We start from the raw sequence: 57,671 nt of genomic DNA on the forward strand, positions 1-57,671 counted from the left end.
TAAATTAAGCAATGCAATAGTCGGTACTCTTACCTGGCGTAGTTCAGCATCATTAAGCTGATAACCCCGAGCACGCATACCGAGCATTTGTACATATTGCTTCATATCAAGCATGGAAAAACCATATTGTTCAACGATAGCAGGATTGGCTATCGCTAACATGCCAGACATGACACGATGTTCATCAGTCTGCTGTTGATAGGCGTGTCGCAGTATGGTTGCAACAGCAGCAGCACCGCAACTAAAATCAGTATTTTGACGAACAACGCCGATATAACGCTTGTCCATAATACTTAACACTGACTTATGGACATCGCCGATATATTTATTATGGTATCCAAGATCAATATTACTGGCATATGCCAGATTACTGAAAAGTATTATGAATAGCCAATACATACGTTTCTCTGATGGTTTATTTATAGAGGATTAAAGGGGGCTCCGCCCCCTTTAAATTTAGAGAAATACGTTTTAGTTACCTGATGAGCCTGCAGACAATGTCAGGTTATTGGCTTGTAGATTATTACTACCTGAAGCCATATTAACCCCGATATTGCCAGTGGCATTCGCAAATGATCCGTCAGAAATCGTCGCCTTATTGAAGTTATCTCGGCTGGCGTAAGTATTCACGACCGGTATCATGCCAGTGACAGAGCCTTTAAGCTTAATATCCCCCTCTTCTTCGAAGGTGAATTTTTTATCACTATGACCATAGTTGCCAGATCTTGAGTAGTTATCATCTCCATCATGGCCGCTATGACCTCTGGTTTCTTTTCCAGTTCCTTCATAAGAGCCTTTTGCTTTGAGATCCAGTGCTACAGCATACTCATCGATAACTTTGGTTTCGACCAACCCTTTGCTGGTTACCATGTTACCAGCACTTGTCTGGCTATTGTTGGCAGTAGCATTAACATTGAGTTGTGTACTTGTAATATCCGCAACTGCAGCAGCAAGATTGTTTGCTTGGACATTGCCAGTCCCGGATGCTACGTTGACTCCTATATTACCAGCGGCATTACCAAAAGAGTCCTTAATGCTTGCGCTATTTTGGTTGCCTTTATTAGTCGTAGTATTACCCTTCGCCGCCTGGTCAGAATTAATAACTGCATTTACTGAGGCAAAGGTTAATGGAGCAGGATGGCCAGTTTTAGGTGGCATGGTACGTGATGCCGTATCACCGCTGGTAATAAATTCCGCATCCAGCGCGGCTAAGGCTGCATTATTAGACTGCACGTTACTATCACCGGCAGTAACGTTAACCCCCACATTACCAGAGACATTACCAAAGGAGCCATTAATACCACTGGTATTGTCATTGCGCACATTAGTGCTTTCATTTCCGCCACATTTATCTTTGCATCCTCCACTTAACTGCTCGGTGTTGACCGTAGCATTAGCTGAAGGTGTAAGTATAGGGTGGCCATTATAACCCCCATTTGCATAGGCAGCACCTGACAATGCAAATAAAACTGCAGAGGCCAAAGAGGTGATAAGAGGTAGTTGTACACGCATTTTATCGATCTCCACTGAGCTATTAAATTAATCAGTTAAGAACTTATCTGGCTCATTCAGAAATAGGAGCACTTGTAATCAAGTAATGACTCATGCCTATTGTCTTGAATTTGCCTCCGTTGCAATCGACATCAGTGAGATGTCATACTCCTGTTTGTCAAAGGCAAGGTAACCATATTAATTGCCTGGTTGCCTTGTCCTGCGACTTGGTTAATCTGAATAACACCAGCGCTGCCACTGAGCGCAGATTTATCCAGCGATATTTTTGTGGTGAGTTTGTCTTCATCTCTCTGATGATGGCTTAATTCATTACGTGCTATCGTATTACTTAAATATACATCCATAACATCATTTGATGAGAAATTATTTTTTGTATTTTCAAGTAATGAAATTGACAGGACATTGACCTGTTGGTTAGCCACCCCGGCACTTTGATTTAACGAGATCAATCCTTGATTTTTTGAGAGAGCGCCAGAATTTATTGCCACTTCCTGCACACCTGATAATGGCAGCTGGCCAGACAATTGTAGTCTGCTTTTAATCTTTGCAGCTTGACCTGTAGAGATGCTTGCTATGTTGCTTTGTTGGTTAAGTTCACCAGCAACAATATTGACCGCCAAACGCCCCTTAATATTATTTAATGTATTAGCACCGATGTTGCTGTAGTTGTTACTAGCAATAGCTTGCTGCGGCGCTTGCTGCGGCTGCTGCGGCAGGTTTTGCGCAAATGAGTCATTAGCTATTAGCACCATCAGGGCGATGGTAGAGATAGTCCACCTTTTCATACTCATACGCGGCCTCCTGCCAATCCGTCATCATGAATAAGCAAATATGAGGCCATAAATATAACTATTTGATTTTATTTGAATTGTGTAAATAGAACTCTATTGATCAATCAATACTGAGATGGTTTTTGCTGGGTAGAAATGTAAGTTACTGATTTTATTTGTCTCAAAAATTATGCAGGATCTTATTTTTGCAACTATGGTTTGTGGCACATAAAGATACGAAGTAGAAGAGTCTTCTGGATCACCTACTTTTCTACCTCTCAATGGAATTCGATTGAGGTGGCAATCGCGTACCAAAAATCAAAAATGAGTTTACTTGTGACAATTAATTACAAGTTTTGGTGTTGCTAGAAAATAATCATTGTTAATTATGATGATGAATGGGCCTCAAGAAAAAATCTCTCACCTCCATTAACCATTAACCATTAACCATTAACCATTAAGGGGGCACTGTTAGTGATGAGCATGACAACGAAGAATATTCCTAATCATACATCTCAATCTTGTCTTGAGGAGATTGAGCGAGCATTCTACCCCTGTGTGGCCATCGCCTCGACGATGAAAGAGGTGGCTGACATCATCTGCGACAGAAAAAGTAAAGTATTAGTGATCTTGGTGGATTTTTCTGCTGACATTCAACAATCCTATGAGCAGTTTGAAAAAATGATCACTGCAAACCGCAAGTTGGTCTGGATCGCTTTATTGGAGCGCCGCCATCACAAAGACGATGAATGCAGACTGTTGTTATCAGCCTATTTTTATGATTTTCATACTTATCCCATCGATAGTATCCGATTAGGTGGGTCGGTAGGGCACGCGATTGGGATGGCCAATTTTAAAGCGGCCTGTCAATATTCAGAGCCCCGTGCAACCAGCTTGCTGCTCGGTCAAAGCCAAGTGATGCAGGAGTTACGCGAGAAAATTTTACGGTTAAGTCATTGCCGTCTCCCAGTGATGGTCACAGGACCAACGGGCACTGGCAAAGAGTTGGTTGCTCGTGAGTTACATCTCTCATCCATGGGGGCTGATCACCCTTTTGTGGCAGTGAATTGTGGTGCTATTCCAGCTCAATTGATCCAGTCCGAGTTGTTTGGTCATGTTAAGGGGGCTTTTACCGGAGCGTGCGAACGCAGGCTTGGTAAAATTGAAGCGGCTAACGGAGGTACACTATTTCTCGATGAGGTCGGTGAATTACCGTTAGAGGCTCAGGTGGTCTTGTTGAGGTTTTTGGAGGAAGGCATCATTGATGTTATCGGTAGTAACAAGCCAGTCAAAGTCGATGTACGTATTATTGCGGCTACCAACATAGAGCTTGAACACTCGGTTGCCAAAGGGGTTTTTAGAGAGGATCTATATTATCGATTGAATGTAGTGCGACTATATACCAGCCCATTATGTCAGCGTAAAGAGGACATATTATTGTTGGCCAACCACTTTTTGGCTGAGCAGCGCCTGACATCCGTAATAGGTTTTTCTCTTGAGGCTCAGCAAAAAATGGTGGCTTACGGGTGGCCGGGTAATGTGCGCGAGTTACGAAATAAAATATTAAGAGCGACGGCTTTATGTCGTGGGGGCTTAATCGATATTGACGGACTGGATTTAACTGACGAAGCGGTGTTGAATGCCGTGGATGAGTGTGATGAAACATTAAAGTCAGCGCGACAGGCTTCAGAGCGACATTTGTTATTAAGGATGCTGACCAGATATCCGGAACAATATGACGAGATTGCTCAGCGTCTGGACGTCTCTCGGGCAACCCTTTATCGGTTGTTGCAAAAGTATGGCCTGTCGTAGTTATTCTCCGTCATTCCGCACCTGATTTTGGCACTTTCAGTGCTTGACGGCGATCGGCCATTCTGAACTATTACTTTCTTTTGCAGGTTGTTCATTATGGCCACTCCCGCTATCTCTATCCGTAACCTCGCTCACCTTGGCTTGGTCACTGCATTGTGCCAAGAGTTGGGGATTGCCCGCATGATTGATGCGGTGCAGCCCAAAACACCGCCGTTGAAGGTCTCACACTGTGAAGCACTGGTTGCCATGATAGTGAACGGCCTAGGCTTTCACAGCCGCCCCTCACATGTTCCCGCAGTTTTTTGCCAACCAGCCGGTTGAGCGCCTTATAGGCCATGGATCCGTGCTGATGATCTCCACACGCGGAGCAAAAAACAAGACGGAGTGTGCCAGCAGGGCGCGACTGCTGCCCAGATTGGGGTGCCCCAGCTCATCATGGACGCTGGCATGGTTGAAAGTGAGGGCCGTGGTGTCTTCCAAGGCCAGCAAAAGGTCGCAATCCCTGGCTCGGGCGGCGGTGGCGGCAAATCCTGCGTCAGCAATGGCATCAGCATTGAGATTGACATGGTGGTTGCGAATAAAGCGGTATGCGCCTTCCATGTAAGCGGGTGAGATTTTACTGTGTCATGCCCGTTATTACCCATTTAGCGCTAATCATGCACGGCACGGCTCAACGCATCCCATCTCAACAACCCCTCCCACTGCACCAGCGTGCTTTGGTAGGTATCCGCCGCGTTGTAATGGACCATGGCATGCAGGCGGGCATGATGGCCAAGTCGCTTGACCACGTCGGGCATGGCATTGAGGCTTGCCAGCACCCGCGCCAGATCGCCGGGATCGTTTGGCTGATATTTGCGGCAATTCACCTCATCGGTGAGGTGTCGATCCCACCAGGCGCCATCGGCCGGGATCACTACGCATAATCCCGCCGCCATAGCCTCAAGAATGGAGAGGCCGAACGGTTCCTGATGACTGGTGGAGACAAAAATGCCGCATTGAGATCGGATCTCGTCAAGATTGGCGGGGTTGGCATACCAGTGCGTGTCTGGCAGCTGTGGCTGAGGCTGGCTGCAGGGTTGCAGCGTGCCCTTGGGCTGCAGATAGCAAACCATCAGCTCGGGGCGAGCGTCAGAGATCATTTGATGGGCGGCCAGCATGGTCTCCAGTCCCTTCCAGCGCAGCAACGAGGCCGCCCATAAAATACGAGGCCCCCCCAGGGTCGCTTTGGGCCAATCAATCTCGCTCAAGCCGTTGGTAAATGGCTGCCAGTGTGACGGGAACTCGGTCTCGCCAAGCCGGGCCAGCAATGCCGCCAGGGAGCTACGGGTTGATTCGAGATAAAAGACAAAACTCGCCCGTTGCAGGGCCCTGGCAGAGAGCCCCGAGCACCCCACAGGGCCATGGATCAGCTGAACCACCCGGCACCGTAACCAGCGGGCCGCCCAGTAACAGCAGAGATCCACCCCCGGCCCGGACGCCGCCGCCAGGCACTTCACCTGCCCCAGACGCCACACCAGCCAGAGGATCTGCAGGGTCTGCCACCCCTGTTTGAGCAGATAGCCGATGCCGGACTCCCGCCCCTTCAATATGTGGGGCAGCCAAAGGGGGTGATGTTGGCAACGGGGCCAGGAGTCGGGATCCTGGGTCAGCACATGGCATGTAAGCCCGGGCATCCGTTTGGCCAACTCATCGAGCAGCACTTCGGTCGCAACCTTGGAGCCCCCGCGAAACGGGATGGGATCCACGACGATGATCTTTCCAAACACCGGCTCAGTTTGCATGCTCATTTTGCTGCTCCCTTACTCTGGCACCTTGCTGCGGCCAAACCCCAGTTGCACTTTTTACGCCACTCTTGCCATCCCACTCGCCAGCATATTGCGACCTCTGGCAAGGAGTCGTTGCCCCGCCCAATGAATGAATGGTCGGAAGGGTGTGGGGGCCGTGGCGTGCCAACGACCAGCCAGCGCGGCGTCCCACACCGCCGTGACTCCGTCAACGTAACGCGCCACCGTGAACAACTGTGCGGCACGCAGCTGAGCGACACGCCCCATGTCACATCGGCGTTGCGGATTGCTCAATTGCCGCCAGTGATCAGCCATCTCGGCCCAATCCCCCGGGGTCGCCAGCAAGCCGGTCACCCCCTCCTCCACCACTTCGGGGATGCCGCCCACCCGATAGGCACTGACGGGGAGCCCCAACATGCCCGCCTCCGCCAACGTCAGACCAAACACCTCCTCACGGGCTCCGGAGACCAGCAGATCCACCCCGCCCCGCAAGATAGCCGCGCTGTCCGGCCGCTCGCCGAGAAAGTGGACGCGCTCGGCCACCCCGAGCTCGACAGCCAACGCCATCAATGCTTCCCGCTCCGGGCCGCTGCCAATGATCAGCAACTGGGCCTCCTCCCCCGATGCCATCAGGGTAGCCAGCGAGCGGATCAGCAGATCAATCCCCTTGCGTTTGATCAGGGAGCCAACGGTTGCGATGATCATATCCCCCGGGGGCAAGCCCAGCATGCCGACGACCGGCCAGTGAGCACCGCCATTCAGGCGAGCGGCATCCACCCCGTTGGGTACCCGGATCAACCGATCGGCCGCGCAGCCATCCTGGCGCCAACCGGTCAACACCGGCTCGCTCACCCCGATCAGCACGCTTGCCTGATGGACCCGCAGGCTGAACCTGTCTCTTGGCTGGTAACGGGCATGGAGGTGGCACACCAGCGGTACCTGCAACGCCCGACAGACCCCCGCCAGCCACTGACAAGGGGCCGCGCTGTTGGCGTGCACCAGCCCAATCTGCCGCTCGGTGATGAGCTCTCTGGCTCGCCGGGAGAGGCGCCGATGGGCCGCAAGATCAAAACGGGGCGCCTGCCATCCCAGCAGCAGGCTGAACGGCTCGACCATGGTTTCGACCCCGAGGGTGGCCGCCTCTGCCGCCAGCGTCGGGCTATTGCACCAGAGCAGGGGCGTAAACCGGCTGCGATCGAGGTGGGCCAGCAGATCCAGCAGGCAGCGTTCGCTGCCGCGGATCCAGTCTTCTCCGTAGTGAACCAGCAAAACAGGGGTTGCGTTCATCCTCTTGCTCCCTTGGGTGGCACTGCCGGCAACCGGGTTGCCTCCTGATGATCCTCAGGGGTGGCCTTCACCTCTGTGGCCGCCTGCTGCACGTACTTGATGGCGGCGACGGCCAGCGCCAGCTCCAGATAGATGGGCCAGGTAAATCCCTGAGTCAGGAAGGATCCCGAAATCACAAACCCCACCATGCTGGCCATCACCCCCTGCATCGCCGTGATCACTGCAGGAGGCATGCCAGCGAGCTGGCAACGCCAGCAACTGCGCAGGGTCACCGTCACCATGCCGATAAACAGCGCCAACCCGACAAAGCCGGTTTCAGCCAGCACCCCGAACCAGGTGGAGTGCACAGCATGATTGAGCCCATCCCAATGGGGGCTGTAGAAGAAGTAGTTGTAATAGAAATTGGACAAGCCCACCCCCACCAGCGGGTGGCCCAGTGCCATCCCCCAGGCGGCTTGCCAGGCGTAGATCCGCCCCATGGCCGAGGCATCAACCCCGCTCTCGGCGGCGCCGCCAGATGCCCGGTCGCTGATCCCGGCCGCCACAAACAGCACACTAAGTGCCAACCCGCCCGCCATTATCAGCAAGGCTTTGGACTTCACCCGCTGCCAGGCAAACAGGCCGCTGACCGCACACACGCCAAGCAAGCCGCCGCGGCTCTGGGTGGCAATAATGGCGGTGGCAGTCAACGCAAAGCCGAGCCCCCCAGTAAACGCCCCCCGCCCCATTGCCCTGATTGAGCAGCAAGCTCAGCGAAAAACCGGCAGGAAAGAGCAGCACCAGCGCCAGATCGTTGGGATCCCCCAGCACAGAGCCCAGCTCGCGCCCTATGGTCACCCGGGTCCCCTCCACCAGCCCGATCCCGCTCGCCTTGTTGTAGAGGGCCACCAGCGCCACCAGACAGCCCGCTACCACGAAGGTACGCACCGCCAGCGCAAAATCCCCCGGGGTGCGCACTAGCCAGGCGGTGGCCAGGGTCATCAGATAGATCTTGCTGTAACTGCCAGTCCAGGTGGCGATCGCCTCGCCCCGGTTGCTGGCAAACAGCACACCGATGGATACCATCACAAAGAAGGCAGTCAGCCAGCTCAGGGATTGGCTCCAGTAGGGCTTGATCCGGCCGGTCAGCAAAATGTGCCAGACCAGCGCGCCGATGGCGGCCAGCGAGAAGAGCAGCGGGATCTTGAGGGGATAGAGCTGGGGGAACACCTCATGCAGCCGAAAGAAGGAGAAGGTGACAAACCCCAGCACCATCAAGAAGGGCCAGCGCAGGGCAAACCAGATGGCGGGAATGGCAAGGCCGAACACCGGCAGCAACAGGGGATGGGGCAGCCGCCACCAGAGCAGGGCCAGCACCAGACAGATGACGCTTGCCCAAATGGCTGGCGTTAAACGAGCCATGATCCTGCCCACCATTGGCCAAGCCAGACCATCGCCAGCGCCCCGAGCGAACTGGCCCAGAGAGTCGAGAGGCGATACGGCAGCGGCAGCAACCGCTGGCTCACCAGATAAAAGGCCAGCGCCCGTACCAGATAGACCAGCAGCAGGGTCCAGATCACCCCGGCAACCCCGAAGGGCGGGATGGCGAGCAGAAAGCCTGCGACGCCAAGGGCGCTGCAGCCCAGATTGATCACCATCTGGGCATTGCTCTTCTCGCCGCTAAAGCAGCCGACATTGAGCAAGTCCGAGACATTGCGCACCGCCATGCCCAGCACCAGCAGCGGAATATAGGCGATCGCCCCGTGATAGCTCTCCGGGGTCAGCCAGCGAATGAGCAAAGGGGCAGTGAGCCCGACAATCCCCGCAGTAACAAACCCCAGTACCGACCCCATCACGCTGTAGTGAGCATTGAGTCGCAGTCCATCCGGCTCGCGCAGCAACATGAACCGGCGGGGATACCACCAGAGGGCAAAGGGTTGCAGCAACAACCCCACCGCCAGCGCCAGCTTGCCCGCCACCGCGTAGTAGGCGAGCAGCGCCTCCCCCACCACATCGGCCAGCAGCAGCCGATCCAGTCCGCTCAGGGCAAAGCCCGCCAGCCCACTCACCACCAGGGGCAATCCATAGCGCAGCAACGGCCGATAGTGCTGCCAGTCAAAGCGGATCCCGCTATCTCGCCATTGCCAGAGGCTCAGCAGCAACGCCAGTGCAACGCAGGTCAGGGTGCCGGAGGCCAGCACCCCGCTCACGCCCCAGCCGAGCCAGAGCCACCAGCCGGTCAGCAGGGACTGGATCACCGCCTTGCCTGCGGTCGCGGCAAAGAAGAGGCGCGCCTGATTGCGCATCCGCAGCCATGCCAGCGGCACGCCGATCACCCCTTCAAACGGCAGGGCGCAGAGCACCCAGCGCACATCCGCAAGACGGGTTTCCACCGGCAGCCAGGCTTGCACAACAGGCGCCAGCAGCCAGAGCAGCACCAGACTGGCCAGGGCGATCAGCCAGACCAGCCCAAACATGCGGGCCACCATCTGTTGGCGCTCCTGCTCATCTTTCGCCAATCCGGCAAAGCGGTAGAGGGCATCTACCAGCCCGAAGCCCAAAATAAGGGAACCCAGATTGATGAGGGTCAGCAGCACCTCCAGCTGGCCGTATTCACAAGGCAGCAGCTGATGGGTCAACACCGGCAGCATCAGCAGGGAGATCCCCTTCATCAGGAGCAAGCCGCCGGCGTAATAGAGCATGGCAATCTGGTTCACACCAAGTTTCATAGGGCCTCCCAGCCTCCCGAAGCATCCCGCTTCGGGTCAGCTACCACTAATGCAAAGCCCACGCCACTCACTCCCGCCCTGAAGCGATAGCCCCTCTGTGCGGCTTAACCGGCCTGAACAAGCCCAGAATGAGACTGGCATTTGCGTTTTGCACAACGCTGGCTGCAAATTGCACCGATCGGCGCAATTTGATTCCTTCTGTTAGCCCCATTTAGCCTGATCCCGTTGGAGCCATCCTGTTGGCCCGATCCCTGCTTTCTGCTTAGCGAGCAACGGACTGCACCAGAGGGAGAGGCCGCCATGAACACCATCAACCTGCACCGGATGAAAAGCTGGGCCAAACAGGGGGAGACGCCACTGGCCCGCCGGGTATGGCGACTGGCCAAAAGCGCTCGCCACTGGTCATTCCCCGTGATCCCTCCCCTGCATCGGCTGCTTTATCGGCTCTATTTGCTGATCAGCAACGCGCTGGCGACCCTGACCCGCACCCTCTGGTGGACCCCCTTGTTTCAATCTCGCCTGAAAGCCCCCGCCCCGCGCCTCTATCTCTATGGCGGCATCCCCTATATCAGCGGCCCGGTCGCCATCGAGATTGGTGCCGACTGCCGCCTCAGCGCCGCCATGACCATCAGCGGCCGCGCATCGAGCCAGACACCAAGGCTGGTGATTGGCCGCAATGTCGGGATTGGCTGGCAGACCACCCTGGCGGTGGGTAGCAAGATAGTGCTGGGGGATAACGTGAGAATTGCTGGCCGTGCCTTTCTGGCGGGCTACCCGGGGCATCCCGTCAATGCCCGCGATCGCGCCCGGGGCCTGCCGGATCGCGATGAACAGGTGGGGGCCATTGTGCTGGAGCAGGATGTCTGGCTCGGCACCGGGGTGATGGTGATGGCCGGCGTCACCATAGGCGCGGGCACTATTGTCGCCGCAGGCAGCGTCGTCACCCGGGATCTGCCCGCCGGTGTGCTGGCAGCAGGGGTACCGGCCACCGTACTGCGCCCCTTGCAACCACAGGATCACAGCGACCCCGCACACGCTTCGGAGACCTTTGCATGAAACCACACTCACTGCCGCAACTGGTGGTGCTGGGCGAGGATTGGGGTCAGCACCCCTCCAGCACCCAGCACCTGATCAAGCGTCTGTTGCCCGATTATCAGGTGCTCTGGGTCAACTCCATCGGCATGCGTTGCCCCCGCTTTACCCTTCATGATCTCACCCGAATCGTCCACAAACTGGGGGCCGTGCTGCGCGGCGCACGCCATTCTGGCGGCCAGTCGGTTGCGCCATCCGAAGCCAGCAGCCCCCGGGTACTGCCGCCGCTCGCCTTGCCGCTGCCGGGCAGTCGGCTGGCAGGCAAGATCAATGGCCACTGGCTGGCGGCGCAGATCCGGCGCCAGTTGCCCGAGCTGGATCGCCCCTTGCTCTGGATCTCCCTGCCCAGCGCCGTCGATCTGATTGGCAAGCTCGAAGAGCGGGCGGTCATCTACTACTGCGGCGATGACTTCTCGGCGCTGGCAGGGGTGGATCATCAGGCCATCGCTCACTGTGAAGCCCGACTGGTGGAGAAAGCGGATCTCATTCTGGCCGCCAGCCCCGCGCTGGCCAGCCGCTTTCCCCCATAAAACCCGGCTCCTCAGCCACGGCGTGGATCTCGAGCTGTTTATGCCCCCAGAGAGCGGCCGGCGGATCTCCCCTCCGGCCGCCCCATTGCCGGATTTTACGGCAGCCTGAGCGACTGGATTGATATTCCCCTGCTGGCAGAGACGGCGGCCGCCCTGCCCCATTGGGATCTGGTGCTGATTGGCCCGATCCAGACCGATATCTCCCCCTCAAGGGCCTCCCCAATATCCATCTGCTGGGGCCCCGTCCCCATCACACGCTGGCGGCCTATGCCCAGCACTGGCAGGTGAGTCTGCTGCCCTTTGTCGACAACGCCCAGATCCGTGCCTGCAATCCGTTGAAATTGCGTGAATATCTGGCCGCAGGGCGACCCATCGTCAGCACTGACTTTCCGGCGCTCGATGGCTATCGGGATCAGATCCAGCTCCCCCGCAGTGGGGAGAGCCTGGCCCAGGCAATCAATCGGGCCGCCTTTGATCAACCTAATCCGGGCTGGTTTCAGGAGAGCTGCTGGGAAGGGCTCACCCGCAGCAAAGGGCGCCACACTCGCCAGCAGCAGGTGGCCCTGCAAAGCTGGGATCACAAGGCAGCTGAACTGAACAACTGGTTGAAGGGGCTGCACGGATGAGCAGAGGGCTCTGGCTGGCTATCCTGCTCTGCTGCCATGCAGCAATGGCCGCTACCCGACTGGAAGGGCAGACCCCGCTACCCCTGACGGGCAACCAGACACCCCAGCGGCTCGATCTGAGCCCCCACAGCTGGCCGGTGGGTAGCGATGATGAACTGGTGATCGAGGGCCATAACCCCAGCGCCCGGCCGCAAACCCTGATCCTGCGTATCGACGATGACGCCTCGGTCAACTACCGTAGCCGGGTCAATCTGGAGCGGATTGTCGCCCCCGGCCCCTTTACCCAGCGCTTTGCCTTGAGTGATTGGCGCACCAGCCAACCCAGAGCGCTGGCGCTGGACAAGCTCACCAAGCTCTATCTCTTTATGGCCGATAACGCCCCCTCAATGACCATTCAACGCTGGTACTGGGAGCCCGGTTTGACCTTGCCAGCGGGCACCATTGCGCTGGATCTGGGGGCGGCGGCTTCGCCCCGCTTTACCGGCTTTGAGACCCTGAGTCCGGGGGATCCCCGGCTGATTGGTCACCCCAGTCCCATCTTGCGTCCCTCCGGCGATGCTCTTGTCCGCGATGGGCTGCGCAATCTGGACGGCGTACGGCTGGAGGTCGTCAAGGGGCGCTACCAGCTCACCCTCTGGCTGGATGACCCCGGTGAATGGGAGTACCTGCCCCACCCCTTCGAGCGCAGCGTGCTGGTCAATGGCGAACCCATCTGGGCAGAGCAGTGGCAACCGCAGGCATGGCTAACGCAGCGCTATCTGGCGGGACAATCGCGCGAGGCACTGCCAAATCCGGATCCCTGGCAACTGTTCGGGGCACGACAAGGCGGCCCGGTCCATGTCACCCTGAACCACCCCGGCGGCCCGCTCACTATCACACTGGTGGGTCACTCACCGGATGCCAAATACCTGGCTGGCCTGCTGCTTGCCCCCTATCCGGCCAGCACCGACGAGGCCGCCCCATCGAATGGCGATAAAGGCCATGGTATACAGGCCGAGGCTGATACACAGAGGCTGGCCGATGCGACCGCAATCGTACTGACCAAGCAGCGCCAGCTGTTTTTGGAAAAGTGGACCCTGGCCCCCTATTCCCCAACCCCAGCCCCAGCCCCAGCTTCGCAGCAACTGAGCCTCACGCCAATTGCGGATGCCGCCCCAACTCTGCAGATCGCCCCGCTATCTGCGGCAGATGCACTGCAGCAGGCTTCACAACCCGTGCTGGCTGCCCGTGGCAGCCAGCTGTTGCTGGAGTTTGCCATCCACACCGCCACCGACGATCCGGCCCCCTTGCTGGTGATCCAGCCCCCCGAGCAGGCAGGATCGCCGCTGGCGCTGACCCCCTATTACGGCAAGTGGCATCTGGTTCGCCCGCAGGCGAGCGGCACCCTGCTGGCTCCCACGGATCAGGAGCTGGTCGAGGGGATCGCCGGGCTCACCCTGCTGGCAGGTGTGCCCCGCCGTCTGGTGCTGCAAATGACAGTCCCCAGAGGCGCCCCGGCGGGACGCTATCTCGGCAATATTCAGCTGCTGAGCCAGCAGCAACTGGTACAGCTGCCACTGACTATCGAGGTGCTGCCGCTGACTCTGCCCGCGGCCAGCAAGCCGGTCGGCATCTATGTCGAAGCGCCCCCCTATCTCAACTGGCTGAGCCCCAACCCCGAGGCGCTAAAAGAGCAGATCGCCGCGGCCAGTCGCTGCGATCTGCAGCGGCTCGCCAAACTCGGGATCAGCGGCCTCTCACCCGCCCTGCCACAGGATGAAGCGGGGATGCGGGAGATCATGGGAGAGGCTATGGGGCTCGGCTTTGTGCCGCCCCTGCTGGCCTATACCCCGCTCAAGCGCTGGGGGAACGACCCTGCCAGCCAGCTTGATCAGTGGCAGGCGCGGCAACAGGGGCTGACCACCAGCGGCTTGCCCCCGCTGGCATGGAGCCTGTTCGATGAGCCGGATCTTGCCACCCTGCCCGCCATCACCACCCTGGCGCGGGAGATGAAACGGCGGGATCCGGCGGTGATCCGCGCAGGTCACTTCAATCATCCGGGTCAGGTTGGTCTGCTGGCAGAGGTGGAGATTGCCCTGATCAACGCAGGTTTTGGCGCTGACAAGGCCGATGTGGCGCGGGTGCGCCAGCACAAGGTCACCCCCTGGTTTTACAATCTGGGCACCCCGAGAGCCGCCGGGTTCTATCTGTGGCAAAGCGGCGCCGAAGGCTATTTGCAGTGGCATGGCCGCATGCCCACCGCCCTGCCCTATGACCCCACCGACGGGCGGGAGAGCGACTTTATGCTGCTCGGCTCGCAAGCCTGCGAGGCGCACCGCCTCTCCCACGATCTGTTGCTGTTGCAGCAAGCCATCGAGGATCTGCGCTGGCTCGCCTGGCTGGAGCAGGAGACCCGCTATCAGGTGGAGGCCGCCCTGCTACTGGAGCGCCTGCGGGATCAGCTGCCGACCCGCTGGCAGGTGGCAGAGCAACTGCCCTCTGCCGCCTGGATCCAGTGGCGTCGCGAGATTGAACAACTGGCCAAGCAATTGAAAACATTGCAAACTGGTGCCAACTCATCCTCCTGAAGTGACTGCGTATGGCCAACCAGACTCCCCGCTCCACTGTCAAAGAGTGCGCCCTGCGCCGCCTGTTGCCCCTGATGCTGCCGCTGCTAATCCTCAGCGGTTGCGCCCGTCAGGAACCGGTCAATGAGACCCTGCCGATCCTCAACCAGTTGCGGGAACAGCAGCTGGCCGAACAGCCCCAGCTGCAACTGCAATACCAGCAAGCACAGGCGCAACTGCCAGCGGATCAGGAGCAGCAACTGCATCAGTTTTTGGGACGCAAGGATCCGGCCCGGATTGCGCTGATAAGCGGCCCCGGGTTGCAAACCGACATGCTGGAGAGTGCGCGGATGGCGAGCGTGCGGCTGACGGCCCTCACCCGCTTGCTGGGAGCTCGCGCCATTGAGCTGGAGCCCCGCTATGACCCCATGCTGGCCCCCAATACCTTGCTGATCCGCATTCTGCCAAACGGTGAACCGGGGACAGTCACGCCAGCGGCGACGCAATAAGCGCGAGGCAGGAAGTCGGCAAGGCCACCCGATAGAGGGGATAAGGGGTCAGCCCCCACAATTTGCGCCAACCCTGGGTAAGGCGGTATGCGAGCAGCGGCGGGCGCTGGTGCAGCTCGCCTGAAAACATCACCCCCTGACTCATCCCCACGCCCGCCAGCGTCACTGACATCGCCTCGCTATCCGGCGCCACCAGCATCGCCTGCAGCAGGCCGTCACAACGGGGATGGGCCAGCTGATAGCTGACATAGGTGCCACCCAATACCGGCATGGCCACCCGCAAGCGCCATCCCATCTGGACCAGCTCCAGCAGCATGGGCTTGGCTCCCTCGTTAACTGCCCGGTTCTGATAACGCCAGCCCATGGCGGCAGCACTGAGCAGTGCCACCAGCAACAGCAACAGATATCCCCTAGATAGATGCATCACGGCGCCCCCGGATAAAGAGGATGGTCATCACCAGCAACATGATGGCCCACTGGTAGAGCTGGGCCAGCGAGCCGGTATGCAGCCAGCCATACCAACGCAGATCCAGGCTCATCAGCACCAACCGCAGCTGATTGGCCCCGATATAGAGCAGGCAAACCAGCAGCAACATGTGCCACTGCCGGTAGAGGGGGCGCTCCGGCGCCAGCCAGCAGCAGGAGACCAGCCAGGATAGCACCACCAGATAGAGTTGAGAAAACGAGGAGCACCCCTTGAGCACGATCAGCGCATGGCCTCCCAGCCGCTCGATGCGATTGCCATCAAGGCGAGTCTCCCAGCCCAGCAGTTGCAACCACTGGCCCACCCCCCAGGCATCGAGGGCCAGCACAGGGCCGGAGAGCAACGCAAACACCTGCTGCCCCCACAACACCGCCACGGTAAAGGCGAGCACAATCTGCAATACCGCCCGCTCATCGCCACTCTGATGACGGCGCCATAGCGAGGCCACCAGCAACAGACAGGCCAGCGCCTTGCAACTGGCGCTGGGGATCAGGATCAGCAGGATAAAGAGGGCGAGCACCAGCGGATGCGGGCGCCAGCTCGGTGCAACCCGCGATGCAATTTGCCACCAGATAGCAATCAGCAACACCACCAGCAGGTTGAAGTGGCCCATATTGAGCCACACCATGCCCCACTGTCGAGCGGGCCATCGCCTTGCGTATCGACCATCAACTCAAAGCGGCTTCCCTCGGCGCGTTCAAGCAGGTGTTACTGCACGATGGCACCTCCTTTGCGGTGCATCGGCGCCTTGCTGCTGATTTTCCCGGCCGGTTCAAGACCATCAGTCCGGCAGCTATCGAGTGCCATATGACCATGTCGCTGTCGGAGCAGAGCCCGTTGTGCATGAGTGTGTCTGCCGATACCGCAGGGGAACGGCAATTTCTGCCTGAAGCCCACACGCTGACCCACTGCCTGCTGCAGGCTGACGCAGGTTACATTGACAGGGCTTGGTTTGAGCAGGTGAACGATGCTGGCGGATTTTATCTGGTGCGCGGCACGCAAAGCCTGAACCCCAAGATAATCCAAGCCTGGCGCGGTGATGGACGGGAAGTACCCAAGCTGGTGGGACTGTCTCTGAAAGAGGCCGGACGGCGACGCTGTCGAGCCGAGGTACTGGATATGGTGGTGAAGTCCGGCCAGGTCGAGTACCGGTTGATCCGGCGCTGGTTTGCCGAGGAAAAGCGGTTCTGTCTGTGGATGACCAACCTACCGCGAGCAGCATGGTCAGCAGAGCAGGTGATGAGCCTGTATCGCTGCCGTTGGCAGGTGGAGTTGTTATTTAAAGAGTGGAAATCGCACAACCGGCTCAAGGGGTTTGTGACGGGCGAGAAAGCGATTGCGGAGGGGTTGGTGTGGACGAGCCTGCTGTCGCTGGTGATGAAGAGACGGGTCGCGCAGAGTGTGATGAGTGGGGCGCTATCGATGCTGAAAGCGTCGAAGAACAGTGCGACGTGGTGGCTACCGCTATTGGAAGCCGTGGCCCATAGGGCGCTGACAGAAATAAGGGAAAGACTGGAATGGGCGGCCGATTATTTGGCCAAGAGCGCTTGCAGAACCAAGCAGAGAAAGTCGATACAAAACAGGACCTTGGAAGGCGTTTTAAAGGGGCTCAACGCTTAAGGTCCTGTGAGCCTGTACATGAATTATGTCTACATGGAAATGTCATTGTATTGATAATATTTGGTTGGATGGCCGTTGCTGAAATTATGCTAGCAGTTTAATGGTAGTTCACTCTGAACATAATTAGTTATATGATTTATAACTTGGTTTACTACAAATGGCTGGCTTTCTCGACGTCGATAGATTAGGTATATTTTTTGATAGAAGTTAAATTTATAGTCAAATAACGGGATTAATCTTTCTGACTTAATATAGTCTTGCACTGTATAATATGGCGCATATACCACACCTAGTCCATTTATAGCCATTTCAATAGCGCTGGACATATTGTTGCAACTTAGTTTGCTTTTTATATTTATTCTGACATGTTCACAGTTGATGGTGAAGCTCCACTGGTTACATTTTTTTGGATAGAGAGCGTTATCATTCCATATAATGCAGGGTAATTTATCTAGACTACTCGGATCATCCAGAAGAGAGTTGAATGCATTGGGCGATCCAAAACAATTGTAACCAATTTCAGCAATCTCTCTGACAATGACAGAGTCATCCTTGGGAAGTGTAGAAGACATAATCAAGTCCCATTCGTCATTCTGGTCTGGCTGATACTCACCTAATGTCGCAATAAGTTTTATACTAATATCATTGTTCAGAGAGCTAAAACAGGGGGATATTTTACTTGCGATGAAGTTCAACGCGATGTTATCACCATAAATGTAAACATCGCCACAAGAGGACGATTTGTAGCTGTCTATAAACTCATATAAATCACCATATGCATCTAATATTGCATCTATCTTCTTTATAAAGGTACGACCTACCGTAGTGGTAGTGACACCAGTATTATCTCTATTGAAGATTTTAAAACCAAGAGACCTCTCAAGATCGCTAATTATTTTGCTTACATATGGCTGATGTGAGTTAAACTTAGCTGCAGCAGCACTCATACTCTGCAAGTCATCAACTGTCTTGGCTATAATCAAAGACTTTATTTTTAAAGAGGTGATTTTTTTCATTTTACCTTACGCTAATTAGCCATAGTTAAAGTTATATTATTCCATCTTTCCTACATAACTGACATACGAGAATCGTTATGTCGGCATATATATTTTTTTTAGTGACAGTCAGCGATTAGCTGTGTAAAAAGGCATGGTGTATATTTGTTGCAACTTTTCTGCTTCTTAATTTGAATGTGTTCTGGGTCACAGTATTTTAAGCTTTTATGCTGACCAGATGATGTGGGGGTATACGTTATGTCTGGCCTGATTGCTGCACTGAGGGGAAAGGGGGTCGATCTTCAGCCCTATCGAATGATTGGCATTGAACGGGTTGAGTCATTTAATGAAAAACGTAAAGGTTTGTTCAACCCTACCATCATCAACTCCTTCACACCAGTTGTACAAGAGCTGTTTACAGCAACTTCACTGAGAGCTCAGTTAGATGGTTTTTCATCATTTTCTCAATTGGAGGAGGATGATTTAGAAAACGAGCATCTACTGGAGTTATTCTACAGACCTCAGAATGATATATCCCCAGTTAATTTTTATAATTCCTGTGATGCGATATCACTCATTGAGCTTACGTTATTACAGCTGAGCGATGCACTCATCAATGCGCGTAAGGAAGGCGCGACAGACTTCTTTTTTAAAGTAGAGTCACGCATTCTATATGCACTAGATGAGGCGCTGGTATATTTTTCGACAATTTTTGGTTCATATGGTATTAATTTATACATTGAGATTAGTCACCGGCCATTTATTTCTAATAACATCCCTATAAGTACACTGATCCGATTGCATGAGCACGGTGTCAATCTAGTTTTAGATAATTTCGCATGGCGTGGTGGGGATTGGCGAGAACGTTATATCTCAAGCGGGATTTTTTGTTGTGTGAAGCTTGATACGCCACCATTATTACAAAATGAAATTAATAGCTTCAAAGATTCACTTTTGCTCTTTCAGGAAAAATATAATCTTAAAACAATAGTTGGGAAAGTTGAGACGAAGAGACAAAATGAGATTGTTCTTTCCACTGGGTGTTGGGCAGTACAGGGGTTTTATTATTCCAGGCCTAGGACTGTCAAATTAATGGACTTGCAATCATTGTGAAACACCTGACTTACAATCGACTTTTTCTAGAAAAGCCAAGGTTTTACCATTTGGCTATTCTGGTTGTATCAATTTTATTTATGGTGACTGCGATATTTTTATTGTTTAACTATGAAAAAAGAAGTATTACTCTCGAAAGTGAACGGTATACTCGTAGAACAGTAGTAGAAATAAACAAAATATTCAATGAAGTTGAACGGGGTATTGATGAAGTATTCAGAACCAGCACAACACATATCTGCTTGTCGTCAATAAATAATTTAATAGATACCGCAACACGAAATCCTTACACCATGATGTATTACGTGGTCGATAAATCAGGAGGTAAATGCTCATCTTATAAGGATCATTATGGGAGTATAGCAAGTATCTCCCAGCAGATGGATGATATAGACTTAAAGAAAAATGGTGTTTATCTAAAGGTTATCATGAAGCGTCCGGTTTTTTTATTAGTGCGCAGTCACCAGGGCGTCAGTGTGGTTGGATTTATCGATCTTAGATATATTACAGACCTGATTGTAGATCATAATGACATGAGCGATGCCATAAGCTATGGCTTGACTATAGATAGCACGTATGATGCTCAAATACTTAGCTCGATAGGCTTGGCTGTACCGCTAAATGACAAACCAACTATGAAAAGTAGCTCTGAGAAATATGGTTTTGGCGTTGCAGCTTATATGAAAAATGATGCCTATATCATGATGACTTTTCTTAAGTTCTATGGATGGGCTGTTTTTATAATAATAGGACTTTCAATTGTAATTTTTATCCTGCTTTATCGTTGGATCAATAAAATCGACTTCATTTGTCAAGATATAAGAAAAGGGATCATGCATAATGAATTTATCCCCTATATCCAGCCCATCGTAGATAGCTTAACCCTGGAGGTTATCGGAGGCGAAGTGCTTGTTCGGTGGCAACACCCCGTCTATGGTTTGATCAGCCCCGTACAGTTTGTTGAAGCAGCAGAGCGTTCGGGGGCTATCATCCCCATCACCGAGCAGTTGATGAACACGGTTGCTGCTCGGCTTAGTTCCAGTGATATGTTGGTTTCTTCTAAATTTACTATTAACTTTAATGTGACGCTGTCGCAGCTCATATCACCAGATTTGGTTCAAGTCTGTTCGCATTTTCTCTCTGCTTTTGAAGAAAATGCCAGGCCACAACTGTGCCTTGAAATCGTCGAGCGAGGTATGCTGGATGACCACACTGAGTTACAAATGATCACCGCATTTAAAAAGCTCCATTCAATTGGGATCTGTTTTGCGGTGGATGATTTTGGAACTGGCTATTCCTCACTGAGGCATGTTTATTCATCTTATATTGGTGCGATCAAGATAGACCGGCTGTTTGTTAAAGACATTTACAAAAATAAAATGGCTTATGAAATTGTTATGAATATCATAGATTTAGCTACCCGCATCGGGGCGAAGGTTGTTGCGGAAGGTATTGAGAAACCCATACAGGCAAAGGTCTTAAGCAAGATGGGGGTTAACTGTTTTCAAGGCTATCTCTATGGAAAACCAATGCCAATGGATGCATTCATTACTTCTTTCATGAGCAAGCAATGTCTACACGAGGCGGTGTCTACTAGATTGATCTGACCCAGCAATCGTGGACACCGAGTTAAGCGACATGTTGTTCGAACGCTTCAGGGCTTTGATATCCCAGCGAGCTATGCAAGCGCTGCCGATTATAATCGACCTCAATGTACTCGAATACCGCTTCCCGCATCTGGGCACGATTTACAAATCGCTCTCCATGGATCGCCTCCACTTTCAATGAATGAAAGAAAGAAACTCTCCGAGCAGGCATTGTCGTAGCAATTGCCTTTGGCACTCATGCTACAGCGCAGGCTGTTGGCTTTGAGCAGCGCTTAATAGTCATGCTTCCCCGGTCGCTATGCACGATGACGCCTTGCGGCTGCTTCCTGCGGAACAACGCCATCTGCAACGCATCGCAGACCAGTTGCGTCGTCATGCGATCCCCAGTGTGTCAACCTAAGCCTGAACCAACTGATTTTGAGATAACATATAAATCAGGGCTTTCAGGAGAATGAACATGCCAAAGCCAGTCATCCCAGTCGATCCCAAGATTGAGCCTGCCCCCCCCGCTCTCGAAAAACGAGTACGCCGCTCATTTACCAGCGAGTACAAGCTATCCATCCTCCAGCAAGCTGATGCTTGCAGGCATGGTGAGATCGGCGAATTGCTGCGACGCGAAAAACTCTATTCCAACCAGTTAAAGCAGTGGCGTCGTGAAATGGCTGAGCAAGGAGTGGACGGATTAAAAAAATCTTCTCCCGGCCCGGCACCCAGAAAGACCGCTGAACAGAAGCGTATCGAGCAGCAGGAAAAAGAGATCGAACGACTACGTAAGCAGCTCAACGTCAAAAATTACTGCCTGATGCTCCCAAAAAAAAAGCATTGGCACTGCTGGATGCGTTCGACGAGAACGCCTCGTGACGCTGCTGCTCGATGAGCCGATGCCTGCCAACGTCTCTGAACGCAACGCCTGCTCGGTGCCGGGCATTTGTCGTAACAGCCTGCGTACCGCCCGTGCACGTGTTCACTTTTGTGGTCCCGTGAGCCCTTATCGGCGCAAGCGCAAGGAAACCCGACAGCTACGTGCCCTCAGCACCGAGGAACGCGCTGCGGTGCGCCCGACGCTTTGCGTGTGAGGCGGATGCCCAAGCGGAATTAGGCCGCTTTAGTGCCAGCTTGATGCAGCTGCAACTGGATGCCGAGGTGGTGAATGAGCCGGTTTATGCCGGGCGTGGCAGACCCAAGAACGGTGAAGCGCCGATCAGCCATCAGTTTCAAATCTGAGGGTTAGCAGCAACCAGCCTGGCTTGCGTTGCAGAGGCGCGCAACCAGACCGGCGTGTTCATCCTGGCGACCAATGACCAGAGCGTAATGCTGACGATGGCCGAGTTGTTGGCCACCTACAAGGCACAGCAGAATGTCGAGCGGGGCTTTCGTTTTCTCAAAAGTCCGGAATTTTTAACGTCATTGTTGTACCTGAAAAAGCCCGAGCGGATAGAAGCGTTGCTGATAGTGATGACCTGTAGCCTGATGATTTACGCAGCGTTGGAGCACCGAATCCGGCAGGGATTAGTGCAGCAAAACCGCAGTGTGGCAGATATGAAAAAGAATCCGACCCAGCAGCCAACCGCCCGTTGGATTTTTCTGCGCTTTGGCGGCATCCATGAATATCGACTGGGAGAAGCCCCACCCCAGATAACGGGGCTAACCGTGGATCAGCAGGTCCTCCTGGAAGTATTGGGTGAGCGCTACCGACAAATTTATTCCTAAATCAGGTGCGGAATGTCGGTTATAAAAAAGGCCTTATCACAAGGCCTTTTCAGATATATCCAGATTCAGGCTGGCAGCCCGCTTTTACAGCAATCAACCCAGCTCCGGTGACAAGGGCAGCACCTGCCCATCCAGCGCCTGATCACTATGGGATGGATAGTCCGGCACTGGCTCGCAGTAGGGAATGCGGCTTAGCACCGGTGCCTTGATCAGGGCAGCCAGCTGATCGGAGCGGCGCAGGCTGGCATCCGCCAGTTCGGCAACCAGTGCCAGACCGCAGCCCAGCCCCAACCCGCCAACCATGCCCGCCAGCAGAAACAGCCAGAGCGGGTAGTTGCTCGGCTTGCTGGGGGCAAAGGGTTTGTCGATCACCTTGATCCGCTCCCCCTGCTCGAAGTTGCCCAGATCGCCGGTCACCTTGGCCTTCTCATAGCGCAGCAGCAAATCCTGATAGAGGGTGCGCTTGACCGCCAAATCCCGCTCCAGCTCGGCGAGTTGGCGCTCGGTATCCCCCTGGGAGTCGACCACCTTGTCCAGCACATCGAGCTGGCTCTTCAAACCGGCGGCGTTTTGCTCCGCTTCCGTCAGCTGCGTCTGGGCCAGCTGCCACTCGGGCCCGCGGGCCATATCCGGCTGGGATTTGAGCTGCTCAAACTCCTGCTGCAACTGGTCAATCTGATAGCGCAGACTCTGCACCTTGCTGTGCTCGTCGCTGTAGCGGGCCCGCAGCAACACCAGCTCGGTGCGCATCAGTTGCAGTTTTTCATCCAGCTGGCGAGCCAGCTGGCTCTCCTGCCCCAGCGATAGCTGATCGACCCGGGCCCTGGCCTGCTGCAGGGTGATCAGGCTCTCGGCGTAACGCTCCTGCAAACCATAGAGACGGGCGACGTTGGTACTCTGCTGCTGGGGCAAGGCGCTGGCATGCTCCCGTTTAAAATCTGCGAGCTGCTGCTCGGCCTCTTGCAGTTCGCTGCGGCGGCGGTCGAGCTGGCTTTGCAGGAAACGCTCGGACGATTCCGCCGACTGGCGCCCCTTGCTGAGCAGATTGAAGAAGAAGCGCCGTGAAATGGCTTCAAGCAAACCGGCGCTGTTGGCCGCAGAATCCGCTTTGACCTTTATCTCGATCACCTCATCGCCGATCAGCCGCAGCGAGACGGCACTCGAGAGCCAGTCCATGATGGCATCGCGCTGGGCTGGCGGGGTCTCGTCATTGACCAGACCACGATCCCGCGCCACTCCATCGAGCACATAACGGCTGCGCAGCAGGGCTTCGAGCACCGCAAAGCGATCTTTCAGGCTCTCCTGAGTGATGAGATCCTTGAGGGTCGGGGTCTGGTTGGCATCTTGCGGCACCATAAAGGTGGTGCGGCTCTCATACTCCTTGGGGGTGAGCAGGCCGGCCGTCACGCCCACCAGCGGCATCACCAGTACCGGGATCACCAGCAGATAGCGACGGCGCCAGGCGGCAAAGAGAATGATGTAGAGGTTGTAATAGAACTGGACAGGCATGGCATCACTCCCTGAGAAAAGCCCTCCCCCCGTACGATGCAAAGGCAGTGCCACCAGAGGAGCTGATCGCCTCTGTGGGCAGATCGCAAGAGTGGTACAAGATTCGCATTCTCCCGCTATCCGGGGTGTTACCCCTTCCCTTGCCGGAGCGCGAACCATGTTGTCATCAACCCCGTCGCACAGACCCCATCCCCGCGGGGGCGCCATCCTCCAGCCTGTCGTACAAATCGTGCAGCACCTGCAGCCCGGCGGGCTGGAGACCATGGTGCTCAACCTCACGCAGGCGAGCCCTGCCGAGCAACCGGTGCATATCATCTCCCTCGAAGGGCGCAAAGGGGATGTGGTAAGGGCGTGGCCCGCCCTGTATCCCTTTGCTGGCAATATTCACTGTCTGGAAAAGCCCGCGGGCTGGTCGCTGGCAACCATCTGGCGACTCACTCGGCTGCTGCGCCAACTCAAGCCCGTCGCAGTACATACCCACCATCTGGGGCCCATGCTCTATGGCGGCCTCGCCAGTCGGCTGGCCCGGGTGCCCACCCTGGTACACACAGAGCACGATGCCTGGTATCTCGATGATCCCCATCAGCGCACGCTTGCCCTGTGGGGACTGCGCGCCTTCAAACCCATTCTGGTTGCCGATGCCACGCCGGTGGCCAACCAGCTGCTGGCCAAGCTGGGCCAGCTGTCGCCAACCGTGATCCCCAACGGCATCGATGAGCTGCGCTTTGCCCCGGGCACCGCCGCCCTCGCCCGTCAGGAGATGGGATTGCCGCAAGGGGTCAAACTGATTGGCTGCGCCGCCCGCCTTGAGTCGGTCAAGGGTCACACCTTGCTGCTGGAGGCGATCCGCGCCCTGCCGCAGGAGGTGCATCTTGCGTTGGCAGGGGTCGGCAGTTTGCAAAATGCGTTGCAACAACAGTGTCAGCAACTGGGGATCGCCCATCGGGTCCATTTTCTGGGGCTGGTTGAAAACATGCCGCGCTTCTATCAGGGGCTGGATCTCTTCTGCCTCCCCTCACTGGCGGAGGGGATGCCGCTTTGCGTGCTGGAAGCACAAGCGTGCGGGGTACCGGTGGTGATGAGCGATGTGGGGGCGGCCAGAGAGATCGTCTGTCAGGCCAGCGGCCATATTCTGTCGGAGCGGGATCCCGGCCGCCTTGCCCAGCTTCTGGCACAAGGGTTGCTGCAGTGCCATAGCCTGCGTGCCGTCACCCGAGAGTTTGTGTGCCAGCAAAGCAGCTTGAGCCGGATGGCTCAGGCCTATCAGCAGCTTTACAGCCGCTGATCAAGCGACCCGATGACCAGAGGAGCATCCCATGGAATGGATCATGATCGTGTTCTGGCTGTGCGCTGTACTGGTGGTCTACCACCATGTCGGCTATCCCCTGCTACTCAAATTCGGTGGTCGGCAGGCGCGCAAGGTCGCCAATCCACCCCGCCCCATGGATCGGGGATTCAAAGCAGAGGCCACCGATGAGGCGCTGCCGACCATCACCCTGCTGATGCCGGTCTATAACGAGGCGGCGACCATCGCGGCCAAGCTGCAAAACCTCGCCAGCCTCGATTACCCCGCCGACAAGCTATGGGTGCATGTGCATTTCGATGGCTGCAGCGACAACAGCTACCCAATTGCGCTAAGCCAGCTTGGTGATCCCGCCCTGCAGCAGTTGCAGATCAGGCTGTTTGATCACCCCCGCAATCGCGGCAAGGTCGCCGTGCTCAACGAGGCCATGACCCGGGTGCACAGCGATCTGGTGGCCCTCACCGATGTCTCGGCCCTGCTGCCCATCGACAGCCTGCTGCTGGCGGTCGCCCATTTTGCCGACCCCAAGGTAGGGGTGGTCGGGGAAGCGTATCGCTTCTGGCAACCGGGCTCCCAGGGCGAGGAGAGTTACTGGCACTATCAAAGCCAGATCAAGCTCTGCGAATCGGCTCTTGGCGGCATGCTGGGTGCCCACGGGGCCTTTTACATGATGCGCCGGGAGTGCCTCACCCCGCTGGCTGCCGATACCATCAACGACGATTTCATCTTGCCGATGCAGGCCATCGCCAAGGGGTATCGGGCTGTCTATGACAATCGCTGTGCCGCACTGGAGCTGGAAGTTTCCGATGCCGCGCTGGAAGCGACACGGCGCAAGCGGATCGGGGCAGGCAACACCCAGCAGCTACTGCGGTTGCTGCCCCTGCTGCACCCCAAGTTCGGCTGGGTTGCCTTCAACTTTGCCAGTGGCAAGGGGCTGCGGGTGTTGATGCCGCTCTGCCTGACCCTGCTGTGGCTCTGCGCCATCCCGCTGGCCACCCAATCCCTGCTATTTCAGCTGTTGCTGGGGCTGCAACTGCTGGGGTATCTGCTGGTCATCTTGATCCAGCTGACCCCTGTGCACCCCTGGCCCAATCTGTTTCGCAAGATCCACTATCTGGTACTCGGACACTGGTACAACGGCATGGGCACCCTGCGCTACTGCCTGCGCGTCCCCATACGTTTCATGTCACAGGAGAAAGCCGTATGACACACCCCATTCCAAGATTGACCCTGGTGGTCAAACGCAGCATGGATCTGCTCGGTGCCACTCTTGGCCTGCTGCTGACGCTGCCGCTGTGGCCGCTGATCATGTTAGCCATCCGGCTCGATAGCCCGGGTCCGGTGTTCTTTCGTCAGCTGCGGATCGGGCGCAGCCACGCCACCCATACCGAGCTCTTTTTCATGATCAAGTTTCGCACCATGCGCGCCGACGCCGAGGCGGCCACCGGGCCGGTCTGGTGTGGCAAGGGGGACAGCCGGATCACCCGCAGCGGCGACTTCCTACGCAAAACCCGGCTCGATGAACTGCCGCAGTTTATCAATGTGCTCAAAGGGGAGATGTCGCTGATCGGCCCCCGTCCGGAGCGGCCCGGGATCGCCAACCGGCTGGAAGATGCGGTGCCGTACTTTATCGAACGCACCTATGAAGTGGCCCCCGGCATTACCGGTCTGGCACAGGTCAATCAGGGTTACGACGAGTCGCTGGATGATGTGCGCAGCAAGCTGGCGTTCGATCTGGCCTACTCGGTCGCCCTGCTCCACCCCTGGCGCTGGCTGGTGCAGGATGTACATATCATCGGCAAGACGATCGCCATCATGGTTGGCAAAAAGGGGCGCTAATCCCGCCAATCTCAGCCACACCTCGAGACCATCAGGCCATTGCCACTGCAATGGCCTTTTTTATGGCGCATCCTTGTGGCACATCAACGTTGATCACCGAAAAGTCAGCGATCTGATCGCCATTATCTGGCCCCATCCATCCAAAGGCCTGATGCCAGTTTGACCAACAGCAGAAACCCAAGCGTTGCGTGATCACAGAAGCAATCCGCCCCCTGCAACCCCTAACACCGGCACATAAAAAAACGAGTAGCCAGCGGCCACTCGTTTTGACAGGTTTCTCCGTGATTCAGGCGCCGTAGACGGCCAGAATATCGGTCACCCTGTTGTTGACGCTGTACCCGCGGGCTATGGTGTTGCGGGCCGCCTGACTCATTTTGCTGCGCACCACCCCATCGCTGCGCAGCCAGTAGTTGACCAGCTCCGCCATATCCCGCACATGGCCGGGCTCCACCAGCCAGCCATTGGATTTATGGTCGATCAGATTGACCAGGCCCCCCACCGCAAAGGTACAGACCGGTATGCCGTGAGCCATCGCCTCCAGGGCCACCAGCGGCAACCCTTCAAAGCGGGAGGTGATGCAGAGCAGGTCGATGTTGTGCCACTCATTGGCCATGTTCTGGAAACCATGAAGCTGGACGCGATCACCATACTGCTGCAACAAGGCGCTTTTCATGGGGCCATCCCCGTAGAGATGAAACGCTCCCTCCGGGCAGAAGGCGGCCAGCTGGCAGAACGCCTCCGGCCCCTTTTCCGGCGAGAGGCGGCCGACAAAGGCAATCCGGTTGCCAGTTACCGATGCCGGTGTCGCAGGCATGGGCACAAAGTTGCTGATCACCGTGCTTGGCACAGGCAATTTGCGAGCGATGGGCTCGCTTACTGCAATACACTTCGCAAAACGCGCTGTGGTGCGATCCAGCCAGCTGTAAAACTTCAGCAACCCTTCCCCGTCATCCCCACTGTGAAAAGTCGAGACCACCGATTTACCGGTGAACCAGGCTGTCAGCCGCCCCAGCACCCCGGCCTTGTAGCCGTGGGTATGGATCAGCACAGAGGCAGGCTGGCGGGCCAGACGGCGCATAAAATCGCGGCTGTTGTGGCACACCTCGTAAGGCAAGCCCTGTTGTTTGAGGAGGGTCGTAAAGGGGGTCATGCCGTGGTTGCTCACCAGCATTATGGTGGGGCGAAATCCCCTGGCCAGCAGATCGTTGGCCAAGTGGATAATGTGAACTTCTATTCCACCGACCTGACGCGCATCGATGGCCAGCCAGATCTGCTGCATGGGTAACATAGGCACCTCCTCCCGTGGCTCCATACCACCTGAAATGAGGCGCTGCATAGAGCGGGCCAGTCAGGCAGAGAGGGGCAGGATCAGGCGCCGGGACAGGCGACCAGCAGGAGGGTCATGTCATCGAGGGCGGCATCATTAATGCGCTCATCAAACCAGCGGGCGATGCGATGAGCCAGTTGATCAAGGCCCGGCCCCGAGGTCAGGCAGATCTCTTTTAGCTGCGACTCCCAGCGCTGGCGCTCTGCGGCATCACGGCTATCGAGCAGGCCGTCGGTCCAGAACAACAGGATCTCGCCGGGCTTGAGCTGACGCTCATTGGTCACGAAGTGGGGATCCGGGCGCAAACCGGGCAAGGGGCCGGTCACGCCGACCTGACGGATGGTGCCGGGCCCGACCAGCCAAGGCGCCGGGTGGCCCGCACTGGCCCACTGCACCCGCCCCTCGTTGCCGAGTTCAATGCAGAGGGTGGTGAGCAGGGTCGCCCCCAATAACGGATCACTGTGAACCGCATTGGACAAGATGGTCAGCAAACGGGCGGGGGCGAGCTCCAGATCGTGCGCCGTCAGCAAGCCGCGCAGATAACCGGCATAGGCATGGGCAAAAAACTTGGCTTCCGCATCGTGGCCCATCACATCCCCGAGCCACAGCACCCGATCCTTGACCAGCAGAAAGTCTCCGCCCCCCACGGTGGCCGCGCGGGTTTGCAACGCCAGCTGGTATCCCCCTATCGAGGTGGCGGGCAATAACGGGCGCAGCGCCGAGGTCATGCGCTGATCCAGCTGCTCGCCCCATTGTGACTTGAGCTGCTGCGAGCGTTGCAGCACCCGCGAAACCGCCAGCAACAGGTCCTGCTTGGTGATGGGTTTGACCAGAAAGTCATCGATCCCCAAAGCCCCCGCCCGACTCTGGGTCCACTGATCCTGATGACCGGTCAGGAAGATAAAGGGCACCCCCTTCATCTTGGGATCCTTCATCAACTGCTGGCGCAGCCCAAAGCCATCGATCCCCTCCATCTCGATATCGGAGAGCACCAGCGCGGGAGGCTGCTTTCCGAGCGCCAGCAGGGCGGCATGGGAGTCGGCATAACTTTCAACCCGGTAGTGCTCATGGAGATAGGCGGTGAGCAGGGCTCGCATCACCTTGTCATCGTCGATCACCGCGATCACCGGCAGTTGATTGACCGGGCCTTGCTGGCGAAGGGTCACGCGATTGCGATCACCGTCGCGAGAGAAGTGCACCTCGGCAAACAACTGGTGCACCAGCGCCAGCCCGTATCCCCCCTCCTGCAGCTCATCGGGTAACGGCGCGCTGGCAAGACCGGGTTGCGGGCCGCCATCATCCTCCAGAATCAGACTCAAGCCCGTGTCATCCACTTTCAGAGTGAGCCAGAGCTGGGTCGCGGACGGAGCAGTGTGCTTGACGCTATTGGTGGCCAGCTCACTGAAACAGAGCAGCCAGTTGGCTTGATCCTTTGGGGAGACCTGAAACAGGGAGAGTCCCTGCGCCAGCCGGTTGCGCAGTTCGCGCACCGACTGCAGGGTTGCCGGAGCAGATCGCAACCAGTCATCCATATCGGGCCTCCATCAGCGGGCGATCAGATCCGGAAATTGAGCAAGGCACTGCGCCGACACCAGCGCTTGAGCCATTCGGTCACCCGGTTGCTGGGCAGCCGGTTGAGCTCGCGCAGGATCTCGCTGGCCAGCCCCGGGTTGAGCTTGTCGTTATAGACAGCACCAATCAGATTGGCCTCGGCACGGGTCAGTTTATCCACCGCACTTTGTACCACGGTCGTCGGCGTCACCCCCGCCAGCACCACCAGCAGCGCCCCTTCACAGGCCCCACACACCTGATCGGCCGGAATATTGCCCCGATTGAGGGCGGTGAGCGGTGAGGTATCGAAGATCACCACATCGTAATGCTCCAGCCAGCGAACCAGCAGCTGGCGCAAGGTATCCTTGTTGCGAAAGGCCATCAGATCCTTGCCCGGCGCCGGGAGCAACGACAAGGAGCGGCCAGTGGCCACCGGCTCGGGCACATCATTGGGCCCCCAGGCAACCGCCGTGGCACGGCCGGGATGATAGAGGTTGAGATCAACCAGCAGGGTGCGCAGCCCATCCGCCTCCGAACGCCTTGCCAGCGCATCGCAGATGGAGCTCACCCCCTCCCCCCCTTCCGACGAGGTGACCGCCAGCGAGCGGATCCCCCGGGCGACCGTCGCCGCGTAGAGGGATTCGAGCTCCAGATATTGAATGGGGATGCTCATATCAAAGCGTCCCGACCAGGGCCACCACCGAGATCGTGGTCAGGATGTCGCGCATGCCATCCATGAAAATGGCCCAGTTGCTGCTCTTGCTGTCAGGGATAAAGACGGTGTCCCCTGCGCGCAGCACCGGCAACTGGCTAAAGTCGGGCTCTTTGGCAAAACTGTCGAGGTCGAAGCTGCGGGCCTGATCCCCCTGACCACTGGTGGCCATGTTGATCACCACAATCTTCTTGATATAGGCGGTATTGGTCGGGCCCCCCGCCTCGGCCAGCAGATCCAGCAGGGTCATGGAGGAGTCAAAGCGGTAGCGACCCGGGCGGGCGATCGCCCCCAGCACCCGAATGGTGTTCTCCTTCGGCTCATCGAGCCAGGGACGATTCTTCTCCGGCAGGTAGATGGAGTCGCCGGGCAGCACCTTGGGCAGCAAGGTTTCATCGCCGGTTTCAAAGTAGAGAGCAAGGTCGAGCTTGCTGACCCGCGCCGTGCTGCCACTGCGATGGGCGATGCGCACATTGCGCAGATCCGCCGCCGCAGTCGGGCCATCAGCGGCCGACAGGATGTCGATAAAACCCATCTGCTCATTGAAGGCATAGCGACCGGGGGCCCCGACCTGACCGAAGATGTAGATGGAACTGTCCGGTGACTGGCGCACCCACTGGGACTTGTTATCACTGGGATCGGTGGGCAGCTCGGGGATCATGATGGTGAATCCAGCCCGGATCTTCGGCAGGCTGGCGAGCGCCCCGCCCTGATGGAGAAACTTGTCGAGATCAAACAGGGTTGGCGTGGCCTGCCCCCCTTCGGCGGTCAGGATCTGCACCTTGGCGATATCGGCCCGCTCGTTGGGGCCACCGGCGTGGGCAATCAGATCCAGCAACGACATCTCATCAGACCATTCATAGCGGCCCGGGATCCGCACCGCCCCCATCACCATCACCGCCCGCCCGGGTGCCACCTTCAACCAGGACTTCTCGTTGATATCGGTTTTTTCCGGCACAAAGATGGCGTCACCGGGTTTGACTTGGGGCAACGCCTTTTGCATCCCTTCGGTGTAAGCCTGCAAGTCGATGGGTTCGATCGTGCCATCGGTGCGCAGCAAACGGATCTGGCGACTCTCGGCATAGCGGGTCGGGCCGCCGGCATTGGCCAGAATATCGAGGAAGGAGTCCCCTTCCCGACCCTCATAGGCGCCGGGTTTGAACACCTCGCCCATAATGTAGATGGTGCGCGCCCCCCGTTTTATCTGCTCTTCATCCTTGGGCACGAAGATGGTGGCGCCCGGCGCCAGATTGGGCAGCAGCTTGTTGTTGCCGGAGTCGAGATAGGCTTTGAGATCGAACAGTTCGGGGGCATCACCATTGATCACCCGGATCCGCTCCACCCCGGCAAAGCGGGTCACCCCACCGGCCCGCATCAACAGATCCACGATGGAGTTGCCACTCTTGAAACTGAAGGCGCCGGGACTGTTGACCTCGCCAAACACCTTGATCGCCTTGCCGGTATCACCATCACCGCCTGCCGCCAGGGTCGCCGCATCAAAATCGATCTGCACGTTGCCGATCAGCGGAGAGGCCGGCACAAAGACCACATCGAGGGATTGCAATGGCGGTAGCACGCTGGCATCGCCGGTATCGAGATAACGCTTGTAGTCGAAACTTGAGACCGCGCTGCCGCGCCGCACCTGCATATTGTTGAGCTGGGCACCGGGCACCAGCCCGCCAGCGGCATCGAGGGCCATCTGCACGTTGCCATCGGGCGCCAGATCATAACTGCCGGGTTTTTTGACATAGCCCATCACGCTGATCAGCAGCCGCTTCTCCAGCAAGGTGACGGTCAATTGAGAGAGGTTGTTGTAAACAGGTTTGAGGGCAGTGCGGATCAGTTCATCCGCCTGTTGCAGGGTCTTTCCCCCCACCACGACGTTGCCAACTTCAGGCAGTGCAATCTCCCCCTGCTTGTTGATCTGGAAAGGCTGATCAAAAGCAGGCTCACCGGGTTGCACGATGGCCAACCGATCACCGGGAGCCAACAAGGTGGAGGCCAGTAACGGGCAGGTGAACAACAGCAAGAGAACACAGATCAATCCTTCGAGAGCGCCCCGTTTCATAGACATCCTTTTCGTCTGTTACGTCTGCCCCCATTGGCGTAAGGGGAGCCCTGACCAATCAGCACGACAGCCATCCGCTGTTGTCTGTTGCAGCCGCAAACGTACTTGTTGTAGTGATTGTGCCAGCACGGTCTGACGCCAGGCTACATCCGACCAGAGCCGTCCGTGTATATCCCGTTCGATATCAATACGTTGAGATTGTAGTCGTTTCAACTCGGCAGGCATACACCCCTGCAGACTCGCTTGCTTTAATTGCGTCAACTGCAAGTCGAGTTCCTTCTGACGCTCATCATAACGAGACCAGACCCGCCGTTCATCCTCATTGACCGGAATACGGGTGGGTCTTGCCTCGGCCATGCCGCCATACCCCTCCGGCGGCCACTGCGCACAACCCGACAGCAGAATGGACGAGAGCAGGATACCAACCCGTTTCATGATGCAGCGGCCATCATGCCACGGGAGCGCATATAGGCCTTGATGCTCTCATGGCAGGGGATCACCCGGTCGATATGCAGCATCTCCAGCAGGTCATGAGGTTGACCGGGTCCACAGACAAGGGCCATCTGATGCCCGTTCATAATCAATCTTTTATAGAGAAATACCAAGGCCCCGATCCCCGACGAGTCGATAAAATGAACATCGCTGATATCGGCCAGGATATCTCCCGGGTGGGTCGAGAGGGTTTCAAACAACGGGCGGAGCTCACTGACGGCCATCGCGTCAAACTCGTTTTCCAGTACCACTACCTGGATATCATTAAGGGTGTAAGTCATGCTTTCCATCGCAAGCTCCTTGTCGATTCTCAGACTATTTGCTGTCACGGCATTCAGCACGCTGCAAATGTTATGCCGGGCAGTGCCACGGCAGTTGTTCTCCAAATGATACTCTTTAGCGCCTTATTCGCCGACACCCACTCCTCGTTTTGATTGCCAAATTGCAATTAACCTCCCCCGCACGTTGCAAACTGCAATTCACCTTGGCAGAGATCGCCCGATAACAGGCTAAATGACTGATAATTCGAGCCCATTGCACCGGGCCCGATTATTGCTTGCCCTTGGACACACCTCACAAGCCACCGTTGGCCCGGCCCCCATACCGCCATATTCCAGGAAGGAGAGATCATGAAAGCAGGCCTTTATATCGCACCACTGCTGGCAGCCCTTTGCGGCACCGCATATGCAGCCCCCTCCCCTGACAGCGCCGTGTTGAAGATAGAAGGCGCCATCAGCAGCCCCTCTCATCAGGCCCAGGCTCTGTGGGACAGCGCCATGTTGGATCAACTGCCGGTACACGAAATCAAAACCCATACCCCCTGGTATGACGAAGCCAAGACCTTTCGCGGCCCACTGCTGCAAGATGTATTGGCCAAGGTCGGGGCAACCGGCAAACAGCTCACCATTACCGCGCTCAATGATTACTCGGTGCAAGTGCCGACAAGCGATGCCGAGCAGTATCAGGTCATCCTCGCCCGCACGATGAATGGCAAGCCACTGTCGGTGCGTGACAAAGGACCACTGTTCCTTATCTATCCGTTCGATCAATATCCCGAACTGCAAAACAAGCTCTATTACGGCCGGGCTATCTGGCAGATCAGTGCGATAAAAGTGGAGTAAATCCCATCATGCGTTCCATGGCGGCCAGTCAACGTTTCTTGTTTGTGGTGCTTTGTGTGCTGCTCCTGGCCTTTGCCGGTATTGGTACCATCCAGTACCGGCAATTTCAGGATCTGCAGCGCAGTACCAGCCAGGGCGAAGACAACGTGATGTGGAACTATTTCCAGCTCTATAACGAAGCGCTGCGTTTTCAAAGCTCGCTGCTCCATGAGTCGCAACCGACCTTCCAGCTCAGATACGATATTCTGGTCAGCCGCATGGATCTGGTGCTGGAGAGCAAGGATCGCAGCCTGCTTCAGCAAACAGAGATCTACCAGCAGGCAAGCAAAGCCATTCGATCCTACATCTCTCTGGCGGATATCTGGCTCGGCCCGGAAGCCACCAAGCCGCTGGACAATCTTGCCCATCAGGAGCTGCGCCAACAGCTCGCCTCGCTGCTCCCTCTGCTCCATCAGCTGACTCTGGAGGTGAACCAGCAGGCGACCCTGTTTGATGTGGCCCGCCGCGACAGCGTGAGGGAGCAGATCATCACGACGACACTCATCGCGACCCTGCAATTTGCGCTGCTCTTTGTGCTCGCCCTGCTGATCTGGCGGCAAATGAATATCTCGTTTCTGCAACACAAACTGATGCAGCAGCTCAATGACAAACTGCTGCGGGCAAATCAGGCGGCAGAGGCAGGCACAAGAGCCAAAAGCAGCTTTTTGGCCAACATGAGCCATGAAATTCGCACACCCATGAATGGCATTCTCGGCATGCTTTCCCTGCTGGCCGACCGGGATATGGATCCGAGGGAGCGAGACTATCTGGAGACGGCGCGGGAATCGGCAAACCACCTGCTCGGTCTGCTCAACGACATTCTGGATGTATCCAAGCTGGAAGAGGGCAAGATCGAGCTGCAACTGGCCCCCCATCACTTGCCCCAGCTGCTGGAGGATATCCGGGCCCTGATGCAAAGCAACTGCGATGCGAAAGGGATCAAACTGACCCTGACTGTTGCCCCCGATACGCCGGAGTGGTTGATGATCGACCCGCTGAGAGTGCGCCAGGTCCTCTTCAATCTGCTAAGCAACGCCATCAAGTTCACCCATCAGGGCGAAGTCAATATTCACGTTGATAGCACCCGGTCAGAGCAGGATCGCCACTCGATACGCATCTCGATCCAAGACACCGGGATCGGCATGAGCAAAAGTCAGCTAAAGAACTTGTTTCAACGTTTCGCCCAGGCGGATGTCTCGATCACCCGCCAATATGGCGGATCGGGGCTGGGCCTTGAAATATCCCGTAACCTCGCCCGTCTGATGGGCGGTGATATCTCAGTGGAAAGTCGTGAGGGGCATGGCAGTACCTTTACCTATATCTGGCCAGCCAGAGCGACGATCCCCTCGATTATCTGCCTGCCCTCCAGCCCGATGGCTCAACAGAGCTATCGCATCTTGCTGGTGGATGACAATGCCACCAATCGTAAAGTGATCGGCGCCATGCTCGACTCCGTGGGCCATCAGGTCACTCTGGCCGTTCAAGGAGAAGAAGCGCTGGAAAAACTGGGTCACTCCGAATTTGATCTGGTGTTGATGGATGTGCAGATGCCTGTGATGGATGGCTTGGTCGCCACCACCAAAATACGCACAGCCTCACAGCCCTGGGCAACCATTCCCATTATCGCGCTGACCGCCGATGCGATGCCGGAATCCAAGCAATACTATTTCTCCCATGGCATGAATGGGTATATCACCAAGCCCATCAATAAAGAGACGCTACTTAACGAGATCAATAAGCATATTTCACGGGAGCCCCCCTCTGCCATTGTTCAGGGTTACTGCTAAACGGCAATACACAGCGCAATCAACAACTGTAGTGGTCAAGGTGACTGCTCCCCGCCGCAAGCGGCGAGGCTTCCCACTTCTTAGGCCGCTACCGTCAGATTGACGGATTTACGCTGGCCTCCATGGGCAGAAACGGCGAGCCCCGCCGCTTTTAATTCCAATATTCCTTGCTGTCGAATGTTCATGGCCGCGTTGATATCGCGGTCATGCTCTGCCCCACACGCTGGACATACCCACTGTCGCTGGTGAAGTGGCATCTCCGACATCTTGTGGCCGCACTCGCTACATGGTTTAGAGCTGGCAAACCACTGATCGAGTTTGATTAGGTGGCGGCCCGCCGCTTGGGCTTTGTACTCCAGCCTCATGATAAAACCATACCAGCCAGCATCGCCAATGGCGCGGGCCAGCTTGTGGTTTTTCATCATATTGGTTGTTTTAAGCGTCTCCACGATGATCGCTTGGTTATCGTCAACTATCGTGCGAGAGAGTTTGTGCTGAAAATCAGCGCGAGCATGGGCTACCCGCTCGTGCAGGGCGGCCAGCTGTAATTTGGCCTTACTACGATTGGCACTGCCTTTTTTCTTGCGAGACAGTGCTTTTTGCTTTCGCCGCAGATTGCGACTGGCGTTGATAAGATGGCGCGGGTTGGCCATCTTTTTGCCACTCGACGCAATGAGGTAGTGGGACAGCCCCATATCATAGCCTGTTACCGCTGTGATGAGGGAGGGCTTGGCGGGAGCCTCACGGCCATCATCGCAAAGGATGGAGGCATAGTATTTCCCTGTCGGGCCACGGCTGACCGTGATGCTGGAGACCACGCCGATAATATCTCGGTGAATGACAGCTCGGATGGGCGTCATCTTCGGTAACAGGATGGCATCGGTCAGCACTTTGCCATTGGGGTGGTAGCTCGATTGCCTGCCTCTCTTGCTCTTGAAGGTGGGCATCCTGGCCTTGAGCTTGGGGTTGAAAAAATTGGCGAATGCCTTGTCCAGGTTGATCACCGCCTGCTGTAAGGCTTGTGAATCGTACTCTTTCAGCCAGCTGTATTTGCGCGATTTTTTTGCCACAGCGAGCAGGGGTTTCAAGTCGCGTTTGGGTTTCAGTGAAACCCCGTGGCGCTGGAGCATGTGCCGCTGAATATGAAGGGCTTTGTTGTACGCGAACCGCACCGCGCCGAACTGGGTATTGAGGAATGCCGCTTGTTCGTCGGTGGGGTAAATACGTACTTTTGTGGCTCTTTTCATGATTAAAAACACAGTCTGTATATAAGCACAGTTATAGCGCGTGCCAGTGAAATCAACAACCGCTGCGGACGTGCGGCAAGCGCGACTATCGAGACACTGAAGACATAGGCGGGCTCGCAAACGCATCAGATTAGCTCCCCTTATATCCCCGCCCGATTGGGCTAGGGTTTACGGGGCATCTGCTAATTTGACCACGTTATTTTGAGTTTCCAAGTAGATCCGTTCAGCTTCGTTCGGCGACAAACCATCGTTATGTCTGTGCGGCCTGCTCTGCTACAATAGCTCACGATATATCGTGTGATCTCATTCTTGGCTTCAACGAAGCTTTGGTAGCCGATGCTCGGCACCACCCTGTTTTGAAGCTGCGGAAAAGCGCTCCATGGGCGAGTTATCCCAGCAGTTACCTCGGCGACTCATGCTCTGCTTCAGTTTGTAACACCTGACCAGCTGACGGAACTGTCGACTGGTGTAATGCGTCCCCGGCTCTGAGTGGAACATCACCCCCTCGTGGCGGCCTCGTGACTCATAAGCGGAGCGATCTGAACAGGAACAAAAACAGGCGGTTTAATGCAGGTTTACGCGACAACTATCTTGAAAAACGCCGCCAAGTGACAACGCTTTCTGTCTGAATTTCTTCTTAATTTTTCCTTAACCCTCAAGCACTATCTTGTATCAAACAAGTGATTATTGACAAGGATCACGGTATTCACATGTTTAGAAATGCTCTGGAACAATTCTCATCCCAAGCTGCTATCATCCCCATGCTTTAATGGATTGAAAATAAAGTTTAATGCTTAAAATATTTTTAAGGGTGAAGTAATGCCTTCAGTTGTTAAAATAAAACTTATTCCACTTATTTTATTATTGGCGCTAGTGTTTGCCTTGCTGCAAAATTGGCCAATATTGCTCCACTTTTATGAAATCCTCACCAATCTGGCGCACTTCAAACCAGGGTTTGCAATATCGATCCCAATCCTGCTGGTCGCGGCACTTAACTTCGTCTTTATGCCCTTTTCAGTGCGTTATCTGATCAAGCCATTCTTCGCGTTTCTCTTTGTGACTGGCGCTATAGTCAGTTACACCATGATGAAGTACCGAGTTTTGTTTGATCGGGACATGATCCAGAATATCTTCGAGACCAACCAGAGCGAAGCTTACTCCTATATCAATCTACCTATCGTAGCCTGGGTACTGCTGGCCGGGGTTGTACCCGCTGTTTTGCTCTTTTTTGTGGAGATTGAGTATCCGAAAAAGTGGTATGCAGGCCTCTTTCAACGTGGACTCTCCATGCTGTGCTCACTGGCCATCGTCGGGATCATCGCTGCCTTCTACTATCAGGATTACGTCTCTGTCGGGCGTAATAACCAGACCCTTAACCGTGAGGTCGTACCGGCCAACTTTGTCTACAGCACGACCAAGTATCTCTACAAACGGTATATGGCAGAGCCCGTTCCCTTTACCACTCTCGGCGATGATGCCACGAGGGTAGCAAAAGAGGACAAGCCCACCCTGATGTTCCTGGTTGTGGGAGAAACTGCTCGTGGCAAGAACTTCTCGATGAATGGCTACGAGAAAGAGACCAATGCCTTCACCAGCAAGAGTGGTGATGTGATCTCTTTCAATGATGTTCGTTCATGCGGTACCGCGACCGCTGTATCTGTGCCTTGCATGTTCTCCAACATGGGCCGTAAGGAGTATGACGACAGTCGAGCTCGCAATAGCGAGGGGCTACTGGATGTGTTGCAAAAGACCGGGGTATCAGTGTTCTGGAAAGAAAACGATGGTGGTTGCAAAGGAGTATGTGAACGGGTGCCAAATATCGAAATCCAACCGAAAGATCACCCACAGTTTTGCGATAAAAACACCTGCTATGACGAGGTAGTACTGCAAAACCTTGATGATGAAGTGGCACAAATGAAAGGGGACAAGCTGGTTGGCTTCCACCTGATCGGTAGCCATGGTCCGACATATTACAAACGCTACCCAGATACTCATCGACAATTCTTGCCTGACTGCCCTCGCAGCGACATCGAAAACTGCACGGATGAAGAACTAGTTAATACCTATGACAACACGATCCGTTACACCGACTTTGTCATTGCAGAGATGATTACCAAGCTGAAAAAGTATGAAGATAAGTACAACACTGCACTTATCTATGTATCTGATCACGGTGAGTCCCTGGGGGCCTTGGGGCTGTATCTGCACGGTACGCCATACAAGTTTGCCCCCGATGACCAGACCCGAGTGCCGATGCAGGTATGGATGTCACCCGGTTTCTCTAAAGAGAAAGGGCTTGATATGAATTGCTTGCAGAAAAAAGCGGCTGATACCCGTTACTCTCACGACAACATTTTTTCATCTGTGCTGGGGATCTGGGATGTAAATACAGCGGTCTATGACCAAGGACTGGATATCTTCAGCCAGTGCCGGACAGTGCAATAAACCTTTTCTGGGGCACTCGAGTGTCCCTCTTTATTTGCAGTATTTCTTAATCAGTCAAAGTTAAATTTCGAGAGAGGAAGACGAAATGGCTAAACCAGGTGCAACAGGGATTACTCGCATCGTTCATGCAACCAACTACAGCATGAAAGGGTTGTCATCTGCCTGGCGACATGAAGCAGCGTTTCGCCAAGAACTATTGCTCATTTTGCTACTGATGCCACTGGCATTTTTCGTTGGCGACGGACTTAACCAGATTTTACTGTTGATAGTCATCAGCTGGTTGGTCGTTATTGTGGAAATTCTCAATTCTGCTGTTGAAGCGGTCGTTGATCGCATTGGCTCTGAGCATCACGAACTGTCTGGTAGGGCGAAAGACATGGGCTCTGCCGCTGTTTTTATCTCGCTTGCACTGAATGCCCTTGTCTGGGGCGCACTGACCGGCCGTAACCTATTGGGGTGGTGGTAGTTCATTTGTATGGAGTGCAAATGAGCGCTGATTTCCGGGTGCCCGTTGGTCCTCCAGCCAGTCATGTTTGTTGTAAACAGCCATGACACCCAGCCGTGCATGACCCAACATCACTTCGGTGATATGGGGAGCAAACCGCTCTGCAGGCGAAGGCTCTTCACTGGTTTTAACCATCTGCTCAGGGCCAGCCTTGATTTCCGCGGCCTTGATCCTGACATCCCGAAGAGTCACTGCAGGGTAACGGCGTGGTCCTGACTTGTTTCCCATTACGAATATGACGAACTTGGAAGGTAGATTGGCCCCTTGAAGATCCAGAAGGTGATCAGCCCTTTAGATGACACCCTTATGCCAAGTCCATCGCCGTCAGTGACTTCGCTCTGACCCGAGTATGGTTTACCATTGACGCCTCGCAGCCAGCTGTCTGTCATTGCCATAAAATTTGGTACTTTGAGCTGTACTAATTGGACGGTCAACATAGGCAGACAGACACAAACAGCAAAGAATTTATTGGGTGCTCAGATAATGCTGAACACATCATTAAGAACCACATAATCAAAAGCTTAGGCGATAAAACAAGAACACATGAGCACCCCCAAGAACCAAACAACACAGCCAACCTTCTACTTCCACGACTACGAGACCTTCGGCATCAGCCCCGCCAAGGACAGGCCATCGCAGTTTGCCGGTATTCGTACCGATGCGGATTTCAACATCATTGGCGAACCGTTGGTGATTTATTGCAAGCCGCCGGCGGACTACCTGCCAGATCCGGAGGCGTGCCTGATTACCGGTATCACGCCACAAAAGGCGATGAAGGATGGGCTGTGCGAGGCGGATTTCATTCGCCAGATCCACGATCAGTTCGCCACCCCGAATACCTGTGTGCTTGGCTACAACAGCATCCGCTTCGATGATGAAGTGACCCGTTACACCCTCTATCGCAACTTCTATGACCCCTATGCCTACGCTTGGCAGAACGGCAACTCCCGATGGGATATTCTCGACATGCTGCGGGCCTGCTATGCCCTGCGGCCGGAGGGGATCGAGTGGGCGTTTGACGATGAGGGCAAGCCGAGTTTCCGGCTGGAGAAGCTGACAGTCGCCAACGGCGTGGCCCATGCCAACGCCCACGATGCACTCTCGGACGTGCTGGCCACCATCGAGATGGCCAAGCTGGTGAAAAAGGCCCAGCCCAAGCTGTTTGATTATCTCTTTGATCTGCGCAACAAGAACAAGGTGAAGGCGCTGATCGACGTGGTGACCATGAAGCCGCTGGTGCACGTCTCGGGCATGTTCTCTCCCTGGCAAGGGTGCGTGAGCTGGGTCTCGCCACTCGACTGGCATCCCACCAACCAGAACGCGGTGATCATGGTGGATCTGACCCGCGACCCTACCCCACTCATTGAACTCACCAGCGAGGAGATCCGCGAACGGCTCTACACCAAAAAAGAGGAGCTGGGTGATCTGGCAGGTATTCCGGTGAAACTGGTGCACATCAACAAGTGCCCGGTGCTGGCACCGGCCGCCACCCTGACACCGGAGCGGGCTGATGAACTGGGCATCGATCGGGAGCAGTGCCGCAAGAGCTTGGATCTGCTGCGCGCCCACCCCGAAGTACGCGAGAAGCTGGTAGAGGTGTTCAATCAGGAGTTTGCTGGCAGCAATGACAGCGACCCCGATACCCAGCTCTACGCCGGATTCTTTGGCCACGGCGACAAGTCCACCATGGATCTGGTGCGGGCAACCCCCGCGGATCTGCTGGGTGAGCGGGAGTTCGCCTTTACCGACGCGCGTCTGCCCCAGATGCTGTTCCGCTACCGCGCCCGCAACTGGCCGCACACCTTGAGCGAAGCGGAGCAGAAACGTTGGCGCCTGCACTGCAGCGACTACTTCAGCCGACGTCTGCCGGACTATGTGCCCCGTCTCGAGGCGCTGGCGGAGCAGAATCAGAGTAACGAACGGAACTTTGCGATCCTCAAGAGTCTCTATCGCTACCTGGAAGATTTATGAGTTGTGAGTAGTTTCACAATAAATCCTTCCCTCCCATCCCCTTCTTCAGGTCATAATGACGAAGGGGATTTCTCCAAAAACCAATATCTTGCAACGCCCTGGATGGATGTCTCCCAAGCAAGCGATCTCTTTGGCCGAACGGAAGCCATTTGCTGATGACTCGTCACCACGTACTGCTCGGATTACTGGCCCTGCTGCCGCTGGCAGCCAACGCCGCATACCGGTTCGATGTGCCGGATTATCTTGCTCGCCTGCCCGAGCAGACCTATCGCATCGTCGAACAGAACTTCAACACCCTTTATCAGCAGACTGACTTCACCCCCCAGATCACCAACAGCTACTTCAACAGCTCCCATCTCTACAAGTTTGTCGGGGTGCCGCTGGCCATCAGTGCCCAGTCCGGTTTCCAGCTGGAGGTGTTTGGTCTGGTCTATAACCGCGCTTCGCAAGCCTATATGCACCTGAGCCAGGATATGTCCCTCTATCGGGTGATGCGGGTCGATCTGATGGGGAATCCCAATGATCAGCTGGCCATTGGTTTTGGTCTGGGGGTGCCCATCACCCCGTTGCTGACCCTCAAGGCGATCGCCTCCGGCAGCGACATCCCGGGCTATGGCTCAGCCAAATACGCCGTCGGTTTTGAGTGGCGTTACTAACAGAGACCGCTGGCCACCGCTGATTGAAACAATTCAGGCTCCGTGATGGAGCCTGAATTGTTTGTAGTGACGCAGTGATCAGGTGTAGTGGATCACCCGCCCCTCGCCCCCATGCAGAGTCACGGCCGTACCGACTGCCTGCCCTTGCCAAAAATCGCTTCCCCCTTCAGGCAGCAGAAACGCCTTTGGTTGCCCCTCCCAGTTGAACAGGCAGAGCAGAGTGCCATCCTCGGGCAGGCTTACTTCGCCGTAGGCAAAGTCCATCGACCCAAAACGGGCAGAGGGTGCTCGGGCCGCGCAAAGATCCAACAGCTTGCGCAGTTGCGCCGCCTGCTCCTCATCGAGATCTTGCAGTCGATCACCGGCCAGCATCATGCCGCCGCTCGCCACCAGCGCAGCCAGATGAAAGCTGTATTCAGCTTGGCTAGCCTGCTGGCTCGGCAGATCCCGCAGGCAGATGCAGTCGGGATCGAGGGCCCAGAGCTTGTCATTTTGCCAGGCACGGCAGAAGGCCTCGCGGGCAATCTGGCGATAGCGGTGGCCATTGCGCTCCACGTCATCGCTCACCCGCATGCCATGCACCAGCCCAAGGCTTGGCCAGATAGGAGCGTTGCAACCAAGCAGGAAGGCCCCTTCACCTGCACCGCGCAGGATGGCCGCCATGCCGCGCCGATAGGCTTCAACCCGGGTGGCGGCCGGATCGTGGAAACGGCCCCCGTGGATAGCGCCCCAGAAGTTGGCATCGAGCTTGAAGTAGTGGATCCCCCACTGCTCGCGCAAGGTGCGGAACACCTGCTCAAGGTGCGCCTGCACCTCGGGATGAGTGCCGTCCAGCACATACCAGGGAGTGCAGCGCCAGCCGCCATAGGTAACACGCTCGGAGGGCAACGGCAGACCGTCATCCCCCTTTACGAACCAATCGGGGTGCTCCTGAAACAGCTGCGAACTGGGTTCGGCAATAAAGGGAGCGACCCAGAGAGCAGGCTCACAGCCAGCCTGTTTTATCTCGGCAGCCAGTGAGGCCACCCCCTGCTCAAACTTGGCGGAAGGGGTGAGCCAGTCGCCCATTTTGGCCTGATAGCCGTCGTCGATCTGCACATAGCGCAAGGCCGGGAAACGCTCGGCACGCACCTGCAGGTTCTCGCGAATATCGGCAGCGCTCACCTCGGCGTAGTAGTGATACCAGGAGCACCAGCCATTGGGGCGCTCACCCACCTTGCCGATCAGCGAGCCATGATCGACCTCGATCAGAGATGCCAGTTCGGCCAGCAGATCCTCGCGCTCCGCCCCTTCGAGGCAGATCAGCGCCTCGCTTTGCCAGTGCTCACCGACCGCGAGTTCCCGCCCTTCGCAGTTCATCAGGATCTGCAAGCGACCATCGGGGTAGAGGCGAAACTCCCCGCCAAAACGGTGGCAACTGGCAAAGGCAAGCAGCAGCCATCCCTTACCATGCTCCACCAGCAGCAGGTTGTGAATGGTGTGGTAGCCGTTATCAGCGGTAATGCGATAGACGCTGGCATCGGGGCAACGGCCAACATGTTGCGGTGACTGCCAGCTACCCATGGTCTGGGCCAACATCTGGAATCCTTCGCCATAGATGGCGCTCTCCACCGGCAGGCCAAGCTTGCCGTCGAACAGCACCCAGCGGTCAACCGAGGTGGTGTCAGAACCTGTGTTGTCGAGTCGCACCCGACAGAGCGGCCCTTCCCACTGACGGGTTTGCAGCAGGTGGGATGGCAACACATTATCGTTCGCCAGCTGGCGAACTCGGGACAAGAGGGATGTCATCATTGCTCCTTGTAGTTCGAAAAGGGTTTTATCAGACAATTTTCAAAAAAATACCAATAAAATCAGCTTCAAATGAACTGATTTCAGTCGTAATTGTTTTAATGCCGCGCCCCGGTCTCTCTGGTAAAATGCATTTTTCTTCCCAGTCGATGAGGCTCACGTGATCGCGCAACGTGCCTTGCTATACCTTCGTGACTTTATGGTCATCGTCGCCTGCCTGCTGGCAGGTAAATCCGTGGCTGCCATCCTGCCGTTTGCCTTCCCCGGCAGCATCATCGGCATGCTGCTGCTGTTCGTGCTGCTCTCCCTGCAACTGATCAAGCTGCACTGGGTCGAGCTGGGCGCAGGCTTGCTGCTGCGCCACATGGGCGTATTGTTCGTGCCGGTCGCGGTCGGACTGGTGGCCTGGCTTGAGCCCCTGCGCCAATCCTTCGGCGTCATCATGCTCTGCATCGTGCTCGGGATCGTGCTGATCCTCGCCACCGTTGGACGGCTCTACCAGAGGATGAACAAATGATCTTCTGGTGCGCTATACCCCTAACCCTGGCGCTCTATTTCGCTACCCGCACCCTCTATCGCCGCCTGCCCTGGCCCATCATCAATCCGGTACTGGTGCCGACGGCGGTGATCATCGGCCTGCTGCTCTGGTTCGGTCTGCCCCTTGAGCAGTACGAGAGTGGCAGCCGCCCCATCACCATGCTGCTGGAGCCCGCCGTGGTGGCGCTGGCGCTGCCGCTCTATCAGCAGGCGCGCCAAATTCAGGCCAAGCTCAAGCCCATCCTAATCTGTACCCTCTCCTCCGTCTTAATCTCGGTCTGCACAACCCTGCTGATCGGTCACTTTATGGGCACAGATCCGGCACTGCTCGCCTCACTCGCCACCAAATCCATCACCACCCCGCTCGCCATGAGCGTCAGCCAGTCCATCGGCGGCATTCCTGCCATCGCGGCCGCCGTGGTGGTGGTGGTGGGGATTGTCGGCGCGCTGATCGGCTACCCGCTGCTCAGATTGCTGAAAGTGACTGACCCGGAAGCCCAAGGGCTCGCCATGGGAGCCTGTGCCCACGCCATCGGCACCGCGACCTCCGCCGAGAAGGGGATCACCCAGGGAGCATTTGCATCGCTGGCCATGGTGGTGTGCGGGATCCTCACTGCTGCCGTCGCGCCGCTGCTGTTTGCCATCTATCACTGGCTCACCTGACCGATAATTAGCCACCCCGACGGCTCTGTAGCGCTGTCGGGGTGCGACCTGCCGCACAATTTGCACAAGACAAACGTTTCCATTACCATCCCCCTCCGTTTGCCCATCAGGGCGTGAGCCTGCTCACACATTTACCCGAGCTGGCTCCCTACAATGGCCGCCCAATTGGCCTTTGAGGACACACTATGCATCCCCGTTTTGCCAAGCCATTCGATACCCTCTCTGCCCCGCTCAAAGCAGCCGTGCAGCCCATGTTGGATAGTGCCGACTTCAACGCCCGCTTCACGCCGGAGCAAGTCGCCACCCTGAAAGCCGCCACAGGTCTCGATGATCGCGCTCTGCGCCTCGCCCTGTTGCCGCTGGCCGCTGCCTGCTCGGTAGCGCCCATCTCCAAGTTTTATGTCGGTGCCATCGCCTGTGGTCTGAGTGGCAGCTGGTACTTCGGTGCCAACATGGAGTTTGCGGGGCAAGGTCTGTTCCACTCGGTCCACGCCGAGCAGTCCGCCATCTCCAATGCCTGGCTGGGTGGCGAGACCGGGATCTCTGAAATCACCGTCAACTACACCCCTTGCGGCCACTGCCGTCAGTTTATGAACGAGCTGAGCACCGCCAAGATCCTGAAAGTCTCTCTGCCCGATGACCTGAGCGCCCTGCAATCCTTCCTGCCCCACTCGTTTGGCCCGGCTGATCTCGATATCACAGATGCGCTGATGAGCCCGCAGGATCACACAGAGCTAACGCTTCAAAGCGAAGACCCGCTGTGGCAAGCCGCGCTGGCCGCCGCCCGTCAAAGCTACGCCCCCTACAGCCAGGGCTATGCCGCGGTGGCGCTGCAGTTTGCCGATGGCCGCATCTTCTCTGGCCGCTACGCCGAGAACGCCGCCTTCAACCCCAGCCTGCCGCCGATGCAGATGGCCTGCGCCCATGCGGTGCTTAACGGCGAAGATCTCGCCACCATCCGCCGCGCCGTGCTGCTGGAGAACAAGAACGGCCAGATCAGCCAGCGTGACTCCGCCCAGTCCACCCTCAAGGCGCTAGGCTCTGTCGAGCTGGAGTATCAGGCGGTCTGACCCAGTTTGCTTCGATAAATGAAAGCCCCCGCACCTTGGTGCGGGGGCTTTTTTACTGGGCCATTTAACCGGGAGTAGCCGGTGATCTTCACGGATTGGCTCGGTTGATCACCCCGTCTAACCGGCTGCTGATCAGACCGGCTTCAGCCGCGCCGTGAAGTGGCGCAGCAGCGGTGGCTCGTAGTCAAAGGTGAGCCCGCGAATGTCGCTGGCCCGTGCTTTCACCGCGATCAGGCAGTCGGCCACATAGTCCATGTGATCCCGGGTGTAGACCCGGCGTGGAATGGTGAGACGTAACAGCTCAAAATCCGCCGCCTCCTGCTTGCCGGTGGCGGGATCGCGCCCCAGCAACAGGGAGCCGATCTCCACCCCGCGCACGCCCCCTTCCAGATAGAGCTCGCAGGCGAGCGCATGGGCCGGAAACTGCTCGGCCGGAATATGGGGCAGCAGCTTCTTGGCATCCACAAACACCGCATGGCCGCCGGTGGGGGTTTGGATGGGGATGCCCGCCTCGGCCAGCCGTTCGCCGAGATAAGCCACCTGACTGATGCGATAGGTGAGATACTCCTCATCCATCCCCTCGCGCAGGCCGATGGCGAGCGCCGCCATGTCCCGTCCGGCGAGGCCACCATAGGTGACGAACCCCTCCATCGCCACGCAACGCACCTGCACCGCGCGGAACAGGTCGAGATCCTCTTTAAAGCAGCAGAGCCCGCCAATATTGACCAACCCGTCCTTCTTGGCCGACATGGTGAAGATGTCCCCCAGCGCAAACATCTGGCGCACTATCTCCTTGATGCTGTGTTTGGCATAAGCCGGGTCACGCTCCTTGATAAACCAGGCGTTCTCGGCGAAACGGGCGGCGTCGATCACCACCGGAATCTGGTGACGACGGGCCAGCGCCGAGACCGCCTCCATATTGGCCATGGAGACCGGCTGGCCACCGGCGCTGTTGCAAGTCACCGTGATGATGACACCGGCCACGTTGTCGGCCCCCAGGGTCTCGATGGTGTCGCTCAGGCGAGGAAGATCAAAATCCCCCTTCCAGGCGTACGGAGCCGTGGTGTCGAGAGCTTTCGGGGTGAGCAGGTTGATGGCCCGCGCGCCGGCCAACTCTACGTGGGCCTTGGTGGTGTCGAAGTGGTAGTTGGAGATAAAGACCGGTGCCTTGCCCTTGCAGCGCTTGACCAGCTCAGGGAAGAGGATCTGCTCTGCCCCGCGCCCCTGGTGGGTGGGCATCACATGCTGGTAGCCAAAGATCTCGCGCACCGCGCGCTCCAGCTCGACGAAGTTGCGGCTGCCCGCATAGGCCTCATCCCCCATCATGATGCCGGCCCACTGGCGGTCGGACATAGCACCGGTGCCGCTGTCGGTCAGCAGATCGATATAGACATCCTCGGCCAGCAGCAGGAAGGGGTTCCAGCCAGCGGCCTCGAGGGCGGCACGGCGCTCGGCGCCAGTGGTCTGTTTGATGGGCTCGACCATCTTGATACGAAACGGCTCGGGTATACGACGCATATAAGACTCCTCACCAGCACATGGCCAGTGTGTTTGAAATTGGGATTGGCAAAGGGGCCGGGGCGATCAGGGTCGTCCGGCTGACAAATTCAAACGGCGGGTGCCGCCAATCAGCGGTGAGGAAAGTCGAAGGTGAGAATGGGATCCCGGGTATACCAGTGAGCGAGCAGGCAAGCTGCCCGGGGCGAAGCTGTCACGATTGGCATCACTCCCCTCCATGTCGGTTGTAAACAGTCGGTGGCCAACGATGTCGATTAAACCATGTCGATTGATGGGCGCTACCGATAGGCAGCTTAACCACGTTAACGAGTGTGGCCTGGCGCCACAAGCAGCATGCAAGCGCGTTGTGCTCCTGCTCACAGAGTGGTTCCCTCTCGTTCCCTTTCCGATCGATACCCCACTGCACACCCCGCACCACTGCATCACTTTTTCACCGGATTAAGTCTGATTTATCGCACCAAATGCCACCATTTCAGCCACAAGCAGACGGAGATCCCAATCCTGTGCAGAGCGGTTGAATATCCTGTGGTGGCTGATTAAGGTGGTGGCCACATCAGGAGATCAGTCAAGGAAAGACGATATGGAGATAGTGGTTCTCGGTGGTGGCGTGATTGGGGTAACCAGCGCCTGGTATCTGGCTAAAGCGGGTCACAAGGTGACCCTGCTGGAGCGACAAGGGGGCGTTGCCCTTGAAACCAGCCATGCCAACGCCGGGCAGATATCCCCGGGCTATGCGGCCCCTTGGGCGGCCCCCGGCATCCCGCTCAAGGCAGCCAAGTGGATGCTGCAAAAGCATGCCCCCTTCACCGTGCGCCCCACCGCCGACCCCTTCCAGCTGCGCTGGATGCTCAGAATGCTCGCCAACTGCACCCCGACCGCCTATGCCACCAACAAGGGGCGCATGGTGCGCCTGGCCGAATACAGCCGCGACTGCATGAAGCTGCTGCGCGACGAGCTGAACATCGATTATGAAGGGCGCCAGCTCGGCACCTTGCAACTGTTTCGCAGCCAATCCCAGCTCGATGCCAGCCAGCGCGATATCGAGGTGCTGGAGGAGTATGGCGTCCCCTACCAGTCCCTCGATGCCAGCGGCTGCGAAGCGGCAGAGCCTGCGCTGGCACGGGTGCGCGGCAAAATCGTCGGCGGCTTGCGTCTGCCCGGCGACGAGACTGGCGACTGCTTCCGCTTCACCAAGGCCCTTGCCCTTGAAGCCGAGAAGCTCGGGGTCAAGTTTGTCTTCAACTGCGATATCGACGAGATTGAGCAGGGCCGTGGTCGTGATAGTGGCCGCGCCGTAGCGGTGCGGGCGGGCGAGCAGCGCTATCGCGCCGATGCCATCGTCTGTGCGCTCGGCAGCTATGCCACCGGCTTTTTGCGGCCGCTGCTGCGCCCGCTCGGGCTGGAGCTGCCGGTCTATCCGGTCAAGGGCTACTCCCTCACCCTGCCGATGATCAACGCCGACGCCGCACCGCGCAGCACCGTGCTGGACGAGACCTACAAGGTGGCCATCACCCGTTTTGACGAGCGGATCCGGGTCGGCGGCATGGCTGAGCTATCGGGCTACAATCTTGCCCTCAATCCGAGGCGCCACGACACTCTGGCAATGGTGGTCGGCGATCTCTTCCCCGAAGGGGGCGATATCAGCCAGGCCGAATTCTGGACCGGCCTGCGCCCCATGACGCCGGACGGCACCCCACTGGTGGGGCCGAGTCCCATTCCCGGTCTCTGGCTCAATACCGGTCACGGCACCCTGGGCTGGACCATGGCAGCCGGTTCGGGTCGGCTGTTGTGCGATCTTATCAGCGGTAGCGAGCCCGCCATCAGCGATGAGGGGCTGACCCTGGCCCGCTACGGCTAAGCGCCCACGCTGTCGGGTATTGCACTTGCCAACTGCGCCCCACGGTCAAGTGCGAGACGAGTGACACCACCCGCTTTATTGACAGGCCACCACCATAACCGGTGGCCTTTTCGTCTGACGTTGACCTTCTCCCTGCCAGCCTGTCGCTGCTGCGCTGTCCCTGCCTGTTAATGCAGCAAACGGCACAGAATATTGCGCAATTCGACTTGCGCAAGCCGCCACAATCCGTAATGTGGACAGACGCATTTTTCGCAGCGCATATTTTTTAAATGGCCTGTAAACCGCTTGTAAACAGGCGTCGCCAGACAAGGGGTTACGGGTGTCACCACGAGTTTCTTTAGCAGCAATCCAGGGTAGGACAATATGAAAAAAGTAGGTTTGGTCGGTTGGCGTGGCATGGTGGGATCGGTTCTGATGAGCCGGATGCAGGAAGAGCAGGATTTCACCCATATTCAACCCACCTTCTTCACCACCTCCCAGGCCGGTGAGGCCGCACCCAACTTCGGCGTCGATGCCGGTACTCTGCAAGACGCCTTCGATATTGAGGCGCTGGCTAAGCAGGATATCATCATCACCGCCCAAGGCGGCGACTACACCAAGGATGTCTATCCACGCCTGAAAGCCGCTGGCTGGCAGGGTTACTGGATTGACGCCGCCTCCTCCCTGCGGATGGAGAAAGAGGCCGTCATCATTCTGGATCCGGTCAACGGCGACGTGATTGAGCAAGCCCTGAACGATGGCATCAAGACCTTCGTTGGCGGCAACTGCACCGTCAGCCTGATGCTGCTGGCCCTCGGCGGCCTGTTTAAGGCCGATCTGGTGGAGTGGGTCAGCGTGGCCACCTATCAAGCCGCCTCCGGTGGCGGTGCCCGCCATATGCGCGAGCTGGTCACCCAGATGGGGATGCTGCGTGACGAAGTGGCGGTCGAGCTGGCAGACCCTGCCTCCGCCATCCTCGACATCGAGCGCAAGATCACCGAAAAGACCCGCTCCGGTACCCTGCCGGTGGACAACTTCGGCGTGCCGCTGGCCGGTGGCCTTATCCCCTGGATCGACACCAAGCTCGACAACGGCCAGAGCCGCGAAGAGTGGAAGGGTCAGGCCGAGACCAACAAGATTTTGGGTATCGAGAATGCCGTCATTCCGGTGGATGGTCTGTGCGTGCGGATCGGCGCCCTGCGCTGCCACAGCCAGGCCTTCACCATAAAGCTGAAAAAGGATGTGCCGCTGGCGGAGATCGAAGCCCTGCTGGCTGCCCACAACGACTGGGTGAAAGTGATCCCCAATGATCGCGATATCACCGCCCGCGAGCTGACTCCCGCTGCCGTTACCGGCACCCTCAGCATTCCGGTCGGTCGTCTGCGCAAGCTCAACATGGGCCCGGAGTATCTGGCTGCCTTTACCGTGGGTGACCAGCTGCTGTGGGGCGCCGCCGAGCCGCTGCGCCGCATGCTGCGTATCCTGCTGGCCCGCTAATCCGCCACAGAAGCAGATACAACAAGGGCGGGGAGTCACACTCCCCGCCCTTTTTCATTGCCATTTTTCGTGCCCCGTTTAGCGGGTTCACGGCCTTGCCATTACTTGAGCAGAATGCGCTGACAGCCGCTGTAGATCTCGGCCCGGCCGGGGCGGCAAAAACCCACCAGCGTCAGCCCGGTCTGCTCGGCCCGCTCGACCGCAAGCTCGGTGGCAGCGGAAATGGCGAGCAAGATCTCCACCCCGGCACTGGCGCACTTTTGCACCATCTCGAAGCTGGCGCGGCTGGTCACCAGAATGGCGCCTTCACGGCGGCCAGAGCGGCACAAGTGCCCCACCAGCTTGTCCAGCGCGATATGGCGCCCCACATCCTCGCGAATGGCGAGAATATTGCCCTCGCTATCCAGATGCACTGCGGCATGGGTGGCGCCGGTGCGCTGACCCAGCAGCTGGAGCGGGCGCAGCGCGGTCAATACCTTGTCGATATGCCCTACCGCCAGACGCTGGCTGTCGGGCAACAGTGGCTGAGAGCGAATAACCTGCTCCAGACTCTCGCTGCCACAGATGCCGCAACCGGTGCGCCCCGCCATGGTACGCCGCTTCTCTTTGAGGCGATGGACGCAGCGATTGGCAAGGGTGATATGCAGCTCTATCCCCTGGCAGCCGTCAATCTGCTCGATATCGTGGATATCGAGCAGGCTGTCGATGATCCCCTCCGAGAGCGAAAAACCGATGGCGAAATCCTCCAGATCGGAGGCCGAGCACATCATCACGCTGTGGGCGATGCCGTTGTAGACCAGCGCCACCGGCGTCTCGGAGGGCAACTCCATCTCGCTGTCGCAGGTCAGTGTATCGGCGCGGTAGTGCACCACCTCGCGATGGATGGCACAGCGTGCCAGCTCGCTCTGCGCGTCAAGTTCACTTGTCTCCCCCCTCATAGCGTAACCCCGTCAATGATCTCGGGATCCCGAGCCGAGATGCCGAGCCGCTTCATTTTCGAGAGCAGCGTGGTGCGCTTCATGCCAAGGCGTGCGGCGGCCCCCCGCTCGCCAGCGACGATGCCGTTGCAGGCGCGCAGGGCGGCGATGATCGCCTCGCGCTCATCGGTCGACGCCTCCTCGACAAACAGCGGTGCTGCGGGCTCGTCATAGACCAGCGTCTCAATCTTGTGGTAGCCCCTGAGGGGTAACAACTCGTCCGGCGAGAGGTTGAGCACATGGCCGCGGGTCATCACCACTGCGCGCTCGATGACATTCTCCAGCTCGCGGATATTGCCGTACCACGGCAGCGACACCAGCATCTTCATGGCATCGGCAGGGATCGAGGTAATGGTGCGGCGCATCCGCTTGGCGATCTTCTTGATAAAGAAATTGACCAACAGCGGAATATCCTCGCGCCGCTCGCGCAGGGGGGGCAGCTCGATGGGAAAGACATTGAGCCGGTAGTAGAGGTCGCTTCGAAAACGCTTGTTCTTGACCATGGAGAGCAGATCGCAGTTGGTGGCGGCCACCAACCGCACATCCACCGCGATGGGGTTGCTGTTGCCCACCCGCTCCAGCTCGTGCTCCTGCAATACCCGCAATAGCTTGGGCTGCAAATCGAGCGGCATATCCCCCACTTCGTCGAGGAACAGGGTGCCCTTGTGGGCTCGCTCGAAGCGGCCAATGCGCTGGGTCAGGGCGCCGGTAAAGGCCCCCTTCTCGTGGCCAAACAGATCGCTCTCGATAAGACCGGTCGGAATGGCGGCGCAGTTCACCTTCACCATCTCGTGGTCGTGGCGGGTACTCAGGGCGTGAATCGCCTGGGCGATCAGCTCCTTGCCAGTGCCGGTCTCGCCGAGGATCAGCACAGTGCTGTCGCTCTCGGCCACCAGCCGCACCTTCTCCAGCACGCTCTCCATCACTGCGCTCTGGTAGATGATGTGGGGAAATTCCCCCTGCATCTGCGGCTCATTGATGCGAATGGTCTTCTCTTTGGCACCGTTGGTGTTGGAGATCTCCTGCTGCGCCTGCACATTGTTCATGGCAATCGCCGTGCGCGCCGCTACCTGCTCCAGCAAAGAGATATCGATATCGGCAAAGAAATCCGCATGGGGGTGCGAGAGGATCAACACCCCCAGCAGGTTGCCCCGATAGCGCAGCGGCAAAATGCAGGAGCTGTCGGCCTCGGGGGGCAGGATCTGGGAGGTAAAGCGGCAACGATTACTGCAGCCGTGGCCATGCTCGCGATAGACGAAAAACGGCTCGCTGTGACCAAGGGCCCCCTGCAGGCAGTTTTTCTCGAAACAGGAGTGATCGATGATGCCCGGCGCGTCGCTCTGGTGCTGATTGACCAGATAGCTCTTGAAGCTGTCGGAGGTGGCGTTGTACTCGGCCAGACACAAGCTGCTGATGCCGAAATGGTGCTGCAGGATGGCAAACAGACTCTGGGGCAGCTCGGCGATGCGCACCAGTTTGATCACCGCATTGGTCACATCCACCAGAATTTTGCAACTGTCGCGCTCAAGGCGCAGGGAGTTTGCCTGCTCCAAGGTGCGCTCCTTGTCGAGCACATTTTCTAGCGCAATGGCGATAATGGCCGCCAGCTGGGTCAGCTTGGCCAGCGTCTCCATGGTGAAACTGTCGAGCTGGGTGTTGATAAACTCGACGCCGCCAAGGTGGCTGCGGGCGGTGGTGATGGGAAGCTGGCAGTAGGAGCGCAGCCCCGCGTAGACCCCTTCGCTATCGAGCGCCGTGCAGCGATTCTCAAAGCGGGCTGCAGCGAGAATGATGACCTGTTCCGGGGTTTCCTTGGTGGGACGGGGGGAGACGTGCAGCTCTGCCTTGGGGCAGACCAGATGCTTTGGGCCGGACTGTCCCATGAAGTAGAAGATGGCCTCCTCGTCCGCACCCATGTTGAGGATCAGGTTGACCCGGGTTACGCCGCCGAAGCTGGCATCTATCTTGTTGAGTTTGTATATAAAATCATCGAGCGTCACGGCCGACAAGAGGGATTTGGAGAGCAGGAGGAAACCGTCGTCCCAGATGGGAGAGATCTCGTCCAGGGGGATGGCACTCACATTTAGCATTGCGGCCTCACGTTATATCGATTTAGTCACCAGTCAGGCTGTCCATGCCATCGCATCACGACAAGATCCCATCACCAAAATAATAGCCGCAGCCCATAAATGCGGCTGCCAATAAGAAAAACGGTGACGAAACGTGTCTCATGTTGCAATTCCAGAATCATTATTAACGAACGACAACAAAAAAGTAACATTATTATCGGGGGGGGAATATTGGAATAGCGACTCATCATAGATGAGCTCAAATTTCATTACAATCCGATTTAATATATCTGCTGGTCATATTTAACCGGTTATTTCATCAGTTCTTGATCTCCATTAAGGCACTCGAAAAGTGGGCCGCCGTCAACGGTCAGATCTGCCTCTCATCTTCTCTGACCGCGGGATTCAAGATGGCGTTTGCTGCCTATCCATCGGCAATTTACGAGGTGATGATCCGGCTGTGGCAGCACTTCAGGCCACCGAAGATAAAGAGGGCCGACAAGCTCTGGAAGGCCATCAGCAGCCAGCTGGCGTTGTCAGAAAGCTCGGCGGTGATGTGCTGGTGGGTGAGATAGACCAGCAATGTGATCACCCCCAACAACAGGCAGTTGATCAGGGTGGTGGAGACAAAGGCGATCAACCAGGCCACCGGCACGCTCAATGCGGAAAATATGCTGCCCATGGCAAGCCTTGCTGCCATAAAACAGCCGAAGAATCCAAAGCCAAGCAGAAATATCATCTCGTCGTGCCACATATAGCAGCCTATGCCGATTAATATCGCCGCCAGATAGGTGCCAATATAGAAAATACCGAATAATCGACTAATTTCGCGGTGCATCATTGAATTCTCATCAAATTTTGGCAATCAAAAGGTACCCGACTCAATAATATGAGTCGGGAACACCTTATTTATGCAGGATTACCCTTTTGTCGCTGGACTAGCCTTTGGCGGCGTTGCGCAATTTTGCCTTGAGCGCGCTGTACTCGGTCTGGACGTATACTTCCGCCTCAGGCTGATCCTCGATACGCTCAATTTTCACCGCGCAGTACTTGTACTCCGGCGTGTAGGAGATGGGATCCACGTGCTCGATGGTGAGCTCGTTACAGGCCCCGATCCACCACTGGTAGGTCATGTAGACTACCCCGGCGTTGACCCGCTCGTTGTAGTTGGCCCGGGTGATCACCTTGCCGCGCCGCGACGAGATCCAGACCAGCGCCTGATCCTTCACCCCCAGCTTTTTGGCATCGCTCGGATGGATCTGCACATAGCCTGGCTCATCGGCCAGGGTTTGCAGCGCCGAGCAGTTGCCGGTCATGGAGCGGCAGGAGTAGTGGCCTACCTCGCGCACGGTAGAGAGCACCAGCGGATACTCCGCACAGGGCTGCTCCAGCGGCGGCCGCCACTCGGAGGCGATCAGCTGACCCTTGCCGCTCGGGGTAGTGAACACGTTCCCCTCGAACAGGGTGCTGGTGCCCGGATGATCCTCGGTCGGGCACGGCCACTGCACGCTCTTGAGATCGGCCATCTTGTCGTAGCTGACCCCGGTATAGAGCGGGCAAAGCGCGCGCATCTCGTCCCAGATCTCTTCGGTGTTGTGGTACTCCATGGGATAACCCATGGCAGTGGCCATCAGCGAGAAGATCGCCCAGTCAGGTTTCACGTTCTCAGGGGGAGTGACCGCCTTGTAGAAACGCTGGAAGCCGCGATCCGCCGAGCTGTAGACCCCTTCGTGCTCGCCCCAGCTGGTGGCGGGCAGAATGACGTCAGCCATCTCGGCGGTCTGGGTCATGAAGATATCCTGCACGATCACCAGCTCCATCCCCGCCAGAGTGCGGCGGAACTGACCCAGGTCAGCTTCGGTCTGGGCCGGGTCTTCACCAAAGATGTAGAAGGCCTTGCACTTGCCCTCCTCCACCTTGTGGCTCAGCTCGGTCAGGCGATAGCCGGGCTTCTGGGAGAGGGATTCCACGCCCCACGCCTTGGCGAACTTGGCGCTGATCTCGGGGTTGCTCACCGACTGATAGCCCGGGAACTGGTGCGGCAGCATCCCCATGTCGCAGGTGCCCTGCACGTTGTTCTGCCCGCGTACCGGACCGCAACCGGTACCACGGCGGCCGAAGTTGCCGGTCAGCAGTGCCAGACCTGCAAGCCCCTTGACCACATCCACCGCCTGACCATACTGAGTCACCCCCATGCCCCACAGGATCATGGAAGCTGGCGATGCGGCATAGGTGCGAATGGCGGCACGGATATCGGCGGCGTTGAGGCCAGTGATCCCCTCGACATATTCCGGGGTGTACTTGGCCACCGTGGCCTTGAAGGTCTCGAACCCTTCGGTGTAGTTGGCGACGAACTCCTTGTTGTAGAGCCCTTCACTGATCAACACGTTGGCGAAGGCGTTGACCAGCGCCATATTGGAACCGTTTTTGAGCGGCAG

49 protein-coding genes and 6 pseudogenes (2 of these 55 only partly in view) are annotated in these 57,671 nt (G+C 56.9%); 27 read left to right on the forward strand and 28 right to left on the reverse strand.

All coding sequences use genetic code 11. The features are described from left to right. From NMD14_09695 to NMD14_09705, 3 genes are all read right to left on the reverse strand, one after another. Window positions 1-288 carry the 5' portion of a C39 family peptidase gene (locus tag NMD14_09695; GenBank protein XEI34626.1) on the reverse strand. 279 nt of this gene lie to the left of the window's left edge, so only the first 288 of its 567 coding nucleotides appear in the window; its start codon is at window positions 286-288; its stop codon lies beyond the left edge, outside the window. 183 nt (window positions 289-471) lie between these two features. Further along, window positions 472-1,512, reverse strand: coding sequence for a hypothetical protein (locus NMD14_09700; GenBank protein ID XEI34627.1), 1,041 nt, complete (start codon window positions 1,510-1,512; stop codon window positions 472-474). Between the two features lie 131 nt (window positions 1,513-1,643). Further along, window positions 1,644-2,303, reverse strand: coding sequence for a hypothetical protein (locus NMD14_09705; GenBank protein XEI34628.1), 660 nt, complete (start codon window positions 2,301-2,303; stop codon window positions 1,644-1,646). Window positions 2,304-2,759: 456 nt separating this feature from the next. Here NMD14_09705 and NMD14_09710 point away from each other — a divergent pair, with 456 nt between their 5' ends. Together NMD14_09710 and NMD14_09715 are read left to right on the forward strand one after the other, a co-directional pair. Further along, on the forward strand, window positions 2,760-4,094 hold the full coding sequence (locus tag NMD14_09710) for a sigma-54 dependent transcriptional regulator (GenBank protein ID XEI34629.1): 1,335 nt from the start codon (window positions 2,760-2,762) through the stop codon (window positions 4,092-4,094). Between the two features lie 96 nt (window positions 4,095-4,190). After that, window positions 4,191-4,454 (forward strand): annotated as a pseudogene (locus tag NMD14_09715) (DUF4277 domain-containing protein). On the opposite strand, the pseudogene NMD14_09720 reads toward NMD14_09715, so the two are convergent. From NMD14_09720 to NMD14_09745, 6 genes and pseudogenes are all read right to left on the reverse strand, one after another. After that, window positions 4,455-4,709 (reverse strand): annotated as a pseudogene (locus NMD14_09720) (IS4 family transposase). Between the two features lie 35 nt (window positions 4,710-4,744). Continuing rightward, window positions 4,745-5,881, reverse strand: a complete 1,137-nt coding sequence (locus NMD14_09725; GenBank protein XEI34630.1) for a glycosyltransferase family 4 protein — start codon at window positions 5,879-5,881, stop codon at window positions 4,745-4,747. 54 nt (window positions 5,882-5,935) lie between these two features. After that, the gene (locus tag NMD14_09730) at window positions 5,936-7,165 is read right to left on the reverse strand and encodes a glycosyltransferase (protein XEI34631.1); all 1,230 of its coding nucleotides are present in this window, start codon (window positions 7,163-7,165) and stop codon (window positions 5,936-5,938) included. After that, the gene (locus tag NMD14_09735) at window positions 7,162-7,803 is read right to left on the reverse strand and encodes an O-antigen ligase family protein (GenBank protein ID XEI34632.1); all 642 of its coding nucleotides are present in this window, start codon (window positions 7,801-7,803) and stop codon (window positions 7,162-7,164) included. The genes NMD14_09730 and NMD14_09735 overlap by 4 nt, the downstream gene beginning before the upstream one ends. Beyond that, on the reverse strand, window positions 7,721-8,566 hold the full coding sequence (locus NMD14_09740) for a hypothetical protein (protein ID XEI34633.1): 846 nt from the start codon (window positions 8,564-8,566) through the stop codon (window positions 7,721-7,723). Before NMD14_09740 ends, NMD14_09735 begins: the two co-directional genes overlap by 83 nt. Beyond that, a complete protein-coding gene (locus tag NMD14_09745; GenBank protein ID XEI34634.1) occupies window positions 8,554-9,873 on the reverse strand; it encodes an oligosaccharide flippase family protein in 1,320 nt (439 codons plus the stop codon). The genes NMD14_09740 and NMD14_09745 overlap by 13 nt, the downstream gene beginning before the upstream one ends. A gap of 300 nt (window positions 9,874-10,173) precedes the next feature. Here NMD14_09745 and NMD14_09750 point away from each other — a divergent pair, with 300 nt between their 5' ends. The 5 genes from NMD14_09750 (at window position 10,174) to NMD14_09770 (ending at window position 15,176) form a co-directional block, all read left to right on the forward strand. Next, window positions 10,174-10,929 (forward strand): acyltransferase, encoded by a 756-nt coding sequence (locus NMD14_09750; protein ID XEI34635.1) that lies wholly within the window; start codon window positions 10,174-10,176, stop codon window positions 10,927-10,929. Further along, window positions 10,926-11,495 carry a hypothetical protein gene (locus NMD14_09755; GenBank protein ID XEI34636.1) on the forward strand — a complete coding sequence of 190 codons (570 nt, stop codon included), beginning with the start codon at window positions 10,926-10,928 and terminating at the stop codon, window positions 11,493-11,495. The genes NMD14_09750 and NMD14_09755 overlap by 4 nt, the downstream gene beginning before the upstream one ends. Before the next feature lie 161 nt (window positions 11,496-11,656). Further along, the gene (locus tag NMD14_09760) at window positions 11,657-12,121 is read left to right on the forward strand and encodes a glycosyltransferase (protein XEI34637.1); all 465 of its coding nucleotides are present in this window, start codon (window positions 11,657-11,659) and stop codon (window positions 12,119-12,121) included. After that, complete coding sequence (locus NMD14_09765; protein XEI34638.1) at window positions 12,118-14,688, forward strand: hypothetical protein; 2,571 nt, start codon at window positions 12,118-12,120, stop codon at window positions 14,686-14,688. The genes NMD14_09760 and NMD14_09765 overlap by 4 nt, the downstream gene beginning before the upstream one ends. Window positions 14,689-14,699: 11 nt before the next feature. Continuing rightward, a complete protein-coding gene (locus NMD14_09770; GenBank protein XEI34639.1) occupies window positions 14,700-15,176 on the forward strand; it encodes a hypothetical protein in 477 nt (158 codons plus the stop codon). Here the strand turns inward: NMD14_09770 and NMD14_09775 are convergent. Together NMD14_09775 and NMD14_09780 are read right to left on the reverse strand one after the other, a co-directional pair. After that, window positions 15,154-15,600, reverse strand: coding sequence for a hypothetical protein (locus tag NMD14_09775; protein ID XEI34640.1), 447 nt, complete (start codon window positions 15,598-15,600; stop codon window positions 15,154-15,156). The genes NMD14_09770 and NMD14_09775 overlap by 23 nt on opposite strands. Beyond that, on the reverse strand, window positions 15,587-16,288 hold the full coding sequence (locus NMD14_09780; protein XEI34641.1) for a hypothetical protein: 702 nt from the start codon (window positions 16,286-16,288) through the stop codon (window positions 15,587-15,589). The genes NMD14_09775 and NMD14_09780 overlap by 14 nt, the downstream gene beginning before the upstream one ends. Before the next feature lie 8 nt (window positions 16,289-16,296). Between NMD14_09780 and NMD14_09785 the strand changes: the two are divergent. Further along, window positions 16,297-17,280, forward strand: a pseudogene (locus tag NMD14_09785) (IS4 family transposase). Window positions 17,281-17,369: 89 nt separating this feature from the next. Here the strand turns inward: NMD14_09785 and NMD14_09790 are convergent. After that, window positions 17,370-18,296, reverse strand: a complete 927-nt coding sequence (locus NMD14_09790) for a LysR family transcriptional regulator (GenBank protein ID XEI34642.1) — start codon at window positions 18,294-18,296, stop codon at window positions 17,370-17,372. Between the two features lie 237 nt (window positions 18,297-18,533). Here NMD14_09790 and NMD14_09795 point away from each other — a divergent pair, with 237 nt between their 5' ends. Both NMD14_09795 and NMD14_09800 read left to right on the forward strand, forming a co-directional pair. After that, a complete protein-coding gene (locus NMD14_09795) occupies window positions 18,534-19,388 on the forward strand; it encodes an EAL domain-containing protein (protein XEI34643.1) in 855 nt (284 codons plus the stop codon). A 50-nt stretch (window positions 19,389-19,438) separates the two neighbouring features. Next, the gene (locus NMD14_09800; protein ID XEI34644.1) at window positions 19,439-20,995 is read left to right on the forward strand and encodes an EAL domain-containing protein; all 1,557 of its coding nucleotides are present in this window, start codon (window positions 19,439-19,441) and stop codon (window positions 20,993-20,995) included. A 22-nt stretch (window positions 20,996-21,017) separates the two neighbouring features. Here the strand turns inward: NMD14_09800 and NMD14_09805 are convergent. Continuing rightward, window positions 21,018-21,374: pseudogene (locus tag NMD14_09805) on the reverse strand (IS3 family transposase). Between the two features lie 78 nt (window positions 21,375-21,452). Between NMD14_09805 and NMD14_09810 the strand changes: the two are divergent. From NMD14_09810 to NMD14_09820, 3 genes and pseudogenes are all read left to right on the forward strand, one after another. Further along, a complete protein-coding gene (locus tag NMD14_09810; protein XEI34645.1) occupies window positions 21,453-21,872 on the forward strand; it encodes a transposase in 420 nt (139 codons plus the stop codon). Then, window positions 21,853-22,071 (forward strand): hypothetical protein, encoded by a 219-nt coding sequence (locus NMD14_09815; GenBank protein ID XEI34815.1) that lies wholly within the window; start codon window positions 21,853-21,855, stop codon window positions 22,069-22,071. The genes NMD14_09810 and NMD14_09815 overlap by 20 nt, the downstream gene beginning before the upstream one ends. After that, window positions 22,049-22,705 (forward strand): annotated as a pseudogene (locus tag NMD14_09820) (IS1634 family transposase). The gene NMD14_09815 and the pseudogene NMD14_09820 overlap by 23 nt, the downstream one beginning before the upstream one ends. A gap of 93 nt (window positions 22,706-22,798) precedes the next feature. On the opposite strand, the gene NMD14_09825 reads toward NMD14_09820, so the two are convergent. Further along, window positions 22,799-24,214, reverse strand: coding sequence for a chain-length determining protein (locus NMD14_09825; protein ID XEI34646.1), 1,416 nt, complete (start codon window positions 24,212-24,214; stop codon window positions 22,799-22,801). 157 nt (window positions 24,215-24,371) lie between these two features. On the opposite strand from NMD14_09825, the gene NMD14_09830 reads away from it, so the two are divergent. Genes NMD14_09830 through NMD14_09840 form a run of 3 tightly spaced genes read left to right on the forward strand, consistent with a single transcriptional unit; the run spans window position 24,372 to window position 27,356 of the window. Next, window positions 24,372-25,499, forward strand: a complete 1,128-nt coding sequence (locus tag NMD14_09830; protein XEI34647.1) for a glycosyltransferase — start codon at window positions 24,372-24,374, stop codon at window positions 25,497-25,499. Window positions 25,500-25,530: 31 nt separating this feature from the next. Continuing rightward, complete coding sequence (locus NMD14_09835) at window positions 25,531-26,724, forward strand: glycosyltransferase family 2 protein (GenBank protein ID XEI34648.1); 1,194 nt, start codon at window positions 25,531-25,533, stop codon at window positions 26,722-26,724. After that, window positions 26,721-27,356: a sugar transferase gene (locus NMD14_09840; protein ID XEI34649.1), complete on the forward strand. Its 636-nt coding sequence runs from the start codon at window positions 26,721-26,723 to the stop codon at window positions 27,354-27,356. Before NMD14_09835 ends, NMD14_09840 begins: the two co-directional genes overlap by 4 nt. A gap of 286 nt (window positions 27,357-27,642) precedes the next feature. Here NMD14_09840 and NMD14_09845 read toward each other — a convergent pair whose 3' ends face one another. From NMD14_09845 to NMD14_09870, 6 genes are all read right to left on the reverse strand, one after another. After that, complete coding sequence (locus NMD14_09845) at window positions 27,643-28,644, reverse strand: glycosyltransferase family 4 protein (protein ID XEI34650.1); 1,002 nt, start codon at window positions 28,642-28,644, stop codon at window positions 27,643-27,645. 80 nt (window positions 28,645-28,724) lie between these two features. Then, entirely contained in the window at window positions 28,725-30,215 is a 1,491-nt protein-coding gene (locus NMD14_09850) for a SpoIIE family protein phosphatase (protein XEI34651.1), read from the reverse strand. Between the two features lie 23 nt (window positions 30,216-30,238). Continuing rightward, entirely contained in the window at window positions 30,239-30,907 is a 669-nt protein-coding gene (locus NMD14_09855; protein ID XEI34652.1) for a tyrosine-protein kinase family protein, read from the reverse strand. A 1-nt stretch (window position 30,908) separates the two neighbouring features. Continuing rightward, window positions 30,909-33,014 (reverse strand): SLBB domain-containing protein, encoded by a 2,106-nt coding sequence (locus tag NMD14_09860; GenBank protein XEI34653.1) that lies wholly within the window; start codon window positions 33,012-33,014, stop codon window positions 30,909-30,911. An 18-nt stretch (window positions 33,015-33,032) separates the two neighbouring features. Next, complete coding sequence (locus NMD14_09865) at window positions 33,033-33,449, reverse strand: hypothetical protein (GenBank protein XEI34654.1); 417 nt, start codon at window positions 33,447-33,449, stop codon at window positions 33,033-33,035. Next, on the reverse strand, window positions 33,446-33,796 hold the full coding sequence (locus NMD14_09870; protein XEI34655.1) for an STAS domain-containing protein: 351 nt from the start codon (window positions 33,794-33,796) through the stop codon (window positions 33,446-33,448). Before NMD14_09870 ends, NMD14_09865 begins: the two co-directional genes overlap by 4 nt. A 339-nt stretch (window positions 33,797-34,135) precedes the next feature. Here NMD14_09870 and NMD14_09875 point away from each other — a divergent pair, with 339 nt between their 5' ends. Further along, window positions 34,136-34,627, forward strand: a complete 492-nt coding sequence (locus NMD14_09875) for a molybdopterin-dependent oxidoreductase (GenBank protein ID XEI34656.1) — start codon at window positions 34,136-34,138, stop codon at window positions 34,625-34,627. Between the two features lie 8 nt (window positions 34,628-34,635). Then, window positions 34,636-36,453: an ATP-binding protein gene (locus tag NMD14_09880; GenBank protein ID XEI34657.1), complete on the forward strand. Its 1,818-nt coding sequence runs from the start codon at window positions 34,636-34,638 to the stop codon at window positions 36,451-36,453. Window positions 36,454-36,533: 80 nt separating this feature from the next. Here the strand turns inward: NMD14_09880 and NMD14_09885 are convergent, their stop codons facing one another. Beyond that, window positions 36,534-37,700, reverse strand: a complete 1,167-nt coding sequence (locus NMD14_09885; protein XEI34658.1) for a transposase — start codon at window positions 37,698-37,700, stop codon at window positions 36,534-36,536. 168 nt (window positions 37,701-37,868) lie between these two features. Next, window positions 37,869-38,231, reverse strand: a pseudogene (locus NMD14_09890) (integrase core domain-containing protein). 288 nt (window positions 38,232-38,519) lie between these two features. On the opposite strand from NMD14_09890, the gene NMD14_09895 reads away from it, so the two are divergent. The 4 genes from NMD14_09895 (at window position 38,520) to NMD14_09910 (ending at window position 43,277) form a co-directional block, all read left to right on the forward strand. Next, a complete protein-coding gene (locus NMD14_09895; GenBank protein XEI34659.1) occupies window positions 38,520-40,145 on the forward strand; it encodes an MCR-3-related phosphoethanolamine--lipid A transferase in 1,626 nt (541 codons plus the stop codon). 85 nt (window positions 40,146-40,230) lie between these two features. After that, complete coding sequence (locus NMD14_09900) at window positions 40,231-40,611, forward strand: diacylglycerol kinase (GenBank protein XEI34660.1); 381 nt, start codon at window positions 40,231-40,233, stop codon at window positions 40,609-40,611. A gap of 582 nt (window positions 40,612-41,193) precedes the next feature. Continuing rightward, window positions 41,194-42,621, forward strand: a complete 1,428-nt coding sequence (gene sbcB / locus NMD14_09905) for an exodeoxyribonuclease I (protein XEI34661.1) — start codon at window positions 41,194-41,196, stop codon at window positions 42,619-42,621. Window positions 42,622-42,776: 155 nt separating this feature from the next. Continuing rightward, window positions 42,777-43,277, forward strand: coding sequence for a hypothetical protein (locus NMD14_09910; GenBank protein ID XEI34662.1), 501 nt, complete (start codon window positions 42,777-42,779; stop codon window positions 43,275-43,277). 78 nt (window positions 43,278-43,355) lie between these two features. Here the strand turns inward: NMD14_09910 and NMD14_09915 are convergent, their stop codons facing one another. After that, on the reverse strand, window positions 43,356-45,065 hold the full coding sequence (locus tag NMD14_09915) for an alpha-galactosidase (GenBank protein XEI34663.1): 1,710 nt from the start codon (window positions 45,063-45,065) through the stop codon (window positions 43,356-43,358). Window positions 45,066-45,225: 160 nt separating this feature from the next. Here NMD14_09915 and NMD14_09920 point away from each other — a divergent pair, with 160 nt between their 5' ends. From NMD14_09920 to cdd, 3 genes are all read left to right on the forward strand, one after another. Beyond that, a complete protein-coding gene (locus NMD14_09920) occupies window positions 45,226-45,582 on the forward strand; it encodes a CidA/LrgA family protein (GenBank protein ID XEI34664.1) in 357 nt (118 codons plus the stop codon). Beyond that, window positions 45,579-46,265: an LrgB family protein gene (locus NMD14_09925; GenBank protein XEI34665.1), complete on the forward strand. Its 687-nt coding sequence runs from the start codon at window positions 45,579-45,581 to the stop codon at window positions 46,263-46,265. Before NMD14_09920 ends, NMD14_09925 begins: the two co-directional genes overlap by 4 nt. Before the next feature lie 185 nt (window positions 46,266-46,450). Continuing rightward, window positions 46,451-47,335 carry a cytidine deaminase gene (gene cdd / locus NMD14_09930; protein XEI34666.1) on the forward strand — a complete coding sequence of 295 codons (885 nt, stop codon included), beginning with the start codon at window positions 46,451-46,453 and terminating at the stop codon, window positions 47,333-47,335. Window positions 47,336-47,467: 132 nt separating this feature from the next. Here the strand turns inward: cdd and NMD14_09935 are convergent, their stop codons facing one another. Beyond that, window positions 47,468-48,853 carry a tryptophanase gene (locus NMD14_09935; GenBank protein XEI34667.1) on the reverse strand — a complete coding sequence of 462 codons (1,386 nt, stop codon included), beginning with the start codon at window positions 48,851-48,853 and terminating at the stop codon, window positions 47,468-47,470. 580 nt (window positions 48,854-49,433) lie between these two features. Between NMD14_09935 and NMD14_09940 the strand changes: the two genes are divergently transcribed. Together NMD14_09940 and asd are read left to right on the forward strand one after the other, a co-directional pair. After that, on the forward strand, window positions 49,434-50,711 hold the full coding sequence (locus NMD14_09940) for a D-amino acid dehydrogenase (protein ID XEI34668.1): 1,278 nt from the start codon (window positions 49,434-49,436) through the stop codon (window positions 50,709-50,711). 363 nt (window positions 50,712-51,074) lie between these two features. Continuing rightward, window positions 51,075-52,187, forward strand: coding sequence for an aspartate-semialdehyde dehydrogenase (asd, locus tag NMD14_09945; GenBank protein ID XEI34669.1), 1,113 nt, complete (start codon window positions 51,075-51,077; stop codon window positions 52,185-52,187). Between the two features lie 101 nt (window positions 52,188-52,288). Here the strand turns inward: asd and fdhD are convergent, their stop codons facing one another. From fdhD to fdhF, 4 genes are all read right to left on the reverse strand, one after another. Continuing rightward, entirely contained in the window at window positions 52,289-53,125 is an 837-nt protein-coding gene (gene fdhD / locus NMD14_09950; GenBank protein XEI34670.1) for a formate dehydrogenase accessory sulfurtransferase FdhD, read from the reverse strand. Beyond that, window positions 53,122-55,254, reverse strand: a complete 2,133-nt coding sequence (locus NMD14_09955; GenBank protein ID XEI34671.1) for a sigma 54-interacting transcriptional regulator — start codon at window positions 55,252-55,254, stop codon at window positions 53,122-53,124. Before NMD14_09955 ends, fdhD begins: the two co-directional genes overlap by 4 nt. Window positions 55,255-55,672: 418 nt before the next feature. Continuing rightward, on the reverse strand, window positions 55,673-55,915 hold the full coding sequence (locus NMD14_09960; GenBank protein ID XEI34672.1) for a hypothetical protein: 243 nt from the start codon (window positions 55,913-55,915) through the stop codon (window positions 55,673-55,675). A gap of 256 nt (window positions 55,916-56,171) precedes the next feature. Continuing rightward, window positions 56,172-57,671, reverse strand: partial view of a formate dehydrogenase subunit alpha gene (gene fdhF / locus NMD14_09965; protein XEI34673.1) — the 3' portion only. It continues 645 nt past the right edge of the window; only the last 1,500 of its 2,145 coding nucleotides appear in the window; its start codon lies off the right edge, out of view — the gene reads right to left on this strand; its stop codon occupies window positions 56,172-56,174.

This window comes from Aeromonas veronii (genome assembly GCA_041319085.1).
In the GTDB taxonomy this organism is placed as follows: domain Bacteria; phylum Pseudomonadota; class Gammaproteobacteria; order Enterobacterales; family Aeromonadaceae; genus Aeromonas; species Aeromonas veronii_F.

Coding starts and splice junctions, on each gene's coding strand:
- NMD14_09730 (XEI34631.1), bottom strand. CDS start 7,165: ATGAACGCAACCCCTGTTTTGCTGGTTCACTACGGAGAAGACTGGATC.
- fdhD (XEI34670.1), bottom strand. CDS start 53,125: ATGAGGGGGGAGACAAGTGAACTTGACGCGCAGAGCGAGCTGGCACGC.
- NMD14_09725 (XEI34630.1), bottom strand. CDS start 5,881: ATGAGCATGCAAACTGAGCCGGTGTTTGGAAAGATCATCGTCGTGGAT.
- NMD14_09830 (XEI34647.1), top strand. CDS start 24,372: ATGTTGTCATCAACCCCGTCGCACAGACCCCATCCCCGCGGGGGCGCC.
- NMD14_09810 (XEI34645.1), top strand. CDS start 21,453: ATGCCAAAGCCAGTCATCCCAGTCGATCCCAAGATTGAGCCTGCCCCC.
- NMD14_09755 (XEI34636.1), top strand. CDS start 10,926: ATGAAACCACACTCACTGCCGCAACTGGTGGTGCTGGGCGAGGATTGG.
- NMD14_09795 (XEI34643.1), top strand. CDS start 18,534: ATGTCTGGCCTGATTGCTGCACTGAGGGGAAAGGGGGTCGATCTTCAG.
- NMD14_09740 (XEI34633.1), bottom strand. CDS start 8,566: ATGGCTCGTTTAACGCCAGCCATTTGGGCAAGCGTCATCTGTCTGGTG.
- NMD14_09915 (XEI34663.1), bottom strand. CDS start 45,065: ATGACATCCCTCTTGTCCCGAGTTCGCCAGCTGGCGAACGATAATGTG.
- NMD14_09860 (XEI34653.1), bottom strand. CDS start 33,014: ATGAAACGGGGCGCTCTCGAAGGATTGATCTGTGTTCTCTTGCTGTTG.
- NMD14_09705 (XEI34628.1), bottom strand. CDS start 2,303: ATGAGTATGAAAAGGTGGACTATCTCTACCATCGCCCTGATGGTGCTA.
- NMD14_09700 (XEI34627.1), bottom strand. CDS start 1,512: ATGCGTGTACAACTACCTCTTATCACCTCTTTGGCCTCTGCAGTTTTA.
- NMD14_09845 (XEI34650.1), bottom strand. CDS start 28,644: ATGTTACCCATGCAGCAGATCTGGCTGGCCATCGATGCGCGTCAGGTC.
- NMD14_09855 (XEI34652.1), bottom strand. CDS start 30,907: ATGAGCATCCCCATTCAATATCTGGAGCTCGAATCCCTCTACGCGGCG.
- NMD14_09765 (XEI34638.1), top strand. CDS start 12,118: ATGAGCAGAGGGCTCTGGCTGGCTATCCTGCTCTGCTGCCATGCAGCA.
- asd (XEI34669.1), top strand. CDS start 51,075: ATGAAAAAAGTAGGTTTGGTCGGTTGGCGTGGCATGGTGGGATCGGTT.
- NMD14_09865 (XEI34654.1), bottom strand. CDS start 33,449: ATGAAACGGGTTGGTATCCTGCTCTCGTCCATTCTGCTGTCGGGTTGT.
- NMD14_09910 (XEI34662.1), top strand. CDS start 42,777: ATGACTCGTCACCACGTACTGCTCGGATTACTGGCCCTGCTGCCGCTG.
- NMD14_09870 (XEI34655.1), bottom strand. CDS start 33,796: ATGGAAAGCATGACTTACACCCTTAATGATATCCAGGTAGTGGTACTG.
- NMD14_09780 (XEI34641.1), bottom strand. CDS start 16,288: ATGGTGTGGCTCAATATGGGCCACTTCAACCTGCTGGTGGTGTTGCTG.
- NMD14_09895 (XEI34659.1), top strand. CDS start 38,520: ATGCCTTCAGTTGTTAAAATAAAACTTATTCCACTTATTTTATTATTG.
- NMD14_09790 (XEI34642.1), bottom strand. CDS start 18,296: ATGAAAAAAATCACCTCTTTAAAAATAAAGTCTTTGATTATAGCCAAG.
- sbcB (XEI34661.1), top strand. CDS start 41,194: ATGAGCACCCCCAAGAACCAAACAACACAGCCAACCTTCTACTTCCAC.
- NMD14_09745 (XEI34634.1), bottom strand. CDS start 9,873: ATGAAACTTGGTGTGAACCAGATTGCCATGCTCTATTACGCCGGCGGC.
- NMD14_09840 (XEI34649.1), top strand. CDS start 26,721: ATGACACACCCCATTCCAAGATTGACCCTGGTGGTCAAACGCAGCATG.
- NMD14_09955 (XEI34671.1), bottom strand. CDS start 55,254: ATGCTAAATGTGAGTGCCATCCCCCTGGACGAGATCTCTCCCATCTGG.
- NMD14_09935 (XEI34667.1), bottom strand. CDS start 48,853: ATGCGTCGTATACCCGAGCCGTTTCGTATCAAGATGGTCGAGCCCATC.
- NMD14_09960 (XEI34672.1), bottom strand. CDS start 55,915: ATGGGCAGCATATTTTCCGCATTGAGCGTGCCGGTGGCCTGGTTGATC.
- NMD14_09750 (XEI34635.1), top strand. CDS start 10,174: ATGAACACCATCAACCTGCACCGGATGAAAAGCTGGGCCAAACAGGGG.
- NMD14_09825 (XEI34646.1), bottom strand. CDS start 24,214: ATGCCTGTCCAGTTCTATTACAACCTCTACATCATTCTCTTTGCCGCC.
- NMD14_09885 (XEI34658.1), bottom strand. CDS start 37,700: ATGAAAAGAGCCACAAAAGTACGTATTTACCCCACCGACGAACAAGCG.
- NMD14_09900 (XEI34660.1), top strand. CDS start 40,231: ATGGCTAAACCAGGTGCAACAGGGATTACTCGCATCGTTCATGCAACC.
- NMD14_09775 (XEI34640.1), bottom strand. CDS start 15,600: ATGCATCTATCTAGGGGATATCTGTTGCTGTTGCTGGTGGCACTGCTC.
- NMD14_09925 (XEI34665.1), top strand. CDS start 45,579: ATGATCTTCTGGTGCGCTATACCCCTAACCCTGGCGCTCTATTTCGCT.
- NMD14_09710 (XEI34629.1), top strand. CDS start 2,760: ATGAGCATGACAACGAAGAATATTCCTAATCATACATCTCAATCTTGT.
- NMD14_09770 (XEI34639.1), top strand. CDS start 14,700: ATGGCCAACCAGACTCCCCGCTCCACTGTCAAAGAGTGCGCCCTGCGC.
- NMD14_09880 (XEI34657.1), top strand. CDS start 34,636: ATGCGTTCCATGGCGGCCAGTCAACGTTTCTTGTTTGTGGTGCTTTGT.
- cdd (XEI34666.1), top strand. CDS start 46,451: ATGCATCCCCGTTTTGCCAAGCCATTCGATACCCTCTCTGCCCCGCTC.
- NMD14_09835 (XEI34648.1), top strand. CDS start 25,531: ATGGAATGGATCATGATCGTGTTCTGGCTGTGCGCTGTACTGGTGGTC.
- NMD14_09940 (XEI34668.1), top strand. CDS start 49,434: ATGGAGATAGTGGTTCTCGGTGGTGGCGTGATTGGGGTAACCAGCGCC.
- NMD14_09875 (XEI34656.1), top strand. CDS start 34,136: ATGAAAGCAGGCCTTTATATCGCACCACTGCTGGCAGCCCTTTGCGGC.
- NMD14_09850 (XEI34651.1), bottom strand. CDS start 30,215: ATGGATGACTGGTTGCGATCTGCTCCGGCAACCCTGCAGTCGGTGCGC.